This is a genomic window from Pilimelia columellifera subsp. columellifera, from assembly GCF_039532605.1.
In the GTDB taxonomy this organism is placed as follows: domain Bacteria; phylum Actinomycetota; class Actinomycetes; order Mycobacteriales; family Micromonosporaceae; genus Pilimelia; species Pilimelia columellifera.
Map to the genome: position 1 here is coordinate 1 of NZ_BAAARY010000016.1, position 48,076 is coordinate 48,076.

Sequence of the window (48,076 nt, forward strand, 5' to 3'; positions counted from 1 at the left end):
CCAGCCCCCGAAACCTCGGCGACATCGTCCGCGCAGCCGTCCACCTCACCCACTTCGAATACCGGTACCTACCGAACCCTCGTTGAGATCACCTCAATGGACTGCCAGCGCCATGATTCTTGAGGTGACATAGATTCCAAAAAACTAAGGTGTCTTGAAGCGATTCCGAAAGGGCAAAGGGTCAAATTCGATGCTCATATCAAGATTTCCAATTAATAGATATCGGCAGACCAGCCGAGAAAAAAGAAGACAATTCTTCAGCCAAATAACCTCACCGACACCGGTTCTGGCAGACCTCCTGTGGCAGCGCCGGGTCTGACGTGGTTCAGGCGGCGCGGGAGCACTCAGCCGTGGGCAACCTCTCCCGCTACGCGTGCGCAGGCGTCCGCACCCCGGGACTCCGGCGACACCGACACCTGGGTCTTACGTGACAATTGCGCGATTTGATGGCAATGTGAATGACATACAGGTAGTTTCCGACCCGACCCGGGAAGGGGCGCCCCATGAGCGACGAGGAACTGTTCTGCGCCGTCTGCGGCATCGATGCGACGGCCCGTACCCCGGACGCGGTGCTCGACGCCGACATCGACAACCCCGAACTGCTGTGCTCCGGTTGCGGCACGGCGATCCTGGTGGCCCCGGTCGTCGTCTGGGCCTTCAACCGCACCGACACGGTCTGGTCGGCGCCGCAGCAACGGATCGCGTGAGGCGCGCGCCGGCCCGACTCCGCTGCGTCCACCCCACCGATGAGCCACTCTCCCCTGCCGCAAGAAGCAGCGAGGCCCGCGGAGCGATCCGCGGGCCTCGCTGACATCTGACGGACGGCTACTGCTCGGCGACCCGCCGGGTGCCGGTGTAGTACTCGAAGAGCATCGCCGAGGCGGCCAGCACAACGCAGACCAGGCCGGCGACGACAACCCACCACACCATGAACGACAGCCCGACGGCCGTGATGGCGCCCGAGAGCGCGATGGCGAACGGCCAGTACGAACCGGGGCTGAAGAAACCGACCTCGCCCGCGCCCTCGTGGATCTCGGCGTCCGGCCGGTCCTCAGGGCGCAGGTCGATGCGACGGGCGACGAACCAGAAGTAGCCGCCCAGCATGAGACACAGCAGACCGGAGAGCAGCAGCGCCAGCGTTCCGACCCAGTCGATCTTTCCAGGTGGGTTCATCGGGTCGCCGGCCGCGGCCGTCCACCAGCCGTAGACGACGGTGGCCGCGAACAGGAACGCCGCGATGTAACCGAACAGTTTGTACTCAGTACGCATGTCGCGCCCCTAGCTCTGCTGACGCTTGGTCGGGAACGGCGTCGTCGTGGTCGCGTACGGCGCCTCGCCGATCGAGGTGAGCGCGTCGGCGGTCGACTTGCCGGCCTGCTTTGCCGCCAGGAACCGCTGGTACTCGTCCGGCGACACCACCCGAAGCTCGAAGTTCATCATCGAGTGGTAGGTGCCGCACAGCTCGGCGCAGCGCCCCACGTACGCGCCCTCGCGCTCCAGCGTGGCCTCGAAGACGTTGCGGATCGGGCCGGGGAAGACATCCCGCTTGAACAGCAGCTCGGGCACCCAGAACGAGTGGATGACGTCCTTGCTGGTCTGCTCGAACCGGATCTTCTTGTTCGACGGCAGCACCAACACCGGGATGGTGCGGTCGTCGCCGAGGGTGGAGGCGACCGTTCCGGCTTTCTCGCCCATGCCGTCGCGGTAGTTGAACTGCCAGTTCCACTTGAACGCGACAACCTCGACCGTGACGTCAGGATTCTTGGAGGTGCGGTCCACGTCGGTCTGGACGATCGCGGTGTAGTAGAAGAGCACGGCGATAACGAGGAACGGCGCCGCCGTGTACAGCGTCTCCATCGGGATGTTGTACCGGGTCTGCGGCGGCAGCTCCTCGCCTCGCTTGCGGTACCGGATCACACACCAGAAGATCAGGCCCCAGACCAGAACGCCGACGACCAGCGCGGCGACCGTGGAGCCGATCCACAGGTCGTACATCCGCTGCGAGGTGGGCGTGATGCCGCCCTGGGGCCAGCCGAAGCCGTTGAACGCCTTGCCGGCGTCACAGCCGGCGACGGCGAGCAGCGACAGAACGCCCAGGCTCAGCCCGACCAGCCGCGTCGCGCCACGTCGAACGCCCCGGATCCCGGCCGAGGAGCGCTTCCCCGAACCCTTTGCGACCACCTGCTCGTGCCTCCTTAGCAGCGCCCGCGCGATGCGCGAACCCTCGACGCCGATCAGCCCGACGCGCCGCCGTCGCGGAGTTTCGGATGCGACCCGGCGGTTCCGGCACCGGCGGCACAGCGTCACCGACGGTCGCACATTACTCGACCAACCTCGCCTCACCGGCTACGGGGTGGCGCGGCCGTCGGGTCACTGGTTCCGGCTTCACGCTACCGTCGAGCCGTGACAGGTCCGGCTAAACGCGGCACGACACCCCGGTCGGCGAACGACACGCCGGCGTACTTCGACGCCGCGAGCGCCGCTCCCCCGCACCCGGTGGCCAGGGAGGCGTTCCTGGCCGCGTGGGCGGACGGCTGGGTGGACCCTGGCCGGCTCTACTCATCGGCCAGGCGGGCACGCCAGCTGCTCGACGCCGGGCGGGCCGCCGTCGCCGTCGTCCTGGACGCCCGGCCGGACGAGGTGAGCTTCACGTCGAGCGGGACGACGGCCGCGCACGCCGCCGTCCTCGGTGGCCTGGCGGGACGTTCGCGTGCCGGGGACACCCTGGTGCACTCGGCGATCGAACACTCCGCGGTCCTGTACGCCGCGCAGCGCCATGTCGCCGCTGGCGGAAGGGCGGCGTCGGTCCCGGTGGACCGGCTCGGCCGGCTGGACCTGGACGCATGGGAACATGCGGTGCGCGCCCCGGGCGTGGCGCTCGCCACTTTGATCAGCGCCAGCCACGAGGTCGGAACGGCGCAGCCGGTGGCGGAGGCGGCGCGACTGTGCGCCGAGGCGGGCGTCCCGTTGTACGTCGACGCCGCGCAGTCGCTGGGCCGCGAGCCGGTCCCGGCTGGCTGGTCGCTGCTGTCCGCCAGCGCGCACAAGTGGGGCGGGCCGCCCGGCGTCGGGGTGCTCGTGGTCCGCAAGGGAACCCGCTGGACGGCGCCGATGCCCGCCGACGACCGCGAGTCGGGGCGGTGGCCGGGAGCCGCCGACCTGCCGGCGATCGTGGCCGCCGCGGCGTCGCTACGGGCAGCCGCCGCCGAGGCTTCGGCCGAGGACGGACGGCTCCGGGCGCTGGTGGACCTCATCCGGGACCGGGTGGCCCGGACCGTCCCGGATGTCGAGGTGGTCGGCGACCCGACGCGTCGCCTGCCGCATCTGGTCACGTTCTCGTGCCTCTACGTCGACGGGGAGGCGTTGACGGCGGCGCTCGACCGCCGGGGATTCGCGGTGTCGTCGGGGTCCTCATGCACGTCGTCCACCTTGCGGCCCAGCCATGTGCTGGAGGCGATGGGCGTGCTGTCGCACGGCAACATCCGGGTCTCCCTGCACCGGGACACCACGAAGGATCAGGTGGAGCGGTTCCTGGCCGAGCTGCCCGGCATCGTCGCCGGGCTGCGGGCCGAGGCGGGGGTGGCCGGCCTGTGAGCGTCGAGGTGATCGACTGCCTGGGGCAACGCTGCCCGCTGCCGGTGATCGCCCTGGCTCGCCGGCTGCGGCAGGCGCCGGTAGGCGCGGTGCTGCGGGTGCTGGCCGACGACCCGGCCGCCGCCAACGATATTCCCGCGTGGTGCCGGATGCGCGGCCAGGAGTTCCTGGGCGCCGTCACGGTGGACGGCGCCCAGGGGTTCGCCGTACGCCGGATCAGCTGACCAGGAGCGGCCGCACCTCGTCGGCGGCCCGCGGACCGTAGGACTCTTCGAGCCGCTTGAGGAAGCTGTCCGGGTGCACCTCGTACTCCTGGGTGCCGACGGTCTCCAGCACCAGGGTGGCGAGCAGGGCGCCGATCTGGGCGCTGCGCTCCAGACCGAGGTCCCAGGAGCGGCCAGCGAAGAAGCCGGCGCGGAACGCGTCGCCGACGCCGGTCGGGTCGTATGCCTGTAGCTCCCGGGCCACCGGCGCCCGCAGCGGCTCGATCTTCCGACCGGTGATCTCCACCCCGTCCTTGCCGTGGGTGGTGACCCTGATCCCGACCCGATCGAGGACCTCGTCGCCGGTGAGGCCGGTCTTGTTCTCCAACAGCTCACGCTCGTAGGCATTGGTCATGAGGTAGGTGGCGCCGTCGATCAGCTCGCGGATCTCCTCGCCGGACATCCGGGCGAGCTGCTGGGACGGGTCGGCGACGAACGGAATGCCCCGCTCCCGGCACTCGGCGGTGTGCCGCAGCATCGCCACCGGGTCGTTCGGGCTGATGAGCACCAGGTCGAGGCCGTCGACGCGGGCGGCGACGGGCGCCAGCTCGATGTTGCGGGCCTCGGACATGGCGCCGGCGTAGAACGAGGCGATCTGGCACATGTCCTGGTCGGTGGTGCAGACGAAGCGGGCGGTGTGGGCGACGTCGCTGACGTGCACCGAGTCGCAGTCGACGTGGTGGCGTTCCAGCCAGGCCCGGTAGTCGGCGAAGTCGGCGCCGACCGCGCCGACGAGCAGCGGGCGCAGGCCCAGCTGCGCCATCCCGAAGGCGATGTTGGCGGCGATCCCGCCGCGCCGGACGACGAGGTCGTCGACGAGGAACGACAGCGAGACGTTGTCGAGCTGGTCGGCCAGGAGCTGTTCGGCGAACCGGCCCGGGAAGTGCATGAGGTGGTCGGTGGCGATCGAGCCGGTGACGGCGATCTTCATGTGGCTGACCCCTGAAGTCGGCTGGGAGGATGCGCCGGCCAGCCTAGCCGACGACCAGAGCGCCATCGGGCGCGCCGATCGGTGGGAATGCGCCCGGGTCCGGTGACGGCGAACAGCCCCGCCAGGCCCGCTGAGCAGGCGTGGCGTGGCGTTCGCCGTCGGTGCGACCGGTGGGCTCAGCGGTCGGCGACGCCGCCGAAAATCAGTGGAACGAGTCGCCGCAGGCGCAGGAGCCGCCGGCGTTGGGGTTGTCGATGGTGAACCCCTGGGCGTCGATCCGGTCCGCGAAGTCGATCTTCGCGCCGGCCAGGTACGGTGCGCTCATCCGATCGACGACGACCTCGACGCCGTCGAAGTCGGTGACGACATCGCCGTCGAGCGAGCGCTCGTCGAAGAAGAGCTGGTAACGCAGGCCGGAGCAACCGCCGGGCTGGACCGCCACCCGCAGCCGCAGGTCGTCCCGGCCCTCCTGGTCGAGCAGCGCCTTGACCTTCTGCGCCGCGACCTCGGTGAGCACGATCGTGGTGGCGCCCTCGGTCGGGGCGGTGACCGTGGCCGCAGCGGCCGCCGCCGGAGCGCCGCCGCCGCAGCAGCCGCCTCCGCCGTGCTCAGCCGGGCTGGTCTCGGTGCTGGTCTCAGTCACGCTGGTGGTCTCGGTCACGGTGCTGCTCTCCCTACCGACGCTGCTTAATCCACCCAACGCTAGCTGACGTTTGCCCATTCCCCACTCCGGCCCACCCGGTGGCGACCCGGGCCGCCAGGGCTCGCAGCGCCGGGCCTGGGCGGATCATCGCCTGGTCAGGACCGCCCGGCTCGTCAACCAGCCCGTAGGCGGCGACCAGCCCGAGCGCGTCGAGGCCGGTGGCGCCCAGACTCACCCGTCCGGCGAGCGCCAGGCACGGAACGCCGGCGGCGCGGGCCGCCGCCGCGACACCGGAGACGACCTTGCCGGACGCGGACTGCTGATCGAGGGACCCTTCGCCGGTCACCACGAGATCGGCGAAGGACACCGCGTCGTCGAGGCCGGTGAGCGTGCGGACGAGGGTCGCGCCGGACTCCACCCGGGCGCCGAGCGCCAGCAACGCCGCGCCGAGGCCGCCGGCAGCGCCGCCGCCGGGTCGGGCGGCCAGGTCCGCCGGCGCTCCGGGCAGCTGGCGCAGCGCCTGCGCGTAGCGGGTCAGGGCGTCGTCCAGCACCGGCGCCTGCGCCGGGCCCAGGCCCTTCTGCGGACCGTACACGGCGGTGGCGCCGGCGGGTCCGGTCAGCGGGTTGACCACGTCCACGGCGGCGACCAGGTTGACCGGTCGCAGTCGCGGTCGGGCGTTGAGGCCGACGACGTCACGCAGCGCCAGCGCGCCGTACGGCAGTGTCAGACCGGCCCGGTCCACCGGCGCTGCCCCGAGGGCCGCCAGGGCGCCCGCGCCGCCGTCGTTGGTGGCCGACCCGCCGAGCCCGACGACGACCGTCCGAGCCCCGGTCTCGACGGCGGCCGCCAGCAGCAGCCCGACCCCGTAGCTGGACGCCCGCAGCGGATCCAGCTCCCCGGCGTCCAGGAGGCCCCGCCCGCACGCCTGCGCGCTCTCGATGTACGCGGTGTCGCCGACGAGCAGGACGCCGGCCGTCACCGGTCGACCGAACGGGTCCACGGTGGCGACGGCGACCAGGCGCCCGCCGACACCGGCTTCGACAGCGTCGAGGAACCCCGGCCCGCCGTCAGCCTGCGGCAGCACGGTCAGCGTGGCGGACGGGTCGCCCGTCCGCCACCCGTCGGCGATCGCCTGGGCTGCCTGTTCCGCCGTCATGGTCCCGGCGAACTTGTCCGGACACACCACCACCAAACGGCCACCTCTGACAGCCCCGCTCCCGCCGCTCACCGTCCCGCCTTCCCCACCCGGCGATCCCGACCGGCGCCTCGCCCGGCCGGACCGGAACGGCCGGGCCGCCGTGGTGGTCATGAGTTTCGTCACTACGAATCGGACAGTGGCGCCCGCAGCAGTCAGGATCGGCCACCGACGACATTCTCCCGGTGGGCGGTGCTGGCGGGCGCGTGCGAGCATGGGACACGTGACCTCGACCTCTACTGAGCCGCAGGATACCGGGCGGCAGGACACCGAGCGGCAGGATCTTGGGCGCCAGCGTTCCGGCGGCGCGTCCACTGGCGCAGCCGGGCCGGCGCCGGCGTGGGCCGAGCCGTCGGACACCCCGTTGGCGTTGCTGCTGCTCGGCCAGGGCAGCGACCCGGCCTCCGAACGGGGGGTGGACTGTCCGGGCGAACTGCCCGCCGCCAGCGACCCCGGCCTGGTCGCCCGAGCGGCCGCCGCCAAGGCCGCCCTCGGCGACTCGGTCTTCGTGCTCGGCCACCACTACCAGCGCGACGAGGTCATCCAGTTCGCCGACGTCACCGGCGACTCGTTCAAGCTGGCCCGCGAGGCCGCGGCCCGGCCGCAGGCCGAGCACATCGTGTTCTGCGGCGTGCACTTCATGGCAGAGAGCGCCGACATCCTCACCGGCGACGCCCAGACGGTGATCCTGCCTGACCTGGCCGCCGGCTGCTCGATGGCGGACATGGCGGCGCTGCCGCAGGTCGAGACCGCCTGGGAGGTTCTCGCCGACGCCGGGATCGCCGATGTCGTCGTGCCGGTCACCTACATGAACTCCTCGGCCGACATCAAGGGCTTCGTCGGCAGGCACGGCGGGGTGGTCTGCACCTCGTCGAACGCCAAGCGGGCGCTCGACTGGGCCTACGAGCAGGGCGAGAAGGTCTTCTTCTTCCCTGACCAGCACCTCGGGCGCAACACCGCCGTTCTGGAGATGGGCTTCACCCTGGACGACTGCGTCCTGTACGACCCGCACAAGCCCGCGGGCGGACTCACCGCCCAACAACTGCGCGACGCCAAGATCATTCTGTGGCGGGGGCACTGCTCGGTACACGGACGGTTCAGCCTCGACAGCGTCAACGACGTCCGCGCCCGGGTGCCCGAGGTCAACGTCCTGGTCCATCCCGAGTGCCGGCACGAGGTCGTCAACGCGGCCGACCTCATCGGCTCCACCGAGTTCATCATCCGGACGGTCGAGGCGGCGCCCGGCGGCTCCGCCTGGGCCATCGGCACCGAGCTGAACCTGGTACGCCGGTTGGCCAAGGCCCACCCGGACAAACAGATCATGTTCCTGGACAAGACCGTCTGCTACTGCTCGACGATGAACCGGATCGACCTGCCACACCTGGTCTGGAGCCTTGAGGAGCTGGTGGCCGGTCGCGTGGCCAACCCGATCCGGGTCGACCCGCAGACCGCCGCGCACGCCCGCCGCGCGTTGGACCAGATGCTCGCCCTGCCCTGAGCTGGCCGGGGGCCGCGGTCCGGGCGCGGCGGGGATCGATGCGAACCAATCAAGCTCCGGGCACGTACGGTGGAGTGCCCGAGTCCGAGGTCGGCGATATGCTGCCCGGGCCACACTTTCGGATAATTCACCCCACTCGCACGAGTGGTTCTGCGAACAAGAGCGAGGCGATCGCGTGAGCGAGGCGTTGTCCAGCCAGAAGTCGGAGTCCGACGTGCTGGTCGTGCACGGCGGCACGCCGCTGTCCGGCGCGCTGCGCGTCCGTGGCGCCAAGAACCTGGTCTCCAAGGCGATGGTCGCCGCGCTGCTGGGCGACTCTCCCAGCCGGCTCTTCGACGTTCCCCGAATACGCGATGTCGAGGTCGTGCGGGGGCTGCTGGAACTGCACGGGGTCCGGGTCGCCGACGGCGAGGACGGCGAGCTGATCTTCGACCCGGCCAACGTCGAGTCGGCCAACGTCGACGAGATCAACGTGCACGCCGGCTCCAGCCGCATCCCGATCCTGCTCTGCGGGCCGCTGCTGCACCGCCTCGGCCACGCCTTCATCCCGGACCTGGGCGGGTGCCACATCGGGCCGCGTCCGATCGACTTCCATCTGCAGTCGCTGCGGCAGTTCGGCGCGCAGATCGAGAAGACCCCGCAGGGCCTGGCGTTGACCGCCCCGGACGGCCTGCGCGGCACCAAACTGGAGCTGCCCTACCCCAGCGTCGGGGCCACCGAGCAGGTGCTACTCACCGCGGTGCTCGCCGAAGGCGTCACCGAGCTACGGAACGCCGCCGTCGAGCCGGAGATCATCGACCTGATCTGCGTGCTTCAGAAGATGGGCGCGATCATCAACGTGCACACCTCGCGGGTCATCGAGATCGAGGGCGTGCCGCGGCTCAAGGGATACGTGCACCGACCCGTCCCGGACCGCATCGAGGCGGCGAGCTGGGCGGCCGCGGCCCTGGCCACCGGCGGCGAGGTCAACGTCATCGGCGCCGAACAGGCCGCTATGACCACCTTCCTCAACACGTTCCGCTCCGTCGGCGGCGACTTCGAGATCACCGACACCCGTCCGCCGCACGACGGCCGTCCGGGCGTCGAGGGCGGCATCCGGTTCTGGCACCCAGGCGGGGAGCTCAAGGCGGTGGCCCTGGAGACCGGGGTGCATCCTGGCTTCATGACCGACTGGCAACAGCCGCTGGTCGTGGCGCTCACCCAGGCCCGTGGGCTGTCGATCGTCCACGAGACGGTCTACGAACAGCGACTGGGCTACACCGCCGCGCTCAACGCCATGGGCGCCACCATCCAGACGTACCGCAACTGCCTCGGCAACACCCCGTGCCGGTTCGGCCGGCGCAACTTCCACCACTCCGCGGTCATCGCCGGCCCGAGCAAGTTGCACGCCGCCGACCTGGTCATCCCGGACCTGCGGGCGGGTTTCAGCCACCTCATCGCGGCGCTGGCGGCCGAGGGCACCTCGCGCGTCTACGGCGTCGAGCTGATCAACCGCGGTTACGAGGACTTTGAGGCGAAGCTGGCGGCGCTCGGGGCCTCGGTCGAACGTCCCTGATATCCCCGGCCGCGGGCCGGGCCGGTCGCCGATTAGCTCGACGGCTCGGCCGCGACTACCCTGCACTACGTGCCGTCGCTGTTTCGTCGTAAGCCCGCTGATCTGGTCGCCGACTCCGTCACCGAGGTGACCGAGTCGCCGGCCACGCCCGTCCAACCCACCGCCAAGGGCTACACCCCCAGCAAGAAAGAGCTGGGCCTGGCGACCCGCAAGCGGGCGGAAGCCGAACGCCGCAGGGCCGCCGAGCCGCCGCCGGCGGACCGCCGCGAGGCGATGCGCCGGATGCGGGAGAAACGGCGGGCCGAACGCCATGAGGCCAATGTCGGCATGCGCCGCGGTGACGACCGGTACCTCACGGCCCGGGACCGTGGCCCCGAGCGTGCGCTGGCCCGTGACATCGTCGACTCGCGGCGCACCGCCGGGACGTGGTTTTTCGGCGGGGCGTTGCTGGTGCTGGTTGGCTCGTCGGGGGCGATGCCGTCGATCGTCCAGCTGCTCTCCAACGGCATCTGGGTGCTGTTGGCGGTGGCGGTGCTCGTCGACAGCGTGCTCATCTACCGCAAGATCAAGAGCCGGGTGCGGGAACGGTTCCCGGACACCACGCAGAAGCTCGTCGGGGTCAGCCTCTACGGCGTGATGCGGGGGCTTACCTTCCGTCGGATGCGGATCCCGGCGCCCCGGGTGGAGCTCGGCGACCGGATCTGACTCGACGGCAGGATCTGAACGGTCACCGTTCGCGGGCCTGACGGGTGACACGCGCGTTGGCGCGCTGGATCGCTTCCACCAGCTCCGGGCGGGTCATCCGGGATCGTCCCGGAATGTCCAGCCGACGGGCGATGTCCATCAAGTGGGCTTTGGAGGCGTTGGCGTCGACCCCGCCGGCGGTGCGGGCGGAGCTGGAACGGCCGCCGGCCGCTTTGGCGTCGCTGGGGCCCTTGCGCTCCTTCGGCTCCCAGTGGTCTCCGACCTTCTCGAACGAGTGCTTGACCGCCGCGAACGCGGTGCGGTGGGCGCGTTCGCCCTCCCCGTAGGTCTCCACGGCAGCGTCGTGGGTCTTGGCGAAGGTGTCCCGGGCCTTCTTTGGCGACCGCTTCAGAGTGCTCGGCATGTCCTTGCGAATCGGCATCGTGGTCTCCTTCCACGAAGGGCGAAGTGGGCTCTTGCGGTCAACTTTGCCCGCGAGGCAGGCTCACAAACCGATCCGGTCGCCACCAGCCCGCTTGGCGACGTACATCGCCTGGTCGGCACGGTCTAGCGTGCCCAGCAGCTGCAGAGCCGTGCCGCCGGCCACCCCGATACTCAGGGTCACCGGGCAGTCGGGCGCCGCCCGGACCGCGTCCACCATCCGCTGGGCGACGGCGGCGGCGGCGGCCGGATGCACGCCGGGCAGCAGCGCGGCGAACTCGTCCCCGCCGACCCGGGCGACCAGGTCGCCGTCCCGGACACAGCCGGCCAGCACCCGGGCCACGGCGCGCAGCGCCGCGTCGCCAGCGGCGTGACCCTGGAGGTCGTTGATGGGCTTGAACTTGTCCAGGTCGATGGCCAGCGCGGCGATCGGCTGGCCGGCGGCCCGGCCGGACTGCTTCGCCAGCGACGCCACGACCTGGTCGAAGCCACGCCGGTTGGCCACCCCGGTCAGCTGGTCCGTCTCCGCGGCCCGGGCGACCCGCTCATGCTCGCTGCGCAGAGCCTCGTAGGAGACCATCGTCGAGACGGTGTGCAGCTGCCGCTGCCGCTGCCGCCAGTTCGCAGTGGCCAGCAGATCGCCGTAGGCCAGGCCGGCCGCGGCGCCGGCCGCGCCCTGCTCGGCGAGCAGCATCGCCTGAGTCCGCCGCGCGGCGGCCATCGGCAGCCAGTCACCGGCGCCCGCGACCAACTCGATGACAGTGTCGAGGACGGCGAGCGCCGCCGCCTGCTGCCCGGCCCGGTTCAACGCCCGCGCCTGACACACCGGGGCCAGCCCGAACTGTTCGCGCGCCTCTCCGCCCGACTCGATCTCGGCCAGGATGCGTGCGATGTCGGCAGCCGCCCCGGCCGGGTCGTCGCCGTCGACGCGAGCGCAGGCGTCGTAGAGGAGGCCTCGTGCCCGCCACCCGGCCGCCCCGGGTCCGGCCGCCTCGTCGGCGGCCCACAGGCCGTACCGGCCGGACTCGGCGGCGTGCTTCTCGGCGTCCAGGACCTGGCCGATCTGGTGCAGCTCGACGGACCACTCCAGATGGAGGTTGGCCAGGTTGACCAGCCACATCGACGGGTTGCCGTTCTGGGCTGGCGCCTGGGAGCTGGCCTCGTACGCGTTCAGGTAGTGCGGCCCGGCCAGCTCGTACAGGCGCAGGGTGTGGTAGGTCAGGGCGAGGCCGGTGTGGGCGTTGCCGAGGACCACCAGATCGGTTTCGGGGCGGTTCAGGGCGGCCTCGGCGGCGACCAGGTCCCGCAGGACGGCGTCGACGTCGTACTCGCCGATCTCGCTCTCGCCGAGCCGCAGCCGCATCTCGGCGCGCAGCGACAGCGCGCAGGCGAGCCAGCCGGCGCTGCGCTCGCGCTCGGCGGCGGTCACCATCAGCCCAGCGGCGGAGAGGCTCTCCCGGTACTGGTCGAGCACCGCGAATGACACAGCGCGGACGAAATGGTACGCGGCGCGCCCGTCCGCCAGGTTGCCCGTCTCGGCCCGCAGCAACCGCTCGGACAGCGGCAGCACCTCGTCGACCGCGCCGCTCTGCGTCTCCTCCAGCAGTCGGACGGCGTGCGCCGTGATGTTGTCCATGACGATCCCCCTGGATTGCGTATCGGCAGCTCAGGAGCGTGGGCGCGGAAAAGTGCGGCATCTTCGCCGGCCGGTCTACTGAGCGGGTGGCCGGTCCGCCTCGTACATCCGGGCGACGACATCATCGATGTCGGGCTCGACCACGGACACATCCCGGATCTCCGCCCGCTGAGCCAACGCCGTGATGAGCGCCCCGGCGCTGGGCGTCTCCAGACGGAACACCAGCCGTAGCCCATCCTCGCCGACGGTGGCGAGCGTCGCGCCCGCCACCGTCGGCGGATCGGCCAACGGCGCCGCCAGGTCGACGACGACCTGCCGACGGGCCCCGTAGCGGGCATGGAGCGCGGCGATGTCACCGTCGTGGACGACCCGGCCGTGGTCGATGACCACCAGGCGACGGCAGAGCCGTTCGATGTCGGCGAGGTCGTGGGTGGTGAGCACGATCGTGGTGTCACCGGCGGCGGCGAGGTCGGCGAGGAATCCGCGGACCGCTCGCTTGCTCACCACGTCCAGGCCGATGGTCGGCTCGTCGAGGAAGAGAACGGCTGGTCCGTGCAGCAGCGCCGCGGTCAACTCGCCGCGCATCCGCTGCCCGAGCGACAGTTGGCGGACCGGCGTGTCGAGGAATCCGTCGAGGTCGAGCAGATCACGGCAGCGGCGCAGGCGGGTGTCATGCTCGGCGGACGGGGTGCGGTAGAGGTGGCGTTGCAGCGCGAACGAGTCACGCAGCGGCAGATCCCACCACAGTGACGACCGTTGGCCGAACACGACGCCGATCTGGGCGGCCAGTTTCACCCGCTGCGGGACCGGGCGCAGCCCGCAGACTGTCAGCTGGCCGCCGCTGGGGGTGAGCACGCCGGTGAGCATTTTCATCGTGGTGGACTTGCCGGCGCCGTTGGGGCCGATGTAGCCGATCAGCTCGCCGCGTTCGACGGTGAGGTCGACCCCGGCGACGGCGTTGACGACACGGACGCCGCGCCGGAAACGCCCGATTCTGGTTCGGACGGTGAAGTCACGGCGCAGGCCACGGGCGTCGATCACTGGCTCTGTCATGATCCGGTGCTCCGGTAGTGGCGGATGCCGGCGCGCCAGACGAGAGCGGCGACCCCGACGGCGACGGCGGCGACGAGCGGGCTGACCCAGCCGAGCCACGCCGGCGCGCCCAGGGGGTCGGGCCGGTCCAGCAGCGCCAGGGCGGGGTAGTAGGCGACGGTGGCGAACCCGAGCCCGTAGCAGAAGATCCGCCGGAACCAGCCCTGATAGGCGGTGACCGGGTAGATAGCCAGGTCACGGCCCCCGTAGGTGAAGGCGTTGCCGACCTCGCCGGACTCCACCCACCAGAACGAGACGCTGGCGGTGGCGACGAACACCGCTCCAAAGAACACCGCCCCGGCGGTCGGGGCCAGCACGATGAGGGCCGCCCGGGCGGGCGTCCACTGGATCGGCGCGGCGGCCACGGCGACGGCGAGCACCACCACGCCGAACAGCACCCGGGACAGTTTGCGCAGCGACAGCTCGGTGAGCACGAGCTGGGGCAGCGCCGGCAGTGGGCGCAGCAGGAGCGCGTCGAGCTGACCGGTCCGGACCAGGACGCGGAGCCGTTCGACCGAGCCGATGCCGGCGTCGGCGGTCGCGAAGGCGGCGGCGGTGATCCCGGTGATGACCATGGCTTCGCGGAGGTTGAATCCGCCGAGGTCCGGGGTGACCTGGTAGAGGACGATGACGCTGAGCACGTCGAAGCCCAGCGCCAACATCGAGACGAACAGGTCGATGCCGAACGAGGCACGGTAGCTCGCCTGGGCTCTTGCCTGGGCGCGCAGCAGCTGACCGTACGCGCTCAGCTCACCCACCCTGGACCACCATCCGACGCTCCGCCCGCCGCTGGACCAGGCCGCACAGGGCGAGCATCGCCACCGCCCACACCGCCTGCCAGCCGACGATGGCGACCTGCGTTCCCACCGGGTCGCGTTCGATGACCACGTCGACGGAAGCCTGCATCATGCTGGGGAACGGCGTGCCGATCCACAGGACGGCGACCAGCCAGTCGGGCAGGAAGCGCAGCGGGAAGCCCAGTCCGGCCAGCATCCCGGAGGCGAGCTGCCAGGCGATGACCGGGCCGCGACTGTCGAGCAGCCAGTAGGCGACGCAGTTGACCAGGTACCGGCAGGCGAAGCAGAGGACCACGGCCAACGCCACCGAGACGACGAACAGCGGCCAGGTGCTCCCACGCTGGGGCACGAACATCGTGAACACGAGCGCCCCGACCGTGATCGGCACGACAAAGCGGCTGAGCAGCGCGAACGCTGCCCGGCCGAGGTCGATGGCCAGGTAGGTACGGATCGGGCTGGCGGGTCGGAGCAGGTCGGTGACGATGTCACCGGAACGGATCCGGTCGGACAGGTCGGTCCAGCCCCAGAGCATGACGACGGCCAGCAGCCCCTGGGTGACCCAGGTGTAGGTGACCAGCTGCGGCCCGCTGTATCCGGCGGCGCTTCCGCCGGCGCCGGCGACCACCGCGAGGAGGACATAGCAGCGGAGGAGGCCGAAGACGGTGTTGGTGAACAGACCCGCCAGCGCCGCCTGCCAGTACGTCGCATAGCGCCGGAAACCGGCCCGAATCAGGCTGACGAAGAGGGCCGTACCACCCGGGTCCACCCGAATCCGGACCGATTCCCCACTGGCGGTGAGGTAGCTCACGCCGTAACCTCCTGTCATCACACCCCGTCAGGTCGTCCGTGACACCGGCGAACGGTCCTCTCCGCGCCCCGGCCACGGACGGCGTCTTCGGCGACGGCCCGCCGACCTCCGGCATCGGGCCGCGCGACCCTACCCGGGCTGTGCCGCGGCAACGAACCGATTTCGGTAGGCGAGGTGACCCAGGTGACGGATGACCCGTTCGCCGCCCCTCGCTCCGCCGCGCCCAACTGGGCTACCGAGTCCACCCAGACATGGGCGATCACGCACCACGCCGAGAAACACCCCAGCGAACGCGCCGACCACCTCGCCGCGCACCCCCGGCCCGGGGTGGTCCGCGGCGCGGCGCGTGTGCGGGCCGACCACAGCGCCGCTGCCGTCGCCTGGAACCCGTCGGCGGCGCCCGCGGGCCAGTGGCCCACCGGCCAGCCCGACGTCCCGGCGAGCCTGCTGCGCGCCGACGCGCTGACACCGGACGAGCACGCCGACGACGACCCCGAAGGACGGCTCGCCGAGGCGGGCTGGCGGCTCGACCCGCGGACGCTGCGCGAGGTCGCCGCCCGCCCGCAGGAGCTGCGGTCGCTCCGGGCCGACCTCACCGACCGGCTGAGCCGCCCCGCCGACGACACCACCCGGGCCCGGCTGCTCAGCGTGCGGGCCGTCGCCTGCCGGCTGCTGGGCGACCTCGACGACGCCCTGGCCGACGGCAATGAGGCCCTGGCCAGCGCCAAGCTCACCGGACAGTTACGCCAGATCGCGGTCGTACGTGCCCGGCTGGCGCATGTGTGTCAGTGGCGCGGGGAGTTCGCCGCCGCCGACCGGCTCTACGCGCTGGCCGACTCCACCGACCTGCCCGGTCTGTTGCGAGCCACCGTCCACGAGCAGGCCGGCCGGTCCTGCTACGAGCAGGGCCGGATGATCGAGGCGTGTCAGCACCTGGACCTGGCGGTGGCGCTGTGCCCGCCCGGGTCCAATGTCCTGCTGGACCGGGTGGCGCTGGCGCTGACGGCCATCGCCGAGACGGCCCGCCAGGTCGGTTTCGGACCGCTGCCACGCGACCGCGCGGCCGTCCTCGGGTCCGCCCCGCCGCCGTCGCTCACCCGGGACGAACACACCGGCAGCTGGGGGTACGCCGACGAGCACGGCCGCCAGATCGTCGCCCCGACCTACGTCCAGGCCCAGCCGTTCGGCGACGGCGTCGCCTGGGTGCAGCGCGCCGGCGGTGGCTGTTGGCAGCTCATCGACCGCACGGGCGTCACATTGACGCCGGCAACCTACGACGATGTCCGTCCGTTCCGACGCGGCGTCGCCGCCGTCCGGCAGGACGGCTGGGGCGCGATCGACACCGCCGGGACGGTCGTCGTGCCAATGCGCTACAACGCCTTCGCGACCGCCCTCACCGACGGGCGCTACCTCGACGGCTTCACCGACGAGGGTCTGGCCGTGGTCGAGGCGGCCGGATGGCGGGGCGTGCTGGACCGCACCGGACGCCAGGTCGTCGAGCCCCGGTACCGGGCGGTGGTGATCCACCCGCTGGCGTTCCTCATCGCCGACACCGGTGGACGTTGGGGAGCGCTGGACCGCCGTGGACGCCCGCTCATCACCCCGGCGCACGCCGACCGGCGGGCGGCGGACGCCGTCGTCACACGGCAGCTCCGCCTCGTCGCGCCGGTGCTGTGACCGACCCCTGCCAGCATTGACGAAAGTCGTTGTGGACGGGTTTGCCGGGCAGACCCGCAAGCGCGTGAGTCGCCCGTTAGGGTCGCACCTATGCAGCATCGACACCTTGGCCGTTCCGGCCTGCTCGTCAGCGAAATCGCCTACGGCAACTGGATCACCCACGCCTCGCAGGTCGAAGAGGAGACCGCCGTCGCGTGCGTGCGTGCCGCGCTGGACGCCGGAATCACCACCTTCGACACCGCCGACGTCTACGCCGCCACCAGAGCCGAGGAAGTGCTCGGCCGGGCGCTGCACGGCCAGCGCCGGGAAGGGCTGGAGATCTGCACCAAGGTCTACTGGCGCACCGGCCCCGCCGCGAACAATTCCGGCCTGTCCCGCAAACACATCATGGAGTCCGTCAACGGGTCACTGCGGCGGCTGGGGACCGACTACGTCGACCTTTACCAGGCGCACCGCTACGATTACCACACCCCGTTGGAGGAGACGATGACGGCGTTCGCCGACATCGTCCACAGCGGAAAGGCTCTGTACGTCGGGGTATCCGAGTGGAACGCCGAGCAGATCCGTCAGGCCCACCAGCTCGCCCACGAGCTGCGCATCCCGTTCGTGTCCAACCAGCCGCAGTACTCGATGCTGTGGCGGGTCATCGAGTCCGATGTGGTCCCCGCCTGCGAGGAGCTGGGCGTCTCCCAGATCGTCTGGTCGCCGCTGGCGCAGGGGGTGCTCACCGGCAAGTACCTGCCAGGCGAGCCGCCACCGGCCGGCTCCCGGGCCACCGACGAGAAGTCCGGGGCGGCGTTCATCGGCAAGCTCATGACGCCGGAGGTGCTCACCGCGGTACAGCAGTTGGCGCCCCTGGCGGCTCAGGCCGGCCTGAGCATGGCCCAGCTGGCGATCGCGTGGGTGCTCAGCAACCGCAACGTCGCCGCGGCGATCATCGGCGCCAGCCGGCCCGAGCAGGTGCACGACAACGCGCGGGCCAGCGGCGTCGCCCTGGAGCCGGGGCTGCTCAAAGCGATCGACGAGGTCCTTGAGCCGGTCGTCGAGCGGGACCCCGCCAAGACCGTCTCGCCTGCCACCCGCCCCTGACGACGACGGCGGCGGGGCGGTGAACTCCGCCCCGCCGCCGTTCTGCCTATTCGGCCGGGCGCAGGCCCATCGTGTACTCCACCCGCTCGTCCTCGCACAGCGCCACGGACACGACACCGGCGCCGGCCAGCTCCCGCCAGCTCTGACCCACCCACGACTCGGCGTCAGCCTGACTCGGGAAACTCTCCTGCGGTCCGTCCACGGGCTTCCCGTCCGCGTCCTCGTAACGCCAGTTCCACGGCATCGACCGCTCCCTCTCGTCGTGCTGCTGGTGGCGACAGCCTAGTCCGTCCAGACGCCGACGCCAGGGCACGCGGGCCCGTGCCGCGGCCGGTGACTGAACTAAGGTACGGGCATGCCGGAAGACAGTTGGCGCACCGTTCTCATCCTCGGCGGAATCCGCTCGGGCAAGTCCGCGATCGCGGAGGCGCTGGTCAGCGACGCCGCCGACCTGCGATACGTCGCCACGGCCACCACCGCGGACGCCGCCGACGACCCCGAGTGGCGAACCCGGATCGCCGAGCACCAGCGTCGTCGTCCGGAGTCGTGGCTCACCGAGGAGGTCGGCGCCGACCCGGCGACGCTGACCTCCGTGATCGCCAGCGCCGGGCCGGGGCAGACCCTGCTCGTCGACGACCTCGGCGGCTGGGTGAGCTCCCTGCTGATGGCCGACGACACGGCCGCCGGGGCAGCCGAGGCGCTCGCCGGCGCGCTGACCACCACCGCCGGACGGGTCGTGCTGGTGAGCCCGGAGGTCGGCCTGACCCTGGTCGCCACCACGGCGGTGGGACGCCGCTTCACCGACCTGCTCGGCCAGGTGAACCAGGCCACGGCGGGCGTCTGCGACAAGGTGGCGCTGGTGGTCGCCGGGCAGCCGTTGTGGATCAGGGGCGGGCCCGCCACGCCACGCAGCACCGCGCCCGTCGCCCGGACGCCCGCCCCGACGCCGGCCGGTCTGGCGGCGGTGTCCGTGGCGACGTCGCACGTCGCCGGGGATGTCTTCGACCACCCGGTCCTCGCCGAGGATCTGGCCGTGCCGTCCGTCGACGACCAGGCCGGCATCGGCGCCCTGGCCAAACTCGCGGCCCTGCCCGGCGCGGGCCTCGGGGCGCTGGCCGAGGTGGTCGAGTTCGCCGCCGGGACCCAGGGGGCCGACCCGCCGCTGCCCTGGCGACGGCCCCGGCTGCTGGTCGTCACCGGCGACCACCCAGGCGGCGCGGCGGCCGGCGCCCCCGCCTTCGACGGCCGGCTCAGCGACGCCGTGGTCACGCTGGCCGCCGCCGCCGGAGTGGAGATCCACACCATCGCCGCGCCGACGGGGGCGGCCATGGAGCGCTCCCCCACCCTCGACCTGGAGCAGTGCCAGGCCGCCGTCGCGTACGGGGCCGACCTCGCCGACCAGGCCATCGACGACGGCGTCGACCTCATCGTGCTCGGCGTCGCCGGCGCCGGCGGCGACGCCGCCGCCACGGCCGTCACCGGGGCGCTGGCCCAGGTGGAGCCGGCGGCGGTGCTGCCGCGGGTGGTGCTGGCCGGCGGCGTCATCGACGACAACGCCTGGATGACCCGGTGCGAGGCGGTCCGGGACGCTCTGCGCCGTAGCAGCGGACTGGCCCCGGAGCCGTTCGCCGTGGTGGCCGAGTACGGCGGCGGCCCGTTGGCCACCGCGCTCGGCATCCTGCTCGGCGCGGCCAACCGGCAGACCCCGGTGCTGGTGGACGGGCCGGTGGGCATGACCGCCGCGCTCGCGGCCCGGAACCTGAGCCCCAGCGCGCGACGGTGGTTCCTGGTCCCCGACACCGGCGCCGGGCCGCTCGTGCGCCGGCTGGCCGAGCTGCTGGGCTTCCCGCCGCTGCTCACCCTCGGCCTGGACCTGGGCGAGGGCGCCACGTCGCTGGCGGCCCTGCCGGTGCTCAGCGCGGCCGTCCGGGTGGCGGCGACCACGGACGCCGGTGGCTGACCTGGCCGACGGCCTACGACTGGCGGTCACCACGTTCACCGTGGTCCCCGCCCGGCCGGCGACGCTGAGCCGGTCGGCGGCGGCGGTCGCCATGGCGACCGGTCCGGCGCTGGGCGCGGCGCTCGGCGCGCTCATCGCCGCCACGGCCGGGGCGCTCGTCGTCGGCGGGGCCCCGCCGCTGCTGGCCGGGACCGTCGCCGTCACCCTGTCGGCGCTGCTCACCCGCGGTCTACACCTGGATGGGCTGGCCGACAGCGTCGACGCCCTCGGCTCCTACCGGCGCGGCGACGCCGCCCTGGCCATCATGAAGAAGTCCGATGTGGGCCCGTTCGGCGTCGCCGCGTTGGTGCTGACCCTGCTCGCGCAGGCCGCCTGCCTGGCGGCGCTCGCCGCGCCGCTGGCCGGGCCGGGCGCAGACAGCGGCGGATGGTGGTCGCTGGTGGTCGGCGGCGCCGTCGCGCTGGCGGCCGGGCGCCTGTCGGCGACGTGGAGGTGCCGACGCGGAACGGCCGCGGCCCGCCCCGGCGGCCTCGGCGCGCTCGTCGCCGGAACGGTCGGCCCGGTAGGGCTGGCGCTGTCGGGCGCGCTGGTGCTCCTCATCGCCGTCGCGGCGGTCCCCGGGCGACCCTGGCACGGCCCGCTGGCCGTCCTCGTCGCCCTGACCGCGACGGCGGCGGCGCAACGGCGCCTCACGCGCCGGATCGGCGGCGTCACCGGCGACGTGCTCGGCGCCGGCATCGAACTGACCACCACCCTCACCCTGGCCGGCCTCACCCTCGCCCCCTGAGCCCAGGGCCGCGACCACCCGCCACCCACGGCGGCCGTTACGAGCTGCCGCTGTCCGTCATCAGACAGGAGGTGAACGTCTGCGGCCGAGTTGACTCTGGACGCCTGTGACGAAAGGGTTCGAGGATGACGCACCAGCGGCGAGTGATGATGACCCGGTTGAGCACGGCGTCAGCCATCGCCTTGTGCGGAGTCGCGGTCGCTGCTGGTTGCGACGGGTCCGCGTCGAACGACGCGCGGCCGGCGCCGTCGACACACAGTCCGGGGTCTGCGACCTCATCGTCCACGCCCTCGCGGACACCGGGCCTTCCGGACGGCGCGATCGTGGTGGATCCCTCCGCCGCAGCCTGGGAACCCACCCTGAAGGTCGAGAAAGGAACAACGGTCTTCCTCAGCTACGGTGGCATCCCCAATCCGCAGATCAACACCACGAAGCTGGATAAGGCGGCCAGCCTCGTCCTGCGGGTCGAGTGCAACTTCGGCGAGATCGAGATCCGGGTGAGCCTCGAAGATGGCGACCACTCGATCAGGAAGCCATGCGACATGAGGGTGCACGAGGAGCCGCTCGGTGAAGCGCCGGCGGGCATGCCGATGGAGATCCGTACCTTCGGCGCCGACGGCATGCGATACGCCGTAGAAGTCCGATCCAGCAAGTTGAGCTGACAGCCCACGGGCCGGTCCGGTGGACACAGGGGCGGGTCAGGCGAGCTGTCGGCGGGCGAGGGCGGCGAAGACGCCGCCAGCGGACATGAGGGCATCGAAGTCGCCGGACTCGACGACCGCGCCCCGGTCCAGGACGTAGATGCGGTGGGCGTCGCGGATCGTGCTGAGGCGGTGCGCGATGACGATCCGGGTGGCGTCCAGATTCTCCAGGGACCGGGTGACGGTCTGTTGGGTGAGGTTGTCCAGGGCGCTGGTCGCCTCGTCGAAGATGAGCACCCGGGGGCGGCGGATCAACGCCCTGGCAATCATGAGGCGTTGGCGTTGGCCGCCGGAGAACGTCGAGGCGCCCTCGCTGATGACGGTGCGGATGCCCATCGGCATGGCCCGGACGTCCTCGGCGAGTCCGGCCATGTCCAACGCCTCCCACGCCTGGTCCTGGGTGAGGTTGGTAGTGCCCACCAGCGCGGTGAGGAGACTGCCGGTCGGAACCTGGGCGTTCTGCATGACCACGCCCACCTGCCGGCGCACCGCCTCCAGGTCCAGGGTGTCCAGCGGCTTGCCGTCGAACAGGACGGCCCCGGCGCTGGGGCGGTCGAAGCCGAGCAGCAACCGGATCAGGGTCGACTTTCCGGCCCCGGACGGGCCGACGACGGCCACGAACTCCCCCGGCGCCGCCTGTAGGTCGACCTCGTTGAGGATGCGCGGGCCATCGTCGGTGTAGGCGAAAGACACCTTGGACACTTCGAGCTTGCCGCGCAGGGCGCCCGGGTCGGCCGCGTCGGTGGCCGGCCGCGGGGCGGTCTGGAGCACCGGCCGGGCCGCGTCGTACAGCGGGGCGGCGTCGGCAAGCTGACCCAACGCCGGGGTGATCAGGCTGAGCGCGGTGGTGACCTGCGACAACGCGGCCACCAGGCCGACGAAGACGCCGATGCTCAGGTCGGCCTGGTGGCCGTAGGTGACGACGGCGAGCACGATCAGGGTGGCCACCGCCGGCGACACGGCGGTGACGACCGTCAGCTGCCGTTGGGCCGCGGCGGCGCGGGCGGCGTGGGTCTGCTCCTTGGCGAACATGGCGCCCCAACGGGCGTACATACGTTGCTCGGCGTCGGCGACCCGCACCTTGACGATGCCGGTGAGGGCGGCGGTGACGAACCCGGAGATGCCGTTGCGGGCGTTGACCTCGCCGCGTCGGGCCCGGGTCAGCGCCCGCAGCTGCCACCAGGAGAAGCCGGCGAACAGCGCCAGTCCGGCGACGACGGTGACGCCGATCCAGACGTCGAGGACGAAGGTCACCACGACGCCGGTGACGCCGATGAGCAACCCGATGCCGCCGGTGAGGACGCTGCTGGTGATCAGCTCCCGGATGCCGTCGACGGCCAGCACCCGTCGGGCCAGCTCACCGGGGTTGTAGGCCCGGAAGAACGGCGGCTCCAGGCGCACCACCCGCGCCCACAGCGCGGCGGTGGTCCGCACGTTCAATTGGGTGACCAGGCGTTGCAGCAACAACCCCTGGGCCACCGAGGCGGCGGTGAAGGCCAGGATCAGCCCGGCCACCAGCGCGCCGATCGCCACGATGTTGCCGGCCTCGGCCCGCGGGGCGGCGTCGCCGAGAATGCGGGCGGTGGCCAACGGCACGGCGGCGCCGAGCGTCATCACCGCGACCGCCGTGCCGGCCAGCCGCAGCAGGTCGTTGCGGGCGGTCGGCGGCAGGCCGACCCGCAGCAGGTCCCGCGCCCCGACGGCCCGCTCCGGGAACGTCGGGTACACGCACCAGGCCCGGGCCAGCTCCAGCGGCCCGGTCACCGGGCGCCAACCGGACGGGGCCGACCACGCCTGCCACTGCCGGCCACGGCGGATCAGCGCGTACGCGGTTCCGTCGTCGGCGACGGCGACCATCGGCGGGCTGTCCTCGGTCCACCATGCGCCGCCCAGGTCCACCTCACGGACCGGGGCCCGCAACCGGCCGGCGAGCTGAGGCACGTCCAGGTTGGTGAGGACGGCGGCGGTCTGCACCGAGCGCGCCGGCAACCGCAGCCCGGCCGCCTCGGCGGCCAGCAGCAGCGCCCGTAGCCGCGGCGTGGCGTCCAGGTCGACGGCGCTGTCCACGCCGGTCGTCTCGCCGCGGTTCCGGTCGAGGACGCCGCCGAGCGCGTCGTTGGCGTCGGCGCCGCGCTGGTTGTCGGCGGCCACCCGGCGGCCGATGACCGCCGGGCTGGCATCGGGCTCGCGGACGGCGACGATCCGGGCGGTCAGCTCGGCGCGGCGTAGCTCGTCGTCGACGGTGTCCGCCCCGCCGGCGGCGCCCGGCTGGCAGCGGGCCACCGCCGGGCCGTTGCCGACCAGCTCGATCCGCTCATTGGCGGCCAGCTCGCCGGCCCAGTCGAGACCCGGCAGCCGGTGACCGGCGGTCAGGGTGCCCAGATGCCGGGGCGCCACCGGCGGGCTCTGGTCGGAGATCAGGAACACCTCGACGACGCCCGCCTCGACGGTGACGAGGTCGTCCGCCGCCACGGTGATCCGCCGGTGGGCGTCCAGCCGCAGGCCGGTGGGGGCGCTCACGCCGTCACCAGCCGGGCGTAGGCGCCGCCGTGGGCCATGAGCTGCTCGTGGGCGCCACGCTCGGCGACCTTCCCCCGGTCCAGGACGATGATCTCGTCACAGTCGCGGATCGTCGACAGCCGGTGCGCCACCACGATGGTGGCGCAGGCGCGTCGGCGCAGCGCCTGGTCGACGAGCTGCTCAGTACCGGGGTCCAGAGCGCTGGTGGCCTCGTCGAGCACCAGGACGCTGGGGTTGACCGACAACGCGCGGGCGATCTCGATGCGCTGCTGCTGGCCGCCGGAGAAGTTGCGGCCACCGTCGCTGACGGCGGCCCCGTAACCGCCGGGGCGGACCGCGATGTCGTCGTGGATGGCGGCGTCCCGGGCGGCGGCCACCACCGCGGCGTCGGCGAGGGTGCTGTCCAGGAAGGACACGTTGTCGCGGACGGTGCCGGCGAACAGGACGATCTCCTGGTCGACCAGGGCCAGGCTGGCGGCCAGCACCGGCGCCGGCAGTTGCTCGCGCGGCACCCCGTCGATGCGGATCTCGCCAGCCCACGGCGTGACCAGCCCGCAGATGAGCCTGGCGACGGTGGTCTTGCCGCTGCCGGAGCCGCCGACCAGCGCCACCCGCTGACCGGGCCGCACCCGCAGCGAGAAGTCCTCCAGCAGCGGCGGCTTGTTGGGGCTGTACCCGAAGGTGACCCCGCGCAGCTCGACCTCCCCGCGCAGCCGCCCGGACGGCGCCGCCGCGGTGGCCAGCGGCCTCGGCGGGGTCGGATAGCGCAGCAGGTCGTCGATCCGGTCCAGGTGCCCGCGGGCCTGCTGGACCGCCCCGCCGAGGCTGACCAGCACGCCGATCGGGTTGAGGAAGCCGGCGACGAGGACCGCGAAGGCCATCACCTGCCCGATGGTGAGCCGCTCGTCCAGGACCAGCAGCGCGCCGACGACGATGACGCCGATGTTGGCCAGCTGGGCGGTGAGCGCGGGCACCGCCGAGACGACGGTGAACGGCACCTCAAGCTTCTGCCGGGCGTTGGCCGCCCGGGCGTGGAAACCGGTGATCTTGCCGAAGAGGTCGTCCTCGCCGCCGGACGCCTTCACCGACTCGATCGTGCGCAGACCGTAGTAGGAGGTGGCGTGCAGCGCGGACTCCTCCCGCACCACCACCCCGCTGGCGTCTTCACGGTGCCGCTGAGCCAGCCGCAGCACCACCACGTCGATCACCGCCGCGACCACCGCGATCGCTGTCAGCAGTGGGCTGATGAACGTCATGAGGACCAGGTAGAGGACGGCCGTGAACGCCTGCAGCATCGCGGGGGCGAGCTGGGTGGACACCACCTTCGCCACGTCGCCGCCCAGCTGGAGCCGGTAGGCGACGTCGCCGACGCTGCGCTGGGCGTAGAACGTCAACGGCAGGCGCAGGGCGTGCCGCAGGAACCCGGAGGCCATCGTGACGGCCAGCCGGATGTTGAACCGGTTCACCACCGTCCGCTGCCACCAGGCCAGCCAGAACTGCACCACGATCACCACCGCGAGCGCCGACAGCAGCGTCTGCGCCTCGTCGGGGGCGTGCGGCACCAGCACGTCATCGACGAACAGCTGGGTGGCGATCGGGGCGCCCATCAGCGGGACGATCAACGCCAGACCCGCCGCCACCAGATAGCCCACGCCGGACCAGGCGCCGTCGAGCCGGCCGGCCAGCGAACGCAGGGTGCTCGGGGGCCGCCCCTCCCGGACGAACTCGGGGCCGGGTCGCAGGTGCAGCGTCACGCCGGTGAAGCGGGCGTCGGCGTCGTCCCAGGACACCAGCCGCCGGCCGGACGCCGGGTCGTTGACGCGCAGTCCGGCCCGGGTGACGCCCTCGACGACGAGGAAGTGGTTGAAGTCCCAGAACGCGATCAGCGGGAACGCCACGCCGGACAGGTCGTCCAGGTCGTACTTGGCGCCGGTGGCCTCCATCCCGTACGAGCGGGCCGCTTTGAGGATGCTGACGGCGTTGGAGCCGTCCCGGGATACCTCGCACGCCACCCGCAGCTCCTCCAGCGGAACGTGCCGGCCGTAGTGGGCCAGGATCATCGCGAGCGCGGCGGCGCCGCACTCGACGGCCTCCATCTGGAGCACGGTCGGCACCCGTTGGGGGCGCGGGTAGGGGCCGCTACGGTGCTCCGTGCGGGGCGGCGCGGCGCTCACTGGGCGTTCCGGCCGAAGATGATGTCCAGCGGACGGGACGTCGACAGGGTGACCGTCCCCTCGGCGAGGGTGCCGCTGCCGACGTTGAACGATGGCCCGTCGCCGGAGGTCCACAGGTGGTCGCCGGTGACCGGATCCTGCCGGAGCGCCAGGGTGACCAGCAGCACCGGCGGCCCGTCGATGATGCTCTCGGCGAGCGAGCTGTGGCCGACGACGGTGCGGATCCGGTCGGCGCTCAACGAGTAGTCGCTGACGGCGGTGACGACCGACAGCATCCGCCCGTAGCTGGCCGCCGGGGCGGTGCTGGGCTCGATCTGAGCGTCCATTCCGGAGGTGATCCGTTTGCCCTCGGCGGTCGGGACGAAGACCTGAGCCACCAGCGGACCGGTCGCCACCTCCAGGTAGGCCACGTCCTGACCACGCACGACGACGGTGCCACGTTCGGCGGCGACCGAGATGAGAGTGCCGGTGATCGGGGCCAGCACCGGCACCGGCGGGCTGGCCGGGTCCTCGGTGTTGCGCACCACCGCGATGTGCTGGCCCTGGGTGACCCGCGTCCCCGGGGCGGGCGGCGGCTTCTCGACGAAGCCGTACACCGGCGACTCGGCGGTGAACGTGTACGGCTCGCGCACCAGCAGCCCCGACCCGCTGACCTGCTCCCGGGTGGTGCCCAGGGCTGCCCAGCCGAGCAACGACGCGGCGACGATCACCCCGACGGCCAGGGCGATCCACCCCTTGACGGTGACCACCCGGATCCGCTCGTCGAGCTTCTCCGGCCCCGCGTTGCGGGCCATCGCGTTGCTGCGGAACAGGGTCCGGCTCATCGTGGCTCCCAGGGTCCGGGCCGGCGCGCGGCGCGCAGCGGCAGGCGGGCGTATCCGTCGATCTGCACGGAGTCGGCATTGGTGGGTGGGCCGTTCAGGGTCAGCCACGCCCCGGCGCAGGCGGCGACGGTGGCGACGGCGACGGCGCGGGCGAGGCTGGCGCCGGGGCAGGCATGCGGGCCGGCGCCGAAGGCCAACCGGCCGGCGTCGGCCGGCGGCAGGTCGTCGGCCGACGCGCGCAGGTGCACCAGGACCGGCTGCCCGGCGCCGATGGCCGTCCCGCCGAGGGTGTGCGTCTCGGTGGCGACGCGGCGGACGAACCGCACCGGCGACCGGGCGGCCAGCACCGCCGCGACGACCTCGTCAGGAACCGCGACGGGCTGCGCGGACGCGAGCTCGTGCAGACAGGCGGCGAGCAGCGCGGTGGTGGTGTCGAGGGTGGCCAGCGCCACCAGCAGCACGATCTCGACGGCGGCGTCCAGGCTCAGCGTGCCGTCGGCGACTGCCGTGCCGGTGAGATCCAGCAGGCTGCCGGGTCGTCGCCCGCCGGCGAGCAGCGCGGCGCGGACGTCGGCGGTCGCCTGGGCGCTCAGCGCCGCGACGTCCGCCGGGGCGGCGGTCGAGCCGCCGGTCGCGGCGCCGACCGCCGCCTGCGCCCAGCGGGCCAGACCACGGATCGTGGGTACCGAAACCCCGATGACCCGCGCGGCGGCCAGCTGCGCCAGCGGCCGGGCCAACACCGTGACCGCCTCGCCGCCGCCGGCGGCCACGAACCGGCCCACCAGCCGCCTGGCCCGCGCCCCGGACCGGACGACGCCCGCCGGGTCCGCCGGGGCCCGCAGCGACGCCAGCACCCCGCGCCGGGCCTGCCGGTGCGCCGGGCCGTCGGCGCCGAGCAGGTAGGCGTCGGCGCCGGCCATGATGGACGAGGAGTACCTGGCCGGGTCGGCCAACGCCTGCCGGGCCAGCTCCGCTGAGAGCACGACCATCCCGGCCGGACGGGCGCAGGGCAGCACCGGGCCGAACGAACGCCGGAGCCAGCGCAGCCGCTCGCCGCCGTCGCGGCGCGCTCCGGCATGGGACAGGTCGACGGCGAACGTCATCGCTGGGCCACCACCTCGACGTACGCGGCAACCGGCCGGTCGGACAGGATCCGCCGCACCGCCGCTGACGCGGCCTCGTCCCCGGCCGCCGCCACCAGGGCGTCGGTGTACGGCGTCCACGTCTGGGCGGTGATGTCGGTGATCCGCTGCGCGATGAGTCCCGCGGACCGGAGGGCGTCGGCGTACTGACGGCGGGTGGTCTCGCGGTTCCCCGCCGGGACCAGCGGCGCCCAGCCGGGCCCTGCCGGGTCGACGAGCAGGTCGGTGAGGATGAGCAGTCCGCCGGGGCGCAGCACCCGCGCCGCCTCGGCGAAGAAGTCCCGCCGGGTGGTGAAGTGCAACGCCGCCTCGACGCACAGCACCAGATCGGCGGCCCCGTCGGCAATCGGGAGGGCGGTGGCTTCGGCGCGGGCGACGCCGGGCCGGGCGGCCGGGGCTGGCGGCAGCATCACCGCGCTGCGGTCGACGCCCAGCACGGTCGCCTGTGGCCACCGCAGCGCCATCTGCCGACTCGCCGCCGCCCGACCGCAGGCCACGTCGAGGACGACGGAGGGGTTGCCGGGGACGAGATTCAACAGCCGGTCGACCAGCGCGGCCGACGGGTCGGCCTCCCCGCCGGCCCGCCAACCGACGTTGAGGTGCTCGGGTCCGTGGACCTGCCGTAACAGCGGCGATTCGACATAGACGGCGTAGGCGGCGTCGACGGTCGCCTGGCTGGTCACCGGGTCTCCCCGGCGCTCAGCGTCAGCGGGTTGGGCAGCGGTGGCCCGGCGAGCAGCAGCAGCCCCAGCGCCAGCCCGGCGGCGCCCTGCATGAGCCCGGGCTGGTGCAGCCCGGGCGGCAACGGCCGCAGGTATCGGGGGCGGGCGTCGGAGCGGAGCCGGCTCAGCACCGAATCGGCGGCCGTGCCAGGCGCTCCTCCCGGCGCCGCCCCGACCACCGCCGCCCCGACCACCCCGCAGCAGAGGTGGTGCGGCGCGTCGGCGGGCAGTCCGGGGACGTCGAGCGCCGATGGCGCCGTTCCCCCTGCCAGGGCGGCGCCGACGGCGCCGGAGCACCAGGTCCAGCCGGCGCCGGTGGCCGCCGTGGCGCGGTGCCGCGCGACGGCGGCCACCGCCCGTGCCTGCCCGTCTCTGTCGAGGTGGTCCACCGAGCGCGCCAGCGCCAGGGCTGTGCCGGCGGCGCCGTGCGCCAACCCGGGCTGCGCTGGCACGGCGGCGTCGACGACGAGCCGGGTGGCCTGCCTCGTCGCGGCCCGCCGCAACCGCTCGGGAGCGCGTCCCGGGCCGCCGCCGGGCGCCGCGAGCACGGCCACCGCTCCGGCCAGGCCGGCGGCAAGGTCCAGGCCGAAGCGCTCCGGGGCCGGCCCGAGCAGCCAGCGGCACAGCTCCTCCTCCAACGCCGCCGCGGCCGGGGCCGCCGTTGATCGGTCACCGGCCAGCCGGCCGGCGTGCCGCAGGCCCCATACGATCCCGGCGGCGCCGTGCAGGTAGCCGGGCCCGAGGGTGTCGCACAGGCCGGCCGGGTCGGCCAGCGCCCGGGCGGTCAGCGGCGCGAGCGCCTGCGCGGCCGGCTCGGCCAGATCGCTGTGGACGGTGGCCGCGGCGGCGAGCGCGAACGCGATGCCGGCCTGACCGTCGTACAGCGACCAGCCGACGGGCAGTCTGGGAAAACGACCGTGCCGGTGCTCGAAGCCGAGCCAGCTGATGCCGTCGGCGACGGGCACGGACCGGTCGAGCAGGTCGGTCAGCAGCCGGCCGCTGAGGTCGGCCATCGCCGCCTCCACCCCGCGTGTGCCCTGGCCGTCGACGTCCTCGACGGTTGGTCCGCCAGTCAACGTCGGGGCGCCGTCCCCGCAACGCAGCGCCGAACTGATCAGCGCCCGCTGTACCGCGCCGTCGGACCCGGAAGGCGTCGCCGCCGACGGCGCCGGAGCCGCGGCCGGGCGCCACCGGCCGACCATCCGGCCGTGGTGCAGCACGGCGCCGGTGGCCGGCTCGTGCTCGAAGTACGGCACGTCGAGGCGGCGCAGGTCGGCCTCCTCCGCGGCGCGCATCATGGGACTGATGCCCTCGCCGCCCGGCGGCAGGCCCGCCAGCGCGACGTCCAGGTCGACGCCGGCGTCGAGGGCGGCCGTGCCCAGAGCGCCGAGCAGCACGTCGAGGTAGCGGCGGGTGTAGCGCAGCAGCAACCGCGCCCGCAGGCCCGCCGGGCGTTCCGGCGGGCTGTCGGCCCCGACCCGGTCGTAGCCGGCGAGCACCGCGTCGGTCCAGCCGGCCGGCTGGTAATCGGCGGCCGGCAGGTCCGCGCGGGCCCCGAGGTCGGCCGGTTCGACCACGACCGCCTCGGCGTCGGTTCCGGGACGGTCCACCCGGGGCAGCCCGATCCGGCTCACCGCCGGCAACGCTGGCGACAGGTGGGCGCCGTCGAGGACCTGACCGTCGGCGGAGCAGTCCCAGGACGGCAGCAGTCCCACCCGCAACACCGATCGGGTGAGGGCGGTGGCCGGCAGCGGCCGGTCGTCCAGCTCCCTGGCCAGGGCCAGCTCGAAGTCGGTGACCGGGTGCGCCAACGTCTCGGCGTCGATGACGACCGGCCCGTCCTCGGTGACGACGAGGTTGTCCCGGTGGATGTCGGTGGCCCCGTGCCGGCGCAGGACGGCCAGCAGCTCGCCGGCCCGCTCGTGGTAGCGGCGCAGGTCCGAGGGCTGGTCGCCGGCGACGTGCTCGACCCAGGCGTGGTGGTCGCCGGCCAGCTGCCAGGGTCGGCGTTGGGCGCCGGCGAGCAGGGCCAGTCCGTCGTGTCGGCGCGGCCGGAACCACACCGAACGGCCGTCGGCGAAGTCGATTCGGCTGACGGTGCGCCCGCCCTCGTGCCGGTCGCCGGCGCCGGTGACGAGCCGGCGCAGCGGGGCCAGCCGAGACACGTTCAGCTGGGCGGCGAGCGTGGGCGCGTCCGCGGCGAGCTTGTCGAGCGTCTCGGCGACCGTAGCCGCGGCGTCAGCCGCCAGCTGCGCGCAGAGGCGGGCCAACACCGGGCGCTGCCGCCACACCTGGATGCCGCCGGGTCCGGCGGCGGCGGCGAAGTCCTCGAACAGCTCGTGCGCGTGGCTGCCCGATCGGCGCAGCAGAGCGATGTCGAGGCGGTGCCGGCGGCGGGCCCGGTAGTCGGCGAAGCTGTGGTGCAGCGCCGGGCCCAGCCACCATGCGGCCCGGCCCACCTGATCGGCCAGCGCGCCGGCGATCACCTGACCGGTCGGGTCGAGGTGGCGGAAACGGTCCGCCAGACCGGCGAAGGCACGTTCGGTGATCGGACCCACCAGCCAGCCGTACGCGCCGGGCCAGTGGTGTTGCGCGAGCGTCGGACCAGCCAGATGGGCGGTCAACAGGCTCGCCCACGGCGCCCGGGGCGCCCCGATCCAGCGGGCGCCGCTGAGCGCCCGCAGCGCGGTGGGCTCGTCGGCGCCCAGCCCGGCCAGCCGGCGGGCCAGCGCCTCCGGTCCGCCGAGGCGCTGCCGCCAGCGGACCAGCCGGTCACGGCCCCGGTCGGTGACCTGTTCCCCGGGCCCCACCCAGCACCCGGCCAGGCGTTCGTCCAGGAACGACGCGTCGGCGAGCAGCCACTGGACGATGGCCGTGATAGTCCGCTGGGCGGGCCGGGCGGCGACTGAGGTCACCGGTGGGCCGCCCGGGTCAGCGCCGCCACGACGGTGGCGGTGGTGAACACACCTGTGCGATCGAGCACGATCGCCCCTTCCTTACGGCCGTCGGGCACCCACCGGGTGATGCCGGAGGCGTCCGGGTCGGGGTCGTCGGGATCGGGCACCCGGAGCACCGCCGATGGCTGCCAGGAGCCGTCGAGCCGCAGGTGCCGGCAGAGCCAGGCGGTGGCGGCCGCGCTGGCGTTGGCCGGCCCGCGGCCGGCGGTCAGCGCCCGCAGCGCCAACGCCGTGGCGAAGGCGGAGCCGTTGGGGAACCGTCCGGTGCGGACCGACCCGTCGACGTGCAGCCGACTGGCGGCCCAGGCGGCGGCCCGGCCGGCGGCCGCCGACGCCGCGGGTTGCCCGGCAGCGGCGAGGGCCTCGGCGGCGTGCCCAGCCGTGTACTCAGGGTCGGTCCACCAGTACGCCGGCCAGCCGCCGTCCCGCTGCTGCTGGTCGATGAGCGCGGCGCGGGCGTCCGGGGCGGTCGTGGCGAGCCCGGCGGCGACGGCGGTGACGCACGGGTGCGGCGCGCACCAGCCCTTCATCGCCCGTTCGGGCCCGGCTTCGATGATGGTGCGGATCGGCTCGTCGGCGGCATAGGTGGCGATGCCGGCGGGTCGTTGGTGTTCGGCGAGCGCGGCGTGCGCGGCGGCGACGTCCACCCCGGCCGTTCCCGCGGGCAGGGCGGCGACCCGCAGCGCCCACAAGGTGCTGTCGGCGTCGCCGATGGCCCGGGCGTTGAAGCCGTACCGGCCGTCAGGCCGTTGCCGGCCGGCGAGCCCACGCCGGCCGGTGGCGAGGATTTCGTCGGCGCCGGGGGCGCCGGCCTCGCCGATGGTCGCGGCGACGTACCCGGTGACCCACTCGTCGCTGATCCCCGGGTAGAGATGGAACGCGGACCAGCGGCCGTCGCGGGCGGCGCGGCTGAGGAACTCGGCGCCGGCGACCGCGGCGGTGTGCGGATTCACCGCCGCGCCTCGGCCGGCCGCACCAGGGCGACGGTGACGCCGCCGGGTCCGGCCGGGTCGACGCTCTGCCGGTGGTGCGGCTCGGCGACCAGCCCGGCCAGCCGCAGCGTCGGGTCGGGCCAGCGCTCGCCGGTGTGGATCTGCTGTTCGTGCCAGCGGACACCGGGGCCGACGACGACCACCGGGCCCCCTGGGCCGCGTCGCGCAGTGAGCCGGACGCCGGTGGACAGCGAGACGAGGACGCCGGGCTCGGCGGTCCGCAACGGGCCGAACCGCAGGTGGGAGGGCGGGCCGGGCGGTTCGGCGTCACCCAGCCACACCAGCCAGCGGGTCCAGGCGTCGCCGGGTCCGGCGTCCGGGTCGGCGGCGTCCACTGTGCCGGCCTTGATGGCGTGGCGAAATCGGACGGCCGGGTCCAGGCAGCTGCCGTCGCCGTCGATGGCGGCCAGCTGCGATCCGGTGGCCGGCGCCGGCCACGACGCGGCGGCCGATCTGGCCGCCAGGACCCGGTCCAGCAGCGACGCCGCCCGCAGGCTCACCGCGGGCCTCCGGCGACCTCGTACGCGCCGAAGTACGCCTTGACGCCGGCGCCCCCGTCCGCGCGCACCGTGATCTTCAGGTGGTGCAGGCCCTGCCGGTAGCGGCGCCGACCCATGAGCATCGCCTCGTAGCCTCGGCCGAGGGTGAGCAGGGCGTCCCGCTTGGCGGGCCGGCACAGGCCGCTCGCGACGAGGGAGTCCAGCAGCGTGCCCCACCGTGGGTCCTGGTGCGGTTGTGCGGCGTCGGCCAGCGACAGCTCCAGTCCGATGGTCGGCAGCGGCCCGGCCGGGGTCACGTCGAGGTTGAGGTGGGTGGCGTCGCCGTGGCGTCGGCACCAGTCGAGCCAGCGCTCGACCGCGGCGACCGGGCCGCGCCAGCCGGTGAACGCCAGCGCGGCGATCAGCTCGGTCGGGTCGGTCGTCGGCGCGGCGCAGAACAGGCGGATGCCGGCGCCCGGTCGGGCGGTGAAGCAGCCGACCTGCCGCACGTCCAGTCCGCTGTGCACGATCTGGTCGACCTGCCCGACCAGCGCCGGGTCCGGTGGCGCCTGGGCGAGCGTGCGCAGCACCTCGTTGACCACACCGCCGACCGGTGGCGACCCTGACGGCTCCGCGTCGGAAGAGCGCGCCCGGTCGGGCGTCGCGGCGGTGAACACCGCCGGGGCGCCGACGGGCTGGTCACCGGCGGCGTCGAGCTCAAGCCAGATCCCCGGTGGCAGCGCCGACCCCGCGGCGGCGAGCGACCGGGCCCGTCGGCCCAGCCGCGCGGCGCCCTGCCAGGACGGCTGGCCGGCCAGCTCGGGCGGCAGGGCGACGGCCGGGTCGGCGCCGGCCAGCACGGCGAGCTGGCGTTCGGCGGTGACCAGCAGCAGCAGGTCGACGGTCGGATCGTCGCCGAGGCGCGCCTCCAGCCCGATCCGGGCGCTGAGCGCGTCCGGCAGCGGGTCGGCCAGCAGCCGCAGGCGTTTGCGGGCCGGGTCGTCCACCAGCGCGGTGGGAAGTCGTTCGAGCAGCACATCCAATGCCATCATTCTGGCCCCCTGTACCCGTCGAGTCCGCCGGCGGGGCGCACGCCCGGCCGGCGGACTCGACTTCAGCTCGTCAGCAACTGCTGCAGTTGGGTCCCCACGTGGAGGAGTCGCCGCCGGCGACGCCAGCGAGCTGCTCGTCGCTGAGCTGGCCGCTTTGCTCCTTGGGGGGCAGGACGACGTAGAACTCGTTCTGCTGCTCCTCGACGACCTTGACATTGAGGTCGGTGGGAATGGTGATCCCCAGTTCGCTCTCGATCGCGGCCTTGGGGTTGGCGATCAGCTGCGAACGGAACGAGGCGTCGCTGCGGGCCTTCTCGACGACCCGCTCGACCAGAGCGCTGTTTGTCGGCATGCGGCTTCTCCTTGTGAGGTGATGGGGTAAGCGGAATCACTCTTTGGAGCGACACGGTCACCTTAAGCTAGAAAGAACGCGAAATGCCCACACTTCCAGGAGCTGCCTGATGCTGCTGTCGCTCACCGAGGACGAGGCCGAGCCGGCCATCGCGCTCACGCTCCACGCCGCCGGCGGACGCCAGCGACTCAGCCCCACCGCCTACGACTTCCTCGACCTCATCGCCGCCGCCCAGCCCGGAAAGCCAGAGCTGTCCGCGGTGGCCGAAGGGCCGCCCGACCCCGAGACCGGCCGCCGGCTACGTCACCAGGCACGCCAGCAGATCCTGCGGACGGCCATCGCGCTGGCCGTGCTCAACGAGGCGCCGACTGAGGCCGACCACGCGCGGCTGGCCCGGACGGCCCGCCAACTGGAGGTGGCCGAACCGGCCGTCGACGTCATCGCGGCGATGGCCGCCGGCGAGGTGCCGCTGACGTTGGTGCGGACGGTCGAGTTCGACGCCTACCGCACGCCCGTCCCGCGCGATCTGGCGCTGCTGCCGGCCTACGCGCGCTACCTGAGCCTCGGGCTACCGGCAGCCGCCATCCACGGCGCCGCGCCCGACGACCGGCTCGCCGCCCTCTTCGACGGCCTGGCCGCCCTGCCGGTTGGCGCCACTGGTCGGGCCTTCGCCGACTTCTACGCCGCGCACGGCTGGCGGACGCCGGGACGCCCCGGCGCGGTCGCGCTGCCGCTGACCCTGCATGACTGGCTGCACGTCTACATCGGCTCGACCACCGAGCCGCTCGGGGAGGTGGAGGTCGGCGCCTACGCCGCCGGCGTCACCCGGCACCATCTGGGCTTCCACAACCTGCTCATCGTGCTGCTCATGTTCGAGCACGGCATGATCGGGGCGATGAGCGGCGGCCCCGGCCTCGCGCCGGCGGGCGCGGGCGCCCGCCGGGCCCTGGACCGTGAGCGGGGCCGGGGCGTCACCGGCACCCCCGACGGCGGTCGGGCGGTCGCGGACGCGATCCTGCGTGGACGGGCCACCAACACCGACCTGTACCTGGGGGTGGACCACCTGGCGCAGGCGGCGACGCCGCTGGCCGACCTGCGCCGGCGCTACGAGATCCCTCCCCGCCTCCTGGGGTGACGGCGAGGGTCAGCGCACCGACGGCGACACGAACGGCGGCTTGACCACCCGCATCGCGCAACGCCGCCCCCGGACGTCCACCTCGACGGTGTCGCCCTCGGCGATCCCGGCGGCGGCGTCGAGCAGCGCCAACGCGATGCCCTGCTTGAGGGTCGGCGAGAAGGTCCCGCTGGTGACCTCGCCCACGACCTCGTCGTCGCGCATCACCTGCATGTGGGCGCGCGGGATGCCCCGGTCGGCGGCCAGCAGACCCCACAGCGTGCGACGGGCGCCGGCGGCCCGCTCGGCGGTCAGCGCGTCCTTGCCCCAGAACTGCGGCTTGTTCCAGCCGACGGCCCAACCGGAGCGCGCCTGCACCGGGCTGATCTCCAGCGAGAGGTCCTGCCCGTGCAGCGGGTAGCCCATCTCGGTGCGCAGGGTGTCCCGGGCGCCCAGCCCGCAGGCCCGGGCCCCGAACGGCTCGCCGGCGGCGAAGACCGCGTCCCAGACGACCGTCGCGCCGTCGGCCGGGACGACCAGCTCGTAGCCGTGCTCGCCGGTGTATCCGGTACGGCAGACCGTCAGCTCGACCCCGTCGAGCGTGGCCGGGGCGAAGGACATGTATTCGTGCTCGGTAGGCAGACCCAGCGCGGCCAGCAGTTCAGCCGACCTCGGCCCCTGAATGGCCAGGACCGCGTGCCCGGTGTGCTCGTTGGCCACGCTGACGCCGTCAGGCGCCGCGGCGGTCAGCCGGCGCGCCACCTCGGCGGTGTTGGCGGCGTTCGGGATGAGGAAGACATGGTCGTCGGCGTACAGGTAGGCGATGATGTCGTCCACCACGCCACCGGTCGCGTCGTCGCAGCACAGGGTGTACTGCGCCTTGCCCGGCTTGATCCGGTCGAGGTCGTTGCTGAGGCAGCGGTTGACGAACTCCGCCGCGCCCGGCCCACTGATCCTGGCCTTGCCGAGGTGTGAGACATCGAAGACGCCGACCGCCGTGCGGACCGCGGTGTGCTCGGCGACGACGCCGCCGCCGGCGTACTCCAGCGGCATCTGCCAGCCGCCGAAGGCGGCGAACCTGGCCCCCGCGGCGACGTGTCGACCATGCAGCGGGGAGCGCAGACCAGCGTCGGTTCCAGTCTCGACATTGTCAGCAGTCATAGGCGCAACTTACCGCGCGCCCGGCGGGCGGTTAGCATCGGCGGGACATGGCGCCAGACGGCCGGTAACGTCCGTAGGTGATCATGCAGATCGCGGCTGGTCGATCTCGGTCACCAGCTGCGTATTCCGTCCGCTGTCTGCGTCACGTACCGCGTGATCAGACCCCTGATGCCCCGGAGTCGCCGCGTGACGCCGCCCGCCCGTAAAACCCGATCCGCCAACCTGACCCTGTCCTTGGTCGACACCGACCCGGCAACGATGACCGTCGACGCCGTCGTCATCGGCGTGTACCGCCAGGACGACGTCAAGACGCCGCTGCTGGCGGCGGCCGGCGCCGAGAGCGTCGCCGCCGCGTTCGACGGGTCCCTCATCGACACTCTCGTCCTGCTCGGCGCCACCGGCGCCGCCAACGAGGTCACCAAACTGGCCACCCTCGGCACGATCAGCGCGCCGGTGGTCGTCGCCGTCGGCCTGGGCGCCGAGCCCACCGCGGCCGCGCCGGCCACCGAGACGCTGCGTCGGGCCGCCGCCGCAGCGGTGCGCGCGCTCGGCGGCGCCACCAAGGTCGCCCTCGCCCTGCCGATGTCCGACGACGAGCCGGCGGCGCAGCTGCGGGCGATCGCCGAGGGCGCGCAGCTCGGCAACTACCGCTTCACCGCCTACAAGACCAAGGCGCAGCCGGCCAACCGGGAGCCGGTGCGGGCGTTGCAGTTCGTCGTCCCGGACGCCAAGGACAAGGCGGTCAAGGCCGAGCTGAGCCGCGCCGAGATCGTCGCCGGCGCGGCGCTGCGCACCCGCGACTGGGTGAACACCCCGCCGAACGACAAGCGGCCGCCGGCGTTCGCGGACTCGGTCGCCGAGGCCGCCCGCACGGCTGGCCTGGACGTGGAGGTGCTGGACGAGAAGGCGCTGCGCAAGGGCGGCTTCGGCGGCATCCTGGCCGTCGGGATGGGCTCGGAGGCCCCGCCGCGCCTGGTGAAGATCAGCTACACGCCGAAGAAGGCCAAGGGCCCCAAGGTCGCGCTGATCGGCAAGGGCATCACCTTCGACACCGGCGGCGTCTCGATCAAGCCGGCCGCGGGCATGTGGGAGATGAAGTCGGACATGGGCGGCGCCGCCGCCATCGCCGCGACGATGGTCGCGGTGGCGCAGCTCAAGCCGTCCGTGGCGGTCACCGCCTATATCCCGATGGCGGAGAACATGCCCTCGGGCACGGCGTACCGGCCCGGCGACGTCGTCACCATGTACGGCGGCAAGCGGGTCGAGGTGCTCAACACCGACGCCGAGGGCCGGATGATCCTGGCCGACGCGATGACCCTGGCCGGCGAGGAGGGCTGCGACTACCTCATCGAGACCTCAACCCTCACCGGCGGACAGGTCACCGCGCTGGGCAAGCGGATCTCGGGCGTCATGGGCACCACCGAGCTGTGCGAGCGGATCCGGGTGGCCGGCGACGCGGTCGGCGAGCCGACCTGGCCGATGCCGCTGCCGGAGGAGGTCCGTCGCGGGATGGACTCCGACGTGGCCGACCTCTGCCAGATCAACGCCTCCGGCGACCGGTCGGCGCACATGCTCCAGGGCGGCGCGTTCCTGTCGGACTTCATCGCCGAGGGCGTCTCCTGGGCTCACATCGACATCGCCGGACCGAGTTTCCACACCGGCGAGCCGAACGGCTACCTCAGCAAGGGCGGGACCGGCGTGCCGGTGCGCACGCTCGTCGCGCTGGTCGAGGACCTGGCCACGAACGGCTGACAGCCTGACGTGATGCGGTGGCGGCGGGTGTTTCCCGTCGCCACCGCTGCGTCCAGGAGAGGAGCTGAGCGGGCGTTGGCTCAGCGTGGCGCGGGCCCGAACTCCTCGGGACGCCGCTTGCGTCGCTCGTTGTAGTCCCGCATCCGCTGCGGGTAGCCCACGAGCGTGACGTCGTAGAGCGGGACGCCCTGTTGGTGGGCGAAGCGGCGGGCGGCCTGCGGGTCGGCGACGCGGCGCCGGGTCCACTCCCCGTCGTGGGCCACGAGCAGCACGGTCGTCTCGGTGACGGTGGTGCGGGGCTCCAGGTAGGCCTCGACCCCGTAGCGCGATTGGATAAACTTCTCAAGATGCGCCAAACGCTCCCCGGCTGACACATGAGGCCGCTCGGCCGTCTTTTTCCGCCCGAACCAGGGCATCCGCAACCAGGACACCGTCCACCCTCCCCGCTCGGTCCACAGGCGTGCAAGGGTACGTCGAGGGCGCCACGATCCCGGAACGCCGCCGCGCGAAGCAGCGGACGTGTCCTTCGGCACCTGGGCGCCCGAAGCGGTTCTACAAGTGACAAGATGGCTCTGGCGACTGCCAGCTGACGCGTACTCAGGAGTGACCGTGAACGACCCCAACACCTTCGACATCGTGATTCTGGGCGCCGGCAGCGGTGGGTACGCCGCCGCGCTGCGAGCCGCCCAGCTCGACCTCAAGGTCGCTCTCATCGAGAAGGGCGAGGTCGGCGGCACCTGCCTGCACCGAGGCTGCATCCCGACAAAGGCGCTGCTGCACGCCGCCGAGGTCGCCGACCAGACCCGCGAGTCAGAGCAGTTCGGCGTCAACGCCACGCTCGACAGCATCGACATCAAGGGCGTCAACGCCTACAAGGACGGCGTCGTCGGACGCCTCTACAAGGGCCTACAGGGCCTGCTCAAGGGATCGGCGAACATCACCATCGTCGAGGGCGCCGGCACGCTGGTCGGCCCGAACGCCGTCGAGGTCGACGGCCGGCGTTACACCGGACGCAACATCGTCCTGGCCTCCGGCTCCTACTCGCGTACTTTGCCGGGCATCGAGCTGGACGGCGAGACGATCGTGGCCAGCGAGCACGCCCTGACCCTGGAGAAGATCCCCGCCTCGGTGATCGTCCTCGGCGGCGGCGTCATCGGCGTCGAGTTCGCCAGCGTGTGGAAGTCTTTCGGCGTCGACGTGACGATCGTCGAGGCCGCCCCCCGCCTGGTCCCGGCCGAGGACGAGGAGTGCTCGAAGGCGTTGGAGCGGGCCTTCCGCAAGCGGAAGATCAACTTCAAGGTCGGCAAGCCGTTCGAGAAGGTCGAGAAGACCGCCGGCGGCGTCAGGATGACCATCGCCGGCGGCGACACCGTCGAGGCCGAGATGCTGCTGGTCGCGGTCGGCCGCGGCCCGAACACCGCCGGCCTCGGCTTCGAGGAGCAGGGCGTGGCCATGGACCGCGGCTTCGTCCTGGCCGACGAGCGGCTGCGCACCAACGTTCCGAACATCTACGCCGTCGGCGACATCGTGCCCGGTCTTCAGCTCGCCCACCGCGGCTTCCAGCAGGGCATCTTCGTCGCCGAGGAGATCGCCGGGCTCAACCCGGCGGTCATCGACGAGAACGGCATTCCCCGGGTCACCTACTGCGACCCGGAGATCGCCTCGATCGGTCTCACCGAGGCGAAGGCCAGAGAGCAGCACGGCGCCGACAAGGTCGAGACGTACAACTACAACCTCGGCGGCAACGGCAAGAGCCAGATCCTCAAGACGGCCGGCTTCGTCAAGCTGGTCCGGGTCGCCGACGGACCGGTCGTCGGCGTCCACCTGGTCGGCGCGCGGGTCGGCGAGCTGATCGGCGAGGCGCAGCTGATCTTCAACTGGGAGGCGTTCCCGGCCGAGGTCGCGCAGCTGGTCCACGCCCACCCGACGCAGAACGAGGCGCTCGGCGAGGCGTTCCTGGCGCTCGCCGGCAAGCCGCTGCACGCCCACAACTGACCGGCCCGCTCGCGTACCACTGACTTAAGCCAGGAGAAGGAGTCGACCCAACATGTCGGTATCGGTCACCATGCCGCGGCTCGGCGAGAGCGTCACCGAGGGCACCGTCACCCGCTGGCTGAAGCAGGAGGGTGACACCGTCGCGGCGGACGAGCCCCTGCTGGAGGTCTCCACCGACAAGGTGGACACCGAGATCCCGTCGCCGGCCGCCGGCGTCCTGGCCCGGATCGTCGTGGCCGAGGACGAGACGGCCGAGGTCGGCAGCGAGCTGGCTGTGATCAACGACGGCGGGGAGGGTGGCGGCGCGTCGTCCGCCCCCGCCGTCGGGCAGTCGGCGCCCGCCGGGCAGCCAGCAACGCCAGCGGCTCAGGAGCAGGCGCCGGCAGCTGCCGCGCCAGCTCACGCCGCTCCGCCAGCTCACGCCGCTCCGCCAGCTCACGCCGCTGCCCCAGCGACCAGCCCGGCGGGGTCGGCCACACCGGCCCCGAGCGGCGGCACCCCGGTGACCTTGCCTGCGCTCGGCGAGAGCGTCACCGAGGGCACGGTCACCCGTTGGCTGAAGCAGGTCGGCGACCAGGTCGAGGCCGACGAGCCCCTGCTGGAGGTCTCCACCGACAAGGTCGACACCGAGATCCCGTCACCGGTGTCCGGCACGCTGCTGGAGATCCGGGTCGGTGAGGACGACACCGCCGAGGTCGGGGCCGTCCTGGCCGTCGTCGGCGGCGCGGACGCAACGCCCGCTCAGCCCTCGCCGTCCACCGCCACGCCGGCTCACGCCAGCGCCCTGGCCCCGCCCGCCGTCCCGCCCGCGCCTGCTGCCCAACCGGCGGCTCAGCCGACCAGCGTGCCCGCACCGCAGGCTGCCGCGCCCGCGCCGCAGCCTGCGGTGTTCGCGCCCCGGACGGCCTCCGCGCCCCCGGCGCCGCCCGCGCCGCGCGCCCAGTCCAACGGCGGGCAGCCCACCGGTGGCGACGCCGGTTACCTGACCCCGCTGGTCCGGAAGTTGGCGGCCGAGCACGGAGTCGACCTGTCCGCCCTCGCCGGGACCGGCGTCGGCGGCCGGGTCCGCCGGCAGGACGTCCTCGACGCGGCCCAGCGCGCCAAGGCCGCCCCGGCGCCACAGGCAGCCCCCGCGCCGGCCAAGGCCCAGCCCAGCCCGCTGCGAGGCCGGACCGAGAAGCTGTCCCGGATGCGGGGCCTGATCGCCCGTCGGATGGTCGAGTCGCTCCAGGTGTCGGCGCAGCTCACCACTGTGGTCGAGGTCGACGTCACGAAGATCGCGGCGCTGCGGAACCGGGCCAAGGCCGCCTTCCAGGCCACCCACGGCGTGAAGCTGTCGTTCCTGCCGTTCTTCGCGCTGGCCGCCGTCGAGGCGCTTCGGGTGCACCCGAACGTCAACGCCTCCATCGACCTGGAGGCAGGCACGGTCACCTACCACGCCGCCGAGCACCTGGGCATGGCGGTGGACACCGACCGTGGCCTGCTCGTGCCGGTGATCCACGACGCGGGGGATCTCAACCTTCCCGGTCTGGCCAAGCGGATCGCCGACGTGGCCGAGCGCACCCGCACCAACAAGATCAGCCCGGACGACCTGTCCGGCGGCACGTTCACGCTGACCAACACCGGCAGCCGCGGAGCGCTGTTCGACACGCCGATCATCAACCAGCCCCAGGTGGGCATCCTCGGCACCGGCGCGGTGGTCAAGCGCGCGGTCGTCGTCGACCACCCGGAGCTTGGCGAGGTCGTGGCGCCACGGTCGATGGTCTACCTGGCGCTGTCCTACGACCACCGGCTGGTCGACGGAGCGGACGCGGCCCGGTTCCTGGGAACGATCAAGGAGCGGCTTGAGGCTGGCCAGTTCGAGGCGGAACTCGGCCTGTCCTGATCCACTGCTCGTCGCCGGACCCCGGCGCTACCACCGGCAACCAGGTGGCAGCGTCGGGGTCCCTCGTTTCCGCCCGGCCGGCGACCGGGCGCCCGATAGGCGAGGATGGACGCATGCGAATCGTGCTCGCCGGCGCCTCCGGCTTTCTGGGAACGGCGCTGGCCGACCGGCTGCGCGCGCAGGGACACGACCTCACCCGTCTGGTGCGGCGCACGCCGCGCGGGCCGGAGGAGGCGCGGTGGGACCCGTCCTCCCGGGCATTGGACCCTGCGGTGCTCGCCGGGGCTGACGCGGTGGTGAACCTCGCCGGGGCCGGTGTCGGCGATCACCGCTGGACCGACGCCTACAAGCGGACGCTGCGCGACAGTCGGGTGCACAGCGCCGCGACGCTGGCTACGACGACCGCGGCGCTGCCGGCGGATGCCCGCCCGGGAGTTTTCCTGGCCGGCTCGGCGATCGGCTTCTACGGCGACACCGGGGACACCCCCGTGGACGAGTCGTCGCCGGCTGGCGAAGGTTTCCTCGCCGACATCTGCCGGGAGTGGGAGGCCGCCGCCGCGCCGGTTGCCGGCGTGGGCGTTCGGCTGTGCCTGCTCCGGACCGGCCTGCCGCTGCACCGGGACGGCGGGCTGCTCAAGCCGCAGCTGCTGCCGTTCCGGCTCGGTCTCGGCGGCCGGTTCGGCAGCGGACGTCAGTGGGTGCCGTGGATCTCGCTGCGGGACTGGCTGGCGGCGGCGATGTTCCTGCTGGAATGCCCGGATCTCGCGGGTCCGGTGAATCTGGTCTCCCCGCGTCCGGTGACGAACGCCGAGTTCACCAAGGCGCTGGCCGCGCAGCTGGGGCGGCCGGCGATCTGGGCGATTCCGGGCGTCGCGCTGCGGATCGCGCTGGGTGAGTTCGCGGTCGAGACGCTGCGTAGCGCCCGGGTACAGCCGCAGGCGCTCGACGAGGCGGGTTTCCGTTTCGAACACCCGGATCTCGCGTCGGCGATGCGGGCGGCCTTTGACGACGACCGGCCGCCGCGCTGAGAGGTCGCGCGGCGGCCGGCTGACGCCCGCACGAGGAACAGGCGCCGATCGGCGGGTGGCTCAGCGGCGGACCGCGCTCGGCCCCGGTGGACGGCCGTGGCCGGGCCGGCGCAACCGGTCTACGCTGGCCGCGTGACCAGCGCTGTTCCCGTCTCCAGCACCAGCCCCGCCGGCGCGCCGTTGACCGTCCGCCGGCTCGGCCTCGTCGACTACGAGCCAGCCCTGGCCGAACAGCGGCGGCTGCACGCCGAGGTCGTCGCGGGCGAATCGCCGGACACGGTGCTGCTGCTGGAGCACCCCAGCGTCTACACCGCGGGGAAACGCACCAACACCTGGGACCGCCCCATCGACGGCACACCGGTCATCGACGTCGACCGCGGCGGCCGGATCACCTGGCATGGGCCAGGGCAGATCGTCGGCTACCCCATCGTCACGCTCCCGGAGACCAGGCAGGGCAAGCCTGCCGATGTCGTCGCCCACGTCCGTCGGGTCGAGCAGGTGATCATCAACGTCTGCGCCGGGCTGGGCGTGCCCGTCTACCGGGTGGACGGGCGCAGCGGCGTCTGGGTCCTCGCTGACGAGCGCGGGCCGGATCGCAAGGTGGCGGCGGTGGGTATCCGGGTGGCCCGGGGCGTGGGCCTGCACGGTTTTGCGCTCAACTGCGACAGTGACCTCACCCACTTCGACAAGATCGTCCCGTGCGGAATCGCCGACGCCGGTGTGACCTCGCTGAGCGTCGAGCTGGGCCGGCAGGTCACCGTCGCGGAGGTCCTGCCGTTGGTCGAACGCCAGCTGCCGCTGCTGCTGGGTTGAGCGCCGCGAAACCGGTTGCCGCCGGCTCTAGGCTGGCGCTGTGTTGGACGCGACGAGACTTCGTGACGAGTACGACCGCCAGATCCGCGCAGCCGAGGGCTCAGCCCTGGCGGAGGGAATGACCGTCGAGACCGACGGCCCGGTGGTCCGGGTGCTGTATCCGGGGCGCGGATTCGTCAGCGTCCCCCGGGCGTTGCGGCTCGACGACGCGGAGATGGACGCGCTCATCGCCCGTCAGCGGGACCGCTTCGCGGCGCTCGGCCAGCCTGTCGAGTGGAAGACCCGCAGCCACGACCTGCCGGCGGACCTCACCGACCGGCTGCGGGCGGCCGGCTTCGTTCCGGAGGACGAGGAGACCGTGCTGGTGGCCGCCACCGTTCACCTGGCGGCGCCGACTCCCCCGCCGACCGGGGTGACGCTGCGCGAAGTTGACACCGACGCCGACTTCCACCGGATCGCCGCCATGCACGAGCAGGTGTGGCACAACGGCCGCGACTGGCTCGCCGCCTCGCTGTCCCGCCGCAAGGCAGCCAGCCCCGACAACCTACGGATCCTGGTCGCCGAGGCCGACGGCGACGTGGTGTCGGCGGCGTGGCTGGAGTTCGCCGACGGCGTCGACTTCGCTGGGCTGTGGGGTGGGTCGACGCTGGCCGCTTGGCGCGGGCGCGGCATCTACCGGGCGCTCGTCGCGCGGCGCGCGCAGCTGGCCGCCGACCGGGGCGCCCCTTACCTTCAGGTGGACGCCTCGGCCGACAGCGCGCCGATCCTGCGCCGGCTCGGGTTCGTCGAGCTGACCAGGACGACCCCGTATGTCTGGACTCCCCCGGTCACTGCCTGAGCCGGTGCGGGTCGCGCGGGAAGGCGCTGGCCTGGCGCACGTGTGAGGAGCGTCGCCCAGCCGTGTGTCGCCGGTGGTCCACGGCGTAGCCTGGCCGGGTGACCGTAGCTCCCGAAGGCCGCCGCATGCTGCGCATCGAGGCCCGCAACGCCGAGACGCCGATCGAACGGAAGCCTCCGTGGATCAAGGTGAAGGCGAAGATGGGACCCGAGTTCACCGCGCTCCGCGGGTTGGTGAACCGGGAGGGTCTGCACACGGTGTGCCAGGAGGCCGGCTGTCCCAACATCTACGAGTGCTGGGAGGACCGGGAGGCCACGTTCCTCATCGGCGGCGACCAGTGCACCCGCCGCTGCGACTTCTGCAACATCGACACCGGCAAGCCAGCCGAGCTGGACGCCGACGAGCCCCGTCGGGTGGCTGAGTCGGTCGTCAGCATGGGGCTGCGATACGCCACGATCACCGGCGTCGCCCGCGACGACCTTCCCGACGGCGGCGCCTGGCTGTACGCGGAGACGGTGCGCCAGATCCATGCCGGTCAGCCCGGATGCGGCGTCGAGTTGCTCATTCCGGATTTCAACGCCGTTCCGGAGCAGCTCGCCGAGGTGTTCAGCTCCCGGCCCGAGGTGCTCGCGCACAACGTCGAAACCGTCCCGCGGATCTTCAAGCGGATCCGGCCGGGGTTCCGGTACGAACGGTCGCTGGAGGTCATCACGCAGGCCCGGGCGGCCGGGCTGGTGACCAAGTCGAATCTCATCCTGGGCATGGGCGAGGAGCGGTCCGAGATCTCCCAGGCGCTGCGGGACCTGCACGCCGCCGGCTGCGAGCTGATCACCATCACCCAGTACCTGCGGCCGTCCCCGCGGCATCATCCGGTCGATCGCTGGGTGAAGCCGGAGGAGTTCGTCGAGCTGTCCGCCGAGGCGTCCGAGGTCGGCTTCGCCGGAGTGATGAGCGGCCCGCTGGTGCGCTCGTCGTACCGAGCCGGCCGGCTCTACCAGCAGGCCGTCACGGCCCGTGCCGCGATCGGCTGAGACTTCCCGCTGCCCCGTTGAACTGTTGGCTGATCACCGTCCGTAGTTACCGATCGTGACGGTCTGGTTGGTGGACCTGCTGCCCGCCCTGGTCGCGGGTGGCATCGCCATGCTGTCGCTCTTTGTCGCGGGGCGCGGCCTGCGGGTGCTGCGCCAGGGCTGGTTGGCACGCCAACACACGGCACGGCTACTGAGCCGGGGCCGTTCCGTAGACGCCGTTGTCGTTGGCCGGGAGCCCGGGACCGTCGGCGCCCGGATGGCGGATCTCCGCCCGGTCGTGGCGTTCCTCGGCGACGACGGCAAGGTGGTGCGCGCGGTCGCCGACCACCCGCTCACCCGACGCTCGATCACGCAGCCGTTGCTCACCGGCCAGCGGGTGCTGGTGGCGTACGAGAAGACACCCCGGCTCGCGGTGGAGGTCATCACCGCGAACTCGGACGGTCCGGCACAGGGATTGATGACCATCGGTATGGCGCTGTTCTCCGGCGGGATCACGCTGCTGGTCTTCAGCGGCATGACCTATGTCGCGGCAAGCGTGCTATTCGCGTTCTGAATCGCCGCGCCACCCCAACGAGTCCGATTTAGACGTATATCGCGTGCGGACGGCCCGTAACCTCAACAAAAGCCGTGTCACAGCATCGGGTGATCGGCGCAAGAATGCCATCTTTGAGGCGATCCACAGAGGATTGGCGTCGGTAATATGGCCGACGTACCCCTTCACCCCCAATGGGAGTCCTCTGTGTTGATCCGTGTAGGCGCCGCCGTGGCCGGCGCCTCAGTGCTCGGCGTCTCTGCTGCCCTCGCCGTGGCCACCACCGCCGCGGCCGAACCGGCTACCGATGACGGCAGGGCCACCACCAGCTCGACCGCACAGCTCGTCCGCACCGGACAGCACGGCGACGGCAAGATCGACGCCAGTGGCCTGCCGACGACGGCGAAGAAAGCCCAGACCTCGACGGGCTGCTGCGCTCTCGGCGGCGGCCCTTACCGGGACCGCGACGTGTGGATCTTCTCGCTGTCAAAGGGCGCGAAACTGCTCAAGGTCACCGCGATGTTCGACGTCGATGGCGACGGCAGGTACAACCCGGACAAGGACCTTCGCGTCGTCGTCGAGAAGAACAGCGAGAACGGCGACATCGTGAAGGACGGCCAACGCTACATGGCGTGGCTGCGCGCCCCGAAGAAGCTGACCCTGCTCAGCGCCCAGGCCAAGATCGATGGCAAGGCCGAGAAGTTCTGGGTGAGCGACGCGTGCCCGGCCAAGCCCGGCGGCCCGAACCCGACCGACCCGCCCAAGCCGACCGACCCGCCCAAGCCAACTGACCCGCCCAAGCCGACCGACCCGCCCAAGCCGACTGACCCGCCGAAGCCGACCGAGTCACCGCGTCCGCCGGAGACCCCGGCCCCGACCACGCCGCCCGGCGGCGGTTCCGGTGGCGGTCTGCCGGTCACCGGCGTCGGCCTCACCAGCGCCATGGTCGCCGGCGCCGGCCTGCTCACGGCGGGCGCTGGCGCGATCGTCGTCGCGCGTCGTCGTCGACTGGGCGCGATCAGGGTCAGCAACGGCCCGACAGCCTGACCAACCCGACCGCGGGGACCGAAGGCCACCGGCCTGACGTAGGTCCCTGACAGGGCGGCGATCTCGAATTCGAGATCGCCGCCCTGTCAGTTTTTCTGTCCGCCAATCACCGGCGACAAAGCGGGAAGGCCAGGCGTGCGACAGCCCGGTCAGGCGATCCGTAACCGGCGTCGGCTCGCCGCCGCGATGCCTTTCGGCGTTGCCCGGGGTCAACAGTGAGCCTTTCCGGGCAATGGTTCGGTGACCGTGCGTTACGTGGTGCGGTCGGCTTCCAGGTGTAGGAGCACGAGGGCGGCGGCGGCGATCTGACCG

General features: G+C 72.8%; 44 protein-coding genes. 21 read left to right on the forward strand and 23 right to left on the reverse strand.

Annotated elements, in window-relative coordinates; translation table 11 throughout:
• Positions 1–503 precede the first annotated feature (503 nt).
• Positions 504–707 carry a hypothetical protein gene (locus tag ABD287_RS15145; protein ID WP_344173571.1) on the forward strand — a complete coding sequence of 68 codons (204 nt, stop codon included), beginning with the start codon at positions 504–506 and terminating at the stop codon, positions 705–707.
• Positions 708–825: 118 nt separating this feature from the next.
• On the opposite strand, the gene ctaF is transcribed toward ABD287_RS15145, so the two are convergent.
• A complete protein-coding gene (gene ctaF, locus ABD287_RS15150; protein WP_344173573.1) occupies positions 826–1,269 on the reverse strand; it encodes an aa3-type cytochrome oxidase subunit IV in 444 nt (147 codons plus the stop codon).
• 9 nt (positions 1,270–1,278) lie between these two features.
• Positions 1,279–2,181: an aa3-type cytochrome oxidase subunit II gene (gene ctaC / locus ABD287_RS15155; protein ID WP_344173575.1), complete on the reverse strand. Its 903-nt coding sequence runs from the start codon at positions 2,179–2,181 to the stop codon at positions 1,279–1,281.
• Between the two features lie 222 nt (positions 2,182–2,403).
• Between ctaC and ABD287_RS15160 the strand changes: the two genes are divergently transcribed.
• Together ABD287_RS15160 and ABD287_RS15165 are read left to right on the forward strand one after the other, a co-directional pair.
• On the forward strand, positions 2,404–3,594 hold the full coding sequence (locus ABD287_RS15160) for a cysteine desulfurase family protein (protein ID WP_344173577.1): 1,191 nt from the start codon (positions 2,404–2,406) through the stop codon (positions 3,592–3,594).
• Complete coding sequence (locus ABD287_RS15165) at positions 3,591–3,818, forward strand: sulfurtransferase TusA family protein (RefSeq protein WP_344173579.1); 228 nt, start codon at positions 3,591–3,593, stop codon at positions 3,816–3,818. Before ABD287_RS15160 ends, ABD287_RS15165 begins: the two co-directional genes overlap by 4 nt.
• Here ABD287_RS15165 and ABD287_RS15170 read toward each other — a convergent pair.
• The 3 genes from ABD287_RS15170 to ABD287_RS15180 form a co-directional block, all read right to left on the reverse strand.
• The gene (locus ABD287_RS15170) at positions 3,811–4,788 is read right to left on the reverse strand and encodes a carbohydrate kinase family protein (RefSeq protein ID WP_344173581.1); all 978 of its coding nucleotides are present in this window, start codon (positions 4,786–4,788) and stop codon (positions 3,811–3,813) included. The two genes, ABD287_RS15165 and ABD287_RS15170, sit on opposite strands and share 8 nt — an antisense overlap.
• Positions 4,789–4,990: 202 nt before the next feature.
• Positions 4,991–5,308, reverse strand: coding sequence for an iron-sulfur cluster insertion protein ErpA (gene erpA / locus ABD287_RS15175; protein WP_344173659.1), 318 nt, complete (start codon positions 5,306–5,308; stop codon positions 4,991–4,993).
• Positions 5,309–5,462: 154 nt separating this feature from the next.
• Positions 5,463–6,623: a glycerate kinase family protein gene (locus ABD287_RS15180; RefSeq protein WP_344173583.1), complete on the reverse strand. Its 1,161-nt coding sequence runs from the start codon at positions 6,621–6,623 to the stop codon at positions 5,463–5,465.
• A gap of 370 nt (positions 6,624–6,993) precedes the next feature.
• On the opposite strand from ABD287_RS15180, the gene nadA reads away from it, so the two are divergent.
• The 3 genes from nadA (at position 6,994) to ABD287_RS15195 (ending at position 10,387) form a co-directional block, all read left to right on the forward strand.
• The gene (nadA, locus tag ABD287_RS15185) at positions 6,994–8,127 is read left to right on the forward strand and encodes a quinolinate synthase NadA (protein ID WP_486352062.1); all 1,134 of its coding nucleotides are present in this window, start codon (positions 6,994–6,996) and stop codon (positions 8,125–8,127) included.
• 175 nt (positions 8,128–8,302) lie between these two features.
• Positions 8,303–9,682, forward strand: a complete 1,380-nt coding sequence (murA, locus tag ABD287_RS15190; RefSeq protein WP_344173587.1) for a UDP-N-acetylglucosamine 1-carboxyvinyltransferase — start codon at positions 8,303–8,305, stop codon at positions 9,680–9,682.
• Between the two features lie 69 nt (positions 9,683–9,751).
• Complete coding sequence (locus ABD287_RS15195; RefSeq protein WP_344173589.1) at positions 9,752–10,387, forward strand: DUF3043 domain-containing protein; 636 nt, start codon at positions 9,752–9,754, stop codon at positions 10,385–10,387.
• Between the two features lie 22 nt (positions 10,388–10,409).
• Here ABD287_RS15195 and ABD287_RS15200 read toward each other — a convergent pair whose 3' ends face one another.
• From ABD287_RS15200 to ABD287_RS15220, 5 genes are all read right to left on the reverse strand, one after another.
• Positions 10,410–10,808 (reverse strand): ChaB family protein, encoded by a 399-nt coding sequence (locus ABD287_RS15200; RefSeq protein WP_344173591.1) that lies wholly within the window; start codon positions 10,806–10,808, stop codon positions 10,410–10,412.
• Positions 10,809–10,871: 63 nt separating this feature from the next.
• Positions 10,872–12,443 carry a GGDEF domain-containing protein gene (locus ABD287_RS15205; protein ID WP_344173593.1) on the reverse strand — a complete coding sequence of 524 codons (1,572 nt, stop codon included), beginning with the start codon at positions 12,441–12,443 and terminating at the stop codon, positions 10,872–10,874.
• A gap of 75 nt (positions 12,444–12,518) precedes the next feature.
• Entirely contained in the window at positions 12,519–13,496 is a 978-nt protein-coding gene (locus ABD287_RS15210) for an ABC transporter ATP-binding protein (protein ID WP_344173595.1), read from the reverse strand.
• On the reverse strand, positions 13,493–14,293 hold the full coding sequence (locus tag ABD287_RS15215; protein WP_344173597.1) for an ABC transporter permease: 801 nt from the start codon (positions 14,291–14,293) through the stop codon (positions 13,493–13,495). Before ABD287_RS15215 ends, ABD287_RS15210 begins: the two co-directional genes overlap by 4 nt.
• On the reverse strand, positions 14,286–15,140 hold the full coding sequence (locus ABD287_RS15220; protein WP_344173600.1) for an ABC transporter permease: 855 nt from the start codon (positions 15,138–15,140) through the stop codon (positions 14,286–14,288). The genes ABD287_RS15215 and ABD287_RS15220 overlap by 8 nt, the downstream gene beginning before the upstream one ends.
• A gap of 183 nt (positions 15,141–15,323) precedes the next feature.
• Here ABD287_RS15220 and ABD287_RS15225 point away from each other — a divergent pair, with 183 nt between their 5' ends.
• Positions 15,324–16,817 carry a WG repeat-containing protein gene (locus ABD287_RS15225; RefSeq protein ID WP_344173602.1) on the forward strand — a complete coding sequence of 498 codons (1,494 nt, stop codon included), beginning with the start codon at positions 15,324–15,326 and terminating at the stop codon, positions 16,815–16,817.
• A gap of 90 nt (positions 16,818–16,907) precedes the next feature.
• Positions 16,908–17,906, forward strand: a complete 999-nt coding sequence (locus ABD287_RS15230) for an aldo/keto reductase family protein (RefSeq protein ID WP_344173604.1) — start codon at positions 16,908–16,910, stop codon at positions 17,904–17,906.
• 46 nt (positions 17,907–17,952) lie between these two features.
• On the opposite strand, the gene ABD287_RS15235 is transcribed toward ABD287_RS15230, so the two are convergent.
• Positions 17,953–18,150, reverse strand: a complete 198-nt coding sequence (locus ABD287_RS15235; protein ID WP_344173607.1) for a hypothetical protein — start codon at positions 18,148–18,150, stop codon at positions 17,953–17,955.
• Positions 18,151–18,261: 111 nt separating this feature from the next.
• Here ABD287_RS15235 and ABD287_RS15240 point away from each other — a divergent pair, with 111 nt between their 5' ends.
• The 3 genes from ABD287_RS15240 (at position 18,262) to ABD287_RS15250 (ending at position 21,315) form a co-directional block, all read left to right on the forward strand.
• Positions 18,262–19,866: a bifunctional adenosylcobinamide kinase/adenosylcobinamide-phosphate guanylyltransferase gene (locus tag ABD287_RS15240; RefSeq protein WP_344173610.1), complete on the forward strand. Its 1,605-nt coding sequence runs from the start codon at positions 18,262–18,264 to the stop codon at positions 19,864–19,866.
• Entirely contained in the window at positions 19,859–20,653 is a 795-nt protein-coding gene (locus tag ABD287_RS15245; protein WP_344173612.1) for an adenosylcobinamide-GDP ribazoletransferase, read from the forward strand. Before ABD287_RS15240 ends, ABD287_RS15245 begins: the two co-directional genes overlap by 8 nt.
• A 323-nt stretch (positions 20,654–20,976) precedes the next feature.
• Positions 20,977–21,315: a hypothetical protein gene (locus ABD287_RS15250; protein ID WP_344173615.1), complete on the forward strand. Its 339-nt coding sequence runs from the start codon at positions 20,977–20,979 to the stop codon at positions 21,313–21,315.
• 36 nt (positions 21,316–21,351) lie between these two features.
• Here ABD287_RS15250 and ABD287_RS15255 read toward each other — a convergent pair whose 3' ends face one another.
• The 10 genes from ABD287_RS15255 to ABD287_RS15300 form a co-directional block, all read right to left on the reverse strand.
• A complete protein-coding gene (locus ABD287_RS15255) occupies positions 21,352–23,874 on the reverse strand; it encodes an ATP-binding cassette domain-containing protein (RefSeq protein WP_344173617.1) in 2,523 nt (840 codons plus the stop codon).
• Entirely contained in the window at positions 23,871–26,048 is a 2,178-nt protein-coding gene (locus ABD287_RS15260; protein ID WP_344173619.1) for an NHLP family bacteriocin export ABC transporter peptidase/permease/ATPase subunit, read from the reverse strand. The genes ABD287_RS15255 and ABD287_RS15260 overlap by 4 nt, the downstream gene beginning before the upstream one ends.
• Positions 26,045–26,872: a hypothetical protein gene (locus ABD287_RS15265; protein WP_344173621.1), complete on the reverse strand. Its 828-nt coding sequence runs from the start codon at positions 26,870–26,872 to the stop codon at positions 26,045–26,047. The genes ABD287_RS15260 and ABD287_RS15265 overlap by 4 nt, the downstream gene beginning before the upstream one ends.
• On the reverse strand, positions 26,869–27,975 hold the full coding sequence (locus ABD287_RS15270; protein ID WP_344173623.1) for a hypothetical protein: 1,107 nt from the start codon (positions 27,973–27,975) through the stop codon (positions 26,869–26,871). Before ABD287_RS15270 ends, ABD287_RS15265 begins: the two co-directional genes overlap by 4 nt.
• Positions 27,972–28,697, reverse strand: coding sequence for a class I SAM-dependent methyltransferase (locus ABD287_RS15275; protein ID WP_344173625.1), 726 nt, complete (start codon positions 28,695–28,697; stop codon positions 27,972–27,974). Before ABD287_RS15275 ends, ABD287_RS15270 begins: the two co-directional genes overlap by 4 nt.
• The gene (locus ABD287_RS15280; protein ID WP_344173627.1) at positions 28,694–31,651 is read right to left on the reverse strand and encodes a DUF4135 domain-containing protein; all 2,958 of its coding nucleotides are present in this window, start codon (positions 31,649–31,651) and stop codon (positions 28,694–28,696) included. The genes ABD287_RS15275 and ABD287_RS15280 overlap by 4 nt, the downstream gene beginning before the upstream one ends.
• Complete coding sequence (locus tag ABD287_RS15285) at positions 31,648–32,646, reverse strand: hypothetical protein (RefSeq protein WP_344173629.1); 999 nt, start codon at positions 32,644–32,646, stop codon at positions 31,648–31,650. Before ABD287_RS15285 ends, ABD287_RS15280 begins: the two co-directional genes overlap by 4 nt.
• A complete protein-coding gene (locus ABD287_RS15290; protein WP_344173631.1) occupies positions 32,643–33,185 on the reverse strand; it encodes a hypothetical protein in 543 nt (180 codons plus the stop codon). The genes ABD287_RS15285 and ABD287_RS15290 overlap by 4 nt, the downstream gene beginning before the upstream one ends.
• Positions 33,182–34,216, reverse strand: coding sequence for a hypothetical protein (locus ABD287_RS15295; protein ID WP_344173633.1), 1,035 nt, complete (start codon positions 34,214–34,216; stop codon positions 33,182–33,184). Before ABD287_RS15295 ends, ABD287_RS15290 begins: the two co-directional genes overlap by 4 nt.
• A gap of 70 nt (positions 34,217–34,286) precedes the next feature.
• Positions 34,287–34,568, reverse strand: a complete 282-nt coding sequence (locus ABD287_RS15300) for an NHLP leader peptide family RiPP precursor (RefSeq protein ID WP_344173635.1) — start codon at positions 34,566–34,568, stop codon at positions 34,287–34,289.
• A 109-nt stretch (positions 34,569–34,677) separates the two neighbouring features.
• On the opposite strand from ABD287_RS15300, the gene ABD287_RS15305 reads away from it, so the two are divergent.
• A complete protein-coding gene (locus ABD287_RS15305) occupies positions 34,678–35,703 on the forward strand; it encodes a hypothetical protein (protein WP_344173637.1) in 1,026 nt (341 codons plus the stop codon).
• 9 nt (positions 35,704–35,712) lie between these two features.
• Here ABD287_RS15305 and gcvT read toward each other — a convergent pair whose 3' ends face one another.
• Positions 35,713–36,843, reverse strand: coding sequence for a glycine cleavage system aminomethyltransferase GcvT (gene gcvT / locus ABD287_RS15310; protein WP_344173639.1), 1,131 nt, complete (start codon positions 36,841–36,843; stop codon positions 35,713–35,715).
• A gap of 186 nt (positions 36,844–37,029) precedes the next feature.
• On the opposite strand from gcvT, the gene ABD287_RS15315 reads away from it, so the two are divergent.
• Positions 37,030–38,595, forward strand: a complete 1,566-nt coding sequence (locus ABD287_RS15315) for a leucyl aminopeptidase (RefSeq protein ID WP_344173641.1) — start codon at positions 37,030–37,032, stop codon at positions 38,593–38,595.
• An 80-nt stretch (positions 38,596–38,675) separates the two neighbouring features.
• Here ABD287_RS15315 and ABD287_RS15320 read toward each other — a convergent pair whose 3' ends face one another.
• On the reverse strand, positions 38,676–39,011 hold the full coding sequence (locus ABD287_RS15320) for a hypothetical protein (protein ID WP_344173661.1): 336 nt from the start codon (positions 39,009–39,011) through the stop codon (positions 38,676–38,678).
• Between the two features lie 193 nt (positions 39,012–39,204).
• Between ABD287_RS15320 and lpdA the strand changes: the two genes are divergently transcribed.
• From lpdA to ABD287_RS15360, 8 genes are all read left to right on the forward strand, one after another.
• Positions 39,205–40,590, forward strand: a complete 1,386-nt coding sequence (lpdA, locus tag ABD287_RS15325) for a dihydrolipoyl dehydrogenase (protein ID WP_344173643.1) — start codon at positions 39,205–39,207, stop codon at positions 40,588–40,590.
• 52 nt (positions 40,591–40,642) lie between these two features.
• Positions 40,643–42,475 carry a 2-oxoglutarate dehydrogenase, E2 component, dihydrolipoamide succinyltransferase gene (gene sucB, locus ABD287_RS15330; RefSeq protein WP_344173645.1) on the forward strand — a complete coding sequence of 611 codons (1,833 nt, stop codon included), beginning with the start codon at positions 40,643–40,645 and terminating at the stop codon, positions 42,473–42,475.
• Positions 42,476–42,588: 113 nt separating this feature from the next.
• On the forward strand, positions 42,589–43,503 hold the full coding sequence (locus tag ABD287_RS15335) for a TIGR01777 family oxidoreductase (protein ID WP_344173648.1): 915 nt from the start codon (positions 42,589–42,591) through the stop codon (positions 43,501–43,503).
• 132 nt (positions 43,504–43,635) lie between these two features.
• Positions 43,636–44,316, forward strand: a complete 681-nt coding sequence (gene lipB, locus ABD287_RS15340) for a lipoyl(octanoyl) transferase LipB (protein WP_344173651.1) — start codon at positions 43,636–43,638, stop codon at positions 44,314–44,316.
• Positions 44,317–44,356: 40 nt separating this feature from the next.
• The gene (locus ABD287_RS15345) at positions 44,357–45,154 is read left to right on the forward strand and encodes a GNAT family N-acetyltransferase (protein WP_344173653.1); all 798 of its coding nucleotides are present in this window, start codon (positions 44,357–44,359) and stop codon (positions 45,152–45,154) included.
• Between the two features lie 125 nt (positions 45,155–45,279).
• A complete protein-coding gene (gene lipA / locus ABD287_RS15350) occupies positions 45,280–46,185 on the forward strand; it encodes a lipoyl synthase (RefSeq protein WP_344173662.1) in 906 nt (301 codons plus the stop codon).
• A 70-nt stretch (positions 46,186–46,255) separates the two neighbouring features.
• Entirely contained in the window at positions 46,256–46,738 is a 483-nt protein-coding gene (locus tag ABD287_RS15355; protein ID WP_344173655.1) for a hypothetical protein, read from the forward strand.
• A 186-nt stretch (positions 46,739–46,924) separates the two neighbouring features.
• On the forward strand, positions 46,925–47,764 hold the full coding sequence (locus tag ABD287_RS15360) for a hypothetical protein (protein ID WP_344173657.1): 840 nt from the start codon (positions 46,925–46,927) through the stop codon (positions 47,762–47,764).
• The last annotated feature ends 312 nt before the right edge of the window (positions 47,765–48,076 follow it).

Coding starts and splice junctions, on each gene's coding strand:
- ABD287_RS15240 (WP_344173610.1), top strand. CDS start 18,262: ATGCCGGAAGACAGTTGGCGCACCGTTCTCATCCTCGGCGGAATCCGC.
- ABD287_RS15335 (WP_344173648.1), top strand. CDS start 42,589: ATGCGAATCGTGCTCGCCGGCGCCTCCGGCTTTCTGGGAACGGCGCTG.
- ABD287_RS15200 (WP_344173591.1), bottom strand. CDS start 10,808: ATGCCGATTCGCAAGGACATGCCGAGCACTCTGAAGCGGTCGCCAAAG.
- ABD287_RS15205 (WP_344173593.1), bottom strand. CDS start 12,443: ATGGACAACATCACGGCGCACGCCGTCCGACTGCTGGAGGAGACGCAG.
- ABD287_RS15170 (WP_344173581.1), bottom strand. CDS start 4,788: ATGAAGATCGCCGTCACCGGCTCGATCGCCACCGACCACCTCATGCAC.
- ABD287_RS15230 (WP_344173604.1), top strand. CDS start 16,908: ATGCAGCATCGACACCTTGGCCGTTCCGGCCTGCTCGTCAGCGAAATC.
- ABD287_RS15320 (WP_344173661.1), bottom strand. CDS start 39,011: ATGCCCTGGTTCGGGCGGAAAAAGACGGCCGAGCGGCCTCATGTGTCA.
- ABD287_RS15265 (WP_344173621.1), bottom strand. CDS start 26,872: ATGAGCCGGACCCTGTTCCGCAGCAACGCGATGGCCCGCAACGCGGGG.
- ctaF (WP_344173573.1), bottom strand. CDS start 1,269: ATGCGTACTGAGTACAAACTGTTCGGTTACATCGCGGCGTTCCTGTTC.
- ABD287_RS15210 (WP_344173595.1), bottom strand. CDS start 13,496: ATGACAGAGCCAGTGATCGACGCCCGTGGCCTGCGCCGTGACTTCACC.
- ABD287_RS15145 (WP_344173571.1), top strand. CDS start 504: ATGAGCGACGAGGAACTGTTCTGCGCCGTCTGCGGCATCGATGCGACG.
- gcvT (WP_344173639.1), bottom strand. CDS start 36,843: ATGACTGCTGACAATGTCGAGACTGGAACCGACGCTGGTCTGCGCTCC.
- ABD287_RS15295 (WP_344173633.1), bottom strand. CDS start 34,216: ATGATGGCATTGGATGTGCTGCTCGAACGACTTCCCACCGCGCTGGTG.
- sucB (WP_344173645.1), top strand. CDS start 40,643: ATGTCGGTATCGGTCACCATGCCGCGGCTCGGCGAGAGCGTCACCGAG.
- ABD287_RS15235 (WP_344173607.1), bottom strand. CDS start 18,150: ATGCCGTGGAACTGGCGTTACGAGGACGCGGACGGGAAGCCCGTGGAC.
- ABD287_RS15270 (WP_344173623.1), bottom strand. CDS start 27,975: ATGACGTTCGCCGTCGACCTGTCCCATGCCGGAGCGCGCCGCGACGGC.
- lipA (WP_344173662.1), top strand. CDS start 45,280: ATGCTGCGCATCGAGGCCCGCAACGCCGAGACGCCGATCGAACGGAAG.
- ABD287_RS15305 (WP_344173637.1), top strand. CDS start 34,678: ATGCTGCTGTCGCTCACCGAGGACGAGGCCGAGCCGGCCATCGCGCTC.
- ABD287_RS15300 (WP_344173635.1), bottom strand. CDS start 34,568: ATGCCGACAAACAGCGCTCTGGTCGAGCGGGTCGTCGAGAAGGCCCGC.